The following is a 55,462-nucleotide window of genomic DNA, read 5'->3' as shown; positions in this document are numbered from 1 at the left end:
GTGACGAACTCGCCGGCGTGCACGGTCAGCGTCACGTCGCGCAGCACGGGTTTGGGGCGCTTGTTTTCGCCGATAAACGTCTTGTTCAGCCGGCGGGCGCTGATAATCACGTCTTGAGTCAGCATGTTGTTCCCCCCTTGATCAGTCATATTTGAATTTGGTTTCCGCGATGCGATACAGCGGTTGCCAGACGAAGATGATGCACAGCGCCACCAGCGCGCACATGGCGGCGCAGCCCAGTGCGGACTCCGGGTTCTTGCCGGCGTCGGTGACCACGGAAATAAACGCGCCCAGCCCGGTGGCGCTGAGGGTGGTGCTGCCCCACTGGATCACCTCGGCGGCGATGGCGCTGTTCCAGGCGCCGCCGGCGGCGGAGATGATGCCCGTCACGATGTAGGGGAAGATCGCCGGCAGCATGTAGTAGCGCCACCAGCGGAAGCGGCGCATGCCGAAGGTTTCGCTGACTTCGGTGATCTGCGTCGGAATGGCGGAAACGCCGGCGATCACGTTAAACAACACGTACCACTGGGTGCCCAGCATGATCATCGGGATGGCCCACCAGCCGAGATCCTGATGATAAATGGCGATGAAGGCGGCGATCAGCGGGTAGAAAATGTTGGGCGGAATGGCCGCCAGGATCTGGATGATCGGCTGGAAGATCTTCACCAGCCGCGGATTCATGCCGATCCACACCCCCAGCGGCGTGAAGATCGCCACGCTGAGCAGCATGGCCGCGGCCACGCGCGCGGTGGTGAGCAGCATCCATTCCGGCAGCATGGCGAAGTACTGTTTGGGGAAGTATTCCCACAGCCGGTAACCGAACCAGACGCAGGCCAGCACCACGCCGAGATACCACAGGCTGCGCCACAGCCAGTTCCCCTTGGCGGCGAGCCTGAACAGGCGGTGCAGGCCGAGGGCGTACCACAGCCGCGGCAGCTTGAACAGCCACAGGTCAGCCAGCGCGCGCAGCGTGTGGCCCAGTGCCGCACCGACGTGCGAAAAGGCCAGACTGTTGTAGAACCACGGATTGCCGAGCGGCCGGCTGGCGGTGACGTCTTCGTATTTGAAGCGCGCGGTGTAGCGCACCAGCGGGCGGAAAACCAGCTGATCGAGCAGCACGATGTTGGCGGCCAGCGCGACGATCGCATACAGGATCGCCGGCACGTTCTGCTGCGCCAGCGCTTCGGCGATATAGGAGCCGACGCCGGGCAGTTCGACCGAGCGATCGCCGACCGGAATGGCTTCGGAGGCCACCAGGGCGAACCAGGCGGCGGATTGCGACACCATGGCGTTCCACAGCAGGCCCGGCACCGAATAGATGAACTCCAGCCGCCAGAAGCGTTGCCACGGGTTGTAATTGAAGCTGCGGGCGGCTTCATCCAGCTCCTTGGGCACGATGCGCAGCGTCTGATACAGCGTCAGCATCATGTTCCAGGCCTGGCCGGTAAACACCGCGAAGATGGCGGTGCACTCCAGCCCCATCACGCTGTGCGGGTAGAGGTTGAGAAAATACACGGTCGTGAAGGTCAGGAACCCTACCAGCGGCACCGACTCCATAAAGTTGACGAAGGGCAGGATCACCCGGCGCAGTGGCGTATAGCGCGCGGCCAGCACGGCGAATACCACAGAAAACAGCAGCGACCAGGCCATGCCGAGGAGAAAGCGCATGCTGGTTCTGAGCGAATAATAAAGCAGGTTCCAGGCATCAAGACTAATGGCAGAGACGTTTTGTTCATTGAAGTCACCGTGCATGTCACCCCAGGCACGAATAAAAAAGGCAATGAAAAAAACACCGATGGCGATAACGATAAAGTCATTTAAATAAGACTTTCTGAAAACAGATGTACCCCGGTTATTTTGCATAACGCAATACCTTATTTTTCCCATAAGAAATCCGTCGGCGCTCGGGGAATATGCCCGGCGGCACCAGATAAATACCGCTGTAGCGGTGAGACAGACGTTGTTTTCGCAGCGGGGCGATGGGTGGACCGGCAGAGTGGGAAAGGCCGTCAGAAGGGGAACGGTTGCCGCATTCCGTGTCTTTCAGAATGCAACGCGGATGGCATTACTGAAAGACGCCCAATAGCATTAGCGTAAAACTAAAACTTTCATCGCCCATGGGGCCCTCCTCGGTTTAAATATGGCAGGGAGAGGGTAATGTTTTTCGCCAATAAAAAGCAATTGGCGCCGCGCGGTTTTTACGGTTGATGTGTAACAGGATAAATATTCATTTTTTAATCGCTATATCCGGAAAATAAAATAACGCATGGTGATGGCAATAAAGACGGTAAAAATAAATCGCGGCGAAATAAAACGGCGCGCCTGAAGGGTGCGCGCCGCCGTAAATCAATAAACCTGCCTGCCGTTGATGCCAGCGGGGAAAATGCCGGTGGCGAAAATATGCCCGTTGGCCTGGATCTGGTCGTCGGGCAGCATCTCCAGCGGGAACTCGGCGGCCAGGCAGCTGAGAAAGGCATTGCGATCGTCGGTGGTGGTAAAGCCAATCAGATCGTAGAACAGCAGCGAGGCGATCAGCTGGCGATGTTCCGGGATGCGCCGCAGCAGCGCCGCCGACGGGAACGGCAGGTGGAAGAAAAACGCGCAGGCGTTAAGCAGCCCTTGCTCCTTCAGCGCCTGGGCGCAGGGCAGCAGCTGGTAGTCGTCGATGCAGACGGTATCGCCGGGGCACAGGTGCTCGCAGGCGATATCGGCAAACCGGCGGTTCAGCTGCCGATAGGCGCGGTAGTTTTCCGGCGTGAAGTGCGCCTTCTCCGGCTGGTTGTGGAACACCGGCCACAGGCCGTCGTGGTAATAGCCCTGATAGTGGCGGCGAAACTCCTCGATCGACAGCGGAAAGGTCACCTGATCGTAACCGGCGCGCTGCCGGCAGCTGATCGGGCGCTGCGCGAAATTCTGCACGTCGCCGTTCCAGCCGAGCCACAGCCCCGGTTCGGCATCGGTCGCCAGCGTCTGGCCGGCGCAGGCCAGATCCTTACCGTCGCACTGCTTGTTGGAAATCAGCACCAAACGAGACATGGGGGTCTCCTCATCAGTGAAGGGCGCGCAGGGCGTGTGCCGAACCATCGGCGCGCCAGGGTGCTTGCAGGGCGGGCAGCGTGACGCGCAGGCCGCGCAAGGTCGGATGCGCCAGGCAGCAGCGCGTCAGCCAGCTTCCCAACCCGACGCCGCGGTATTCGGCGCTGACGAACAGTTCGCTCACCGAGGCGAAGGTGGCGTAATCGGTCACCATGCGGGCGAAGCCGAGCAGGTGGCGCTTGCGGTACAGGCCAAAGCACAGGCCGTGGTGCACCAGGCGCTCGGCCGCCGCCCGATCCGGCAAGCTGAGAAAACGTTGGATCGCCTCGATATCCAACAACTGCCGATCGGTGCTGATATGAAAAACGCCTTTGCGCCAGCAGAGCAGCGGCTGCACGGGCGCCCGTTGCGGTTGCATATTCATGATTATCCTTAGGTTAATGAACCGGGGGTTACAGCATCCAGCCGAGTTCGGCGGCGGTGACCTGTTCCTCGAAGCGGCGCAGTTCGGCGCTTTTGCAGGTGTGCCACAGGGTGCAGAACGCCGGGCCGAGCAGCTCACGCAGCGGATCGCTGTGGCGGAACAGCGCCAGCGCCTCCTGTTGGCCGAGCGGCAAGGGCGCGGCGTTGTCGCTCTCGCAGCCGTTGGCGGCGGGCGGCAGCGGCAGCGGGTGTTCCAGCCCGTGCAGCAGGCCGCCGAGCATCACCGCCAGCGCCAGATAAGGGTTGGCGTCGGCGCCGGCCAGGCGGTATTCGATGCGCTGGTTGGCGCTGTCGGCGCAGGGCAGGCGCAGCGCCACCGTGCGGTTGTTGTGGCCCCAGGAGGCGCGCAGCGGCACGTGCATGCCGGGGCGGAAACGGCGAAACGCGTTGATGTTGGGCGCCAGGATCGCCATCGACGCCGGCATCAGCGCCAGCATGCCCGCCATCGCCTGCTGCATGTTGTCGCTCAGTTCGCCCGGCGCGCCGGTCAGCAGGTTCTCGCCGTGCTCGTTCTGCAGGCTGATGTGGAAATGCAGCCCGCTGCCGGCGGCGTGGGCGCAGGGCTTGGCCATAAAGCAGGCGTGCTGGTGATGTTGCTCGGCAATCTGCCGCGTCAGGCGCTTTAGCGCCATGATCTGGTCGCAGGCTTCCAGCACGCGCCGGCTGTGATGCAGATTCAGCTCGTATTGGCCGGAGGCGGCTTCGGCCACCACGCCGGTCAACGGCAGGTTTTGCAGGCGGGCGTGCCGTTCGATGTCGCTCAGCAGCGCATGGTGGCGCTCGGGCGCATCCACCGCGAAGCTCTGCGTCGGGCAGGCTTCCGCCTCGGTGGGGTGCTGCGGATCCTGCAGGTAGAACTCCAGCTCGGCCGCCACCACCGGGAAGCAGTTGCGCTCGTGCAGGCGCTTCAGCACCCGTTGCAGCACCACGCGCGGCTCCAGCTCGCAGGCGCCGCCGTCGGCATTTTGCATCGTCAGCAGCAGCTGGGCGTGGCGTTCAGGATCGCGCGCGCAGGGGCGCAGCGTGCCGGGCACCGGCAGGCACAAGCGGTCCGGCTCGCCCGCCCGCTGCCCCAGCCCGCTTTCTTCAATCACCCGGCCGTGCAGATCCAGGGCGTAGATCGACAGCGGGAAGTAACAGCCTTTTTCCAGCCCAAAGGCTTCGGCGATCGGCAGCCGCTTGCCGCGCAGCTGGCCGTTCAGATCGTGCAGATAAATATCCAGCTGCTCGGTCTGCGGATAGCGCTGCAGGTAGTGTTCCAGCTCTTTGTGGAAGGCGCGCGTTGGCGAAGCGGGCAGCTCCGCCAGCAGCGGATTGAAGCCGATGATATTAGAATGCATGGCGTGCTCCAGAACGACGACCGGTCACGGCCAGAGGCAGGGATAAACGCATGGGACAACTCTCTTGTGAGGCCATAGCGGCGATGTGAAAAGGGTATCTGCGGCGGCAAAAACTGTCTGTAAAAACGCCGTAACGTTAACGGAGCGTGGAATAAAAATGCCGTAAAGAGCGCGGCGGCGTTGGCGGGTTGGCCGCGCCGGCACGGTCTATACTGGCGAGACGGGCCGTTGAAGGAGATATAACGATGAAGAGAATAGGGCTGCTTATCGCCGCGCTGGCCGCGTTCAACGCCACCGCGTCTTCCCCACAGGCGTGGGCCGAGAGCGAAAGGGCGATGCGCGCCGCCTGCCTGAAAGCCAGCGGGCTAAAAAACGCCAGGGTGGAAGGGGCGATCGTTCACTACGGCGACGACGTCGGCTATTCGGCGCTGTTTATCGGCGGGCGCTATCCGCAGCCGTTTATGAAAAATAAGCCGGGCAGGGAGCTGTGCTTATATCAGCGCGCCACGCAGAAGGCGGCGGTGCAGGCGGTGGAGGGGAAATAAATAATTCCAGTCTCCTTACTGTAGCTGTATTTCCCCCTTGGGATTAATTCTTAAGTTGAATTCTTTCATGTGCTTACGCCTTTCCGTATCGTTATTCATCGAGACGCCGAGCAAGACTGAGTATTCTCCCGCAGCCCAGTTTACTTGCGGATAAGTGACGCATTGCCCTGGTTTCAGGTCAGGCAACGGAGTGACTTCTGGTGAGGTCCAGACGATATGCCATTGCTGTTGTTCCTGTCGTGAGACGATCACTCCCCAGTTTTGCAGGCTGTCGCCGCTGCGAACACTGTTGATAGGCACGGCAAAGCAAGGTTGGTTGTCTTTTAGCGAGACATCCAACGGACGGTACCAGGGGTGAGTGGATTGACAGCCATTCAGTAGCAGTGCGCATAGCAAAGAGAGATAAAATCGATGTTCATCGGCCGTAAGTTTTCTGGCGTTTCCGTGAGTTGTGGCCATGGTTTTAATCCGTTAAAACATGAAAAAAACACCATAGCGAAAGTTCAGACATCATTAACCCACTTTGCCACAATCTTTTGCGTTCGCTCACAAGACGGAAAGGTAAAGGAGTTTTGGATTCAATTCATTGATTGAGATAGAGAATGATTTTGTTATTTTTATATTCATTCATTAATAAAAAGCCGGGTTGCGTGCTTTATTACCTCGCCAAATCCGCATGTTTTCTTCTCTGTCCGATGCTGATGTCGCTGTTCCCGTATCTCGTTGCATCCCATGTTCAAGTCGCAAGACGATAACCACCTTCTTTTTCGAGCTGCCGAACTGCAAGCACGTCGGGTTTACGGTCTAAGCGCGGGCTGCGCGCCACTCCCCGCCATTTCCCGTTCGATCACCGTCGCCAGCGCCTGCGCGGCGGAAGAGAGTTGGTGCTGCGCCAGGCGGATCAGGCCCACGCGCCGTTCGATGATCGGGCCGATCAGCGGCACGCAGACCGCCCCCAGCTCATCCATCTGTTGCTCGCACAGCGCCGGCACCGCGCTGGCGCCGAGGCCGTTGGCCACCATGCGCCCGACCGTCACCAGCTGGTGGCTTTCAAACGCCACCTCCAGCGTTCGCCCGCTGCGGGCCAGTTCCTGCTCCAGCAGCAGCCGCACCGCCGATGGCCGCTGCAGGGTGATGAAATCCAGCGTCAGCAGCTCCTTCCAGCTTACCTGCGCCTTGCGCGCCAGCGCCGAATCCTTCGGCACCACCGCCAGAAAGCGATCGCGGCACAGCGGGGTGAAGTGCAGGGTGTCGCTCGGCTCCGGCTCGAAGGCGATGCCCATCTCCACCCGCCCTTCGCGGATCATTTCAAACACCTGCTCGTTGATGACGTCGTGCACCGCCACGTTGATGCCGGCGTAACGATCGCGAAATGCCTTGAGGATCGGCGGCAGCGGGTTGCCGGCGAACGACGGCATGGCGGCGATCGCCACCTTGCCCATCTGCAGGGTGAAGCGCTGGCGCATCGCCTCTTCCGCGTTGTCCCAGTCCGCCAGCAGCTGGCGCGCCATCGGAAAGAAGGTTTCCCCCTCCGGCGTCAGCGTCACCCGGCGGGTGGTGCGCAGCAGCAGCGGCCCGCCCAGCGCGTCTTCCAGCCCACGGATCGCCAGGCTGAGCGCCGGCTGAGAAATATTCAGCCGCTCGCTGGCCTGGGCGAAGTTCAGAGTGTGAGCTACCGCTAAAAACGCGCGTAACTGTTTGATGCTCATTTTCATTTTGGTTTGCGTTAACTCTTTGTTAATTGTCGGTTAACGTGTGATTAATAAAAATTCTAAATGAATGCGGCATAAAAACAAAATTAACAAATCATTTTTGTGACCTGAAGATGCCCTCACGCAAGCCAGGGCATTTCGCCCTGCGCCGCAACATGCAGGGGCAACGATATGGCAGGGCTCGACAAACGCGTCGGCAGCTACCAGGAAGCGCTGGCAGGCCTGACGGACAACATGACGGTGCTGGCGGGCGGCTTTGGCCTGTGCGGCATCCCGGAAAATCTGATCGAAGAGATCCGCCGGCGCGGTGTGCGCGGGTTGACGGTGGTCTCCAACAACTGCGGCGTCGACGGGTTCGGCCTCGGGCGGCTGCTGGAAACCCATCAGATCCGCAAGGTGGTGGGATCTTACGTCGGCGAAAACGCGCTGTTCGAGCAGCAGGCGCTCAGCGGCGAGCTGGAGGTGGATCTCACGCCGCAGGGCACGCTGGCGGAGAAGATCCGCGCCGGCGGCGCCGGTATCCCGGCGTTCTTCACCGCCACCGGTTACGGCACGCCGATCGCCGAAGGCAAAGAGGTGCGCGAGTTCAACGGCCGCCCTTACATCATGGAAACCGCCATCACCGGCGATTTCGCCATCGTTAAGGGCTGGAAGGCCGATCACTTCGGCAATGTCATCTACCGCCACACCGCACAGAACTTCAATCCGCTGATGGCGACCGCCGGGCGTATCACGGTGGTGGAAGTGGAAGAGATCGTGGCGCCGGGCGAGCTGGATCCGGCGGCGATCCACACCCCCGGCATCTACGTCGATCGGCTGATCCAGGGCACCTTCGAGAAGCGTATCGAACAACGCACCCTGCGGGCATAAGGAGAATTCGCATGCTTACCCGTGAACAAATGGCGCAGCGCGTGGCGCAAGAGCTGAGGGACGGTTACTACGTCAACCTGGGCATCGGCATCCCGACGCTGGTGGCCAACTACGTGCCGGCGGGCATGGACGTGATGCTGCAGTCGGAAAACGGCCTGCTGGGGATGGGCGAGTTCCCGACCGAGCAGCAGCTGGACGCCGACATGATCAACGCCGGCAAGCAGACGGTCACCGCGCGCCTCGGCGCGTCGATCTTCGATTCGGCGCAGTCGTTCGCCATGATCCGTGGCGGCCACGTCGATCTGACCGTGCTGGGGGCGTTTGAAGTGGACGTCGAGGGCAACATCGCCTCGTGGATGATCCCCGGCAAGATGGTCAAGGGTATGGGCGGCGCGATGGATCTGGTGGCGGGGGCGGAGAACATCATCGTGGTGATGACCCACGCCTCGAAGAGCGGCGAGTCCAAGCTGCTGCCGCGCTGCACGCTGCCGCTGACCGGCGCCAACTGCATCCGCAAGGTATTGACCGATCTGGCCTATCTGGAAATAGAAGACGGCGCCTTCGTGCTGCGCGAACGCGCGCCCGGCGTCAGCGTGGCGGAGATTGTCGCCAAAACCGCCGGCCGGCTGATCGTGCCGGAGCAAGTGCCGGAAATGCGTTTCTGAGACGGAGGTGAATGTGCAACAACGTGAAGTGGTGATCGTGGCGGCGACGCGCACGCCGGTCGGCAGTTTTCACGGCGCGCTGGCGCCGTTGACGGCGGTGGAATTGGGCACGGCGGCGGTGCAAGGGCTGCTGGCGCAAAGCGGGGTGGCGCCGCAGCAAATTGATGAAGTGATCCTCGGCCAGGTGCTGACCGCCGGCTGCGGGCAGAATCCGGCGCGACAGACCGCGCTGAATGCCGGGCTGCCCGTTACGACGCCGGCGCTGACCATCAACAAGGTGTGCGGCTCTGGTTTGAAGGCGGTGCATCTGGCGGTGCAGGCGATCCGCAGCGGCGACGCCGACGCGGTGATCGCCGGCGGCCAGGAGAGCATGAGCCAGTCGCCTTACCTGATGGCCGGCGCGCGCGCCGGTCTGCGGCTCGGCCACGCGCAGATGGTAGATAGCGTGATCCACGATGGCCTGTGGGACGTGTTCAACGACTACCACATGGGCATCACCGCCGAGAACCTGGCGGAGAAATACGCCATCAGCCGCGCCGAGCAGGACAGCTTTGCGTTGCGCTCGCAGCAGAAGGCGCAGGCGGCGCAGCAGGCCGGGCGTTTCGCGCAGGAGATCACGCCGGTGACGGTGCCGAAGCCGAAGGGCGAGGCGCTGCTTGTTAAGCACGACGAACAGCCGCGCGACACCAGCCTGGAGGCGCTGGCGCGGCTGCGCCCGGCGTTTCGCAAGGAGGGCACGGTGACCGCCGGCAACGCCTCTTCGCTCAACGACGGCGCCGCCGTGGTGTTGCTGATGAGCGCGGAAAAAGCCGCTGAATTGCGTTTGCCGGTGCTGGCGCGCATTGCCGGTTACGCCTCGTCGGGCGTCGATCCGGCGATCATGGGCATCGGCCCGGTGCCGGCCGCGCGCCGCTGCCTGGAGAAAGCCGGCTGGCGGCTGGAGGAGGTCGATCTGATCGAAGCCAACGAAGCCTTTGCCGCGCAGGCGCTGGCGGTGGGCAAAGAACTGGGCTGGGAAGCGGAGCGGGTCAACGTCAACGGCGGAGCGATCGCGCTGGGGCATCCGATCGGCGCGTCCGGCTGCCGCATTTTGGTGTCGCTGCTGTACGAAATGCAGCGCCGCGGGGTGAACAAGGGGCTGGCGATGCTGTGCATCGGCGGTGGGCAGGGCGTGGCGCTGGCGGTAGAGCGCCCGTAAACAACCGAGGAGGGCACGATGCAGTCATCTGACTATGCGGTACTGGGCGCCGGATTGATGGGGGTGGGCATCGCCACCCACTTTATTCGCCACGGCCATGAGGTGCTGCTGTATGACCCGGATCCGCAGCGCCTGGCGGAAGCGCCGGCGGTGGCGAGCGGCATTCTGGCCGAGCTGAGCGACGTCGGGCAGTTTGATAACGATGAGCGCGACGCGGCGCTGGCGCGGCTGCGCGTGACCGGCGATCTGAATGACGTGGCGCGCGCCCGGCTGCTTATCGAGGCGATCCCGGAACGGCTCGAGCTGAAGCACGCGCTGTATGAACAGTTGGAAGGGCTGATCGCCGACGACGCGGTGATTGCCAGCAACACCAGCGGCCTGCCGCCGGACGAGCTGGCGGCGCGCATGACCCACCCGCAGCGCCTGCTGATCGCCCACTTCTGGCACCCGCCGCACCTGATCCCGCTGGTGGAGATCGTACCCGGCCGCGCCACCGATCCGCGCCATCTGGCGGCGGTGCAGGTGCTGCTCGTCGGGATGGCGCTGGAGGCGGTGCTGCTGGAGCGCGCCGCGCCGGGGTTTGTCGGCAACCGGCTGCAGTTTGCGGTGCTGCGCGAGGCGCTGCACATCGTCCACAGCGGCATCGCCAGCGCCGAGGTGGTGGATCAGGTGATGCGCGCCTCGCTGGGGCGGCGCTACGCGATGGTCGGCCCGCTGGAGGCCGCCGACATGACCGGGCTGCCGACGGTGGCGGACATCGCCCGCCACCTGTTCCCGGAACTGGCGACCGGCGACGAGATGATGGCGCTGGTGGAACAGCGGCTGCAGCGCGGCGATACCGGCCAGCGCAGCGGCCGGGGATTTTATCTTTGGGATGACGCACGCAGGGAACGCATTCAACGGCGACGGGCGCATCAGCTGCGCTTTGCGCTGAAACCGTAATTTCGCACTCCGTACCTGACAATAACAACAACCACCCCAATGGATTTCTGGTTGCAGCTAGGCGGCAAGCGATTGAATTCCCAGGAGATTACTTAAGTAAGTGACTGGGGAGAACGCACGCAGGCAACAACGCTGCGGCACGAAAGACGCAGGGGAAAGAGGTGACCGATGAGCGTTTTGATTGCCCTGGCAGCACTGGGATTACTGATGCTGGCCGCCTACCGCGGCTACAGCGTGATTTTGTTCGCCCCGATCGCCGCGCTGGGCGCGGTGCTGTTGACCGATCCCGGCGCGGTGGCGCCGACCTTCACCGGGCTGTTTATGGAGAAGATGGTCGGTTTCGTGAAGCTCTACTTCCCGGTGTTCCTGCTGGGGGCGGTATTCGGCAAGCTGATCGAGCTGTCCGGCTTTTCCCGTTCGATCGTCGCGGCGGCGATCCGCATTCTCGGCCGGCGTCACGCCATTCCGGTGATCGTGCTGGTGTGCGCGCTGCTGACCTACGGCGGGGTGTCGCTGTTCGTGGTGGCGTTCGCGGTCTATCCGTTCGCCGCCGAGCTGTTCCGCCAGAGCGGTATCCCCAAGCGGCTGATCCCGGCCACCGTGGCGCTCGGTGCTTTCTCCTTCACCATGGACGCCCTGCCGGGCACGCCGCAGATCCAAAACATCATCCCGACCAGCTTCTTCGGCACCAATGCCTGGGCCGCGCCCTGGCTGGGGCTGATCGGCTCGCTGTTCATCATCGCGGTCGGTCTGCTGTATCTTGAACGCCAGCGGCGCAAGGCGCAGCTGAAGGGAGAAGGGTACGGCACCGATCTGTTGAACGAGCCGGAAACCCCGGACGACATCAACCTGCCGAACCCGCTGATCGCCATCCTGCCGTTGATTTTGGTCGGGGTATTCAACCTTGGCTTCACCCATTGGATCCCGCAGTGGTACGGCGCCAGCCACGAGCTGACGCTGCCGGGGCTGGCCAAGCCGATCGCCACCGACGTGGCGAAGATCACCGCCATCTGGGCGGTGGAAGCGGCGCTGGTGTCGGGTATTCTGCTGGTGGTGGCGTTCGGTTTTCGCAATATTCGCGGCCGGCTGGCGGAAGGCAGCAAGACGGCGGTCGGCGGGGCGATTCTGGCGGCGATGAACACCGCCTCCGAATACGGATTCGGCGCGGTGATCGCCGCGCTGCCGGGCTTTTTGGTGCTGTCGCAGGCGCTGTCGGCGATCCCCAATCCGCTGCTGAACGAAGCGATCAGCGTCACCCTGTTGGCCGGCATCACCGGGTCGGCCTCCGGCGGCATGAGCATCGCGCTGGCGGCGATGGCCGATAATTTTGTGGCCGCCGCCCACGCCGCGCATATCCCGCTGGAAGTGCTGCACCGGGTGGCCTCGATGGCCAGCGGCGGCATGGACACCTTGCCGCACAACGGCGCGGTGATCACCCTGCTGGCGATCACCGGCCTCAGCCACCGGCAGGCCTATGGCGGCATCTTCGCCATCACCCTGATCAAGAGCGCTGCGGTGCTGTTCGTGATCGGCGTGTTCTACCTGACCGGCATTGTTTAAAGGAGCGATACCATGAGTGTACAAGGCAAAACCGCGCTGGTGACCGGCTCGACCAGCGGCATCGGCCTCGGGATAGCGTCCGTGCTGGCCGCCGCCGGCGCGCGCGTGATCCTCAACGGCTTCGGCGACGTGGAGCAGGCACAAGCGCAGGTTGCGCAGCTGGGCGCCGCGCCGGGGTATCACGGCGCCGATCTCGGCGATGCGGCCCAGATAGCGGACATGATGCAGTATGCCGAACGCGAGTTCGGCGGCGTGGACATTCTGGTGAACAACGCCGGCATTCAACACGTGGCGCCGCTGGATCAGTTCCCGGTGGAGAAATGGAACGCCATCCTCGCCATCAACCTGTCGGCGGTGTTCCACACCTGCCGATTGGCGCTGCCGGGGATGCGCGAGCGCAACTGGGGGCGCATCATCAACGTGGCGTCGGTGCACGGGCTGGTGGCGTCGAAAGACAAGTCGGCCTATGTGGCGGCCAAGCACGGCGTGGTGGGGCTGACCAAGACGCTGGCGCTGGAGACCGCGCGCACGCCCGTCACCTGCAACGCCATCTGCCCCGGCTGGGTGCTGACGCCGCTGGTGCAGCAGCAGATCGACAAACGCATTGCCGCCGGGACAGACCCACAGCGGGCGCGCGATGAGCTGTTGGCGGAGAAGCAGCCGTCGCAAGAGTTCGTCACGCCAGAGCAGCTCGGCGAGCTGGCGCTGTTCCTGTGCAGCGATGCGGCGGCGCAGGTGCGCGGCGCCGCCTGGAACATGGACGGCGGCTGGCTGGCGCAGTAGTGAATTCTCTTTCCCGGAGCGTGCAACGCGCTCCGTCGTTATTTCCCGCCTTCAGTTAATTCCCCTGCGTGACGGTTTACCTGCGGCAATAATATTTATTTGTTATTTGCTATCTTTATTCCCAGATAATCACGCCGGTTTATTTTGGGTGAAACGTGCGGATTGGTTTATTTCGTGCTGCGATTATTACATTATTTTTCTCTGCGTTACAGATGAACACGTTTTTGCTGAAATTAAATCCAACCTGAAATAATGGCAGGTTATGGCGTGAATTTTTATATCTTGCGTGCGCTGTTCACATCGGGTAATTATTTCCGCGTGGCTTAAGACCACCGTGTTTATAACAATAATTTTTTTCGGGCAGGGGTAATAATGAGAAAAAATACAACGCCAATATTCATTGGCGGCGTCTTGCTGTCGGCGTTATCCGCCGGCGCACAGGCCGAGATCACCATTCTGGATAAAAACCCGCAGAGCAATGTGTTGCTGGCGCCGCTCAGTTTAAAGGTGGGCGGCAGCATTCGCCCCGAGTGGATCTTCAATAACGGCCCGGAGCCGGGCTATGACAAAAACGGCCACGACGGCGGCACGCGTTTTCGCTTCAGCGGCGACTATGCGCTGACGCAGAACACCTCGATCATCGGCTATTACGAGTGGGGCGTCGATCTGGCGCACGCGCTCAGCTGGGACGGGCACTATAACGAAGACGGCAAGCGTGACTATCAGCGCCAGCTGTACGCCGGTTTCAAAGACGATCGTTACGGCACCCTGACCTACGGCCATCAATACGGCATCTATTATTCGGTGGTCGGCATCAAAAGCGACGTCTGGGATAACGATGGCCACGCGGGCGGCACCGGCATCGGTATTTCCGGCGACTACGACGGCGGCAATAAACCGAAAAACAGCATCAAGTACACTAATGATTTCGGGCCGGTAACGCTGTACGCCAACTATTTATTGCCGGAAGACGATCTGCACACCGCGGATAACCTGATTTATCGCCGCAAGGGCGGGGGCGGGCTGGGCTTCGATTACAAGGTGACGAAGGATTTCACCTTCAGCGCGGCTTACAGTTATACCGACGCGAAGATCAAAGACAATCTGTACAACGAAAAGGATTATCACCAGCAGCTGTCCGGCACCGCGTTGACCTGGCAGCCGAACAACTGGTACATCGTCGGCACCGCCAGCTACTACAAAGACTATGTGCCGAGCACCCGCCAGCGCACGCTGTCGCACTTCTTCGCCGGTGACGGCTACGGGTTGGAAGGCTTCGTCGGTTACACCTTCAATATCGACAAGCCGTTCCTCAAATCGATCCAGCCTTACGTGGCGGCGGACTCGCTGCGGCTGAAGGGGGACGAGGCGTATCACGCCAACCACGTTTACCTCGGCGCGGGCACCACCATCGGTTACGGTCTGTCGGTGTATGTGGAGCGCACGCTGGCCAACAGCAGCGACAACGAGCCGGACTCCACCTGGATTACGGTGTTCTACGACTTCTGATTTTCACCTGCTCCAAGCCGGCGCCTGCGCCGGCTTTTTCACATGGTAATTGCGCCGCCCAGGGTCTCTCCAGAGGCGTTGCGCTCCGCCAGGTAGCGCGCCGGCGGTTTGCCTACCGCCTTTCTGAACATGGTGACGAAGCCGCTGGCGCTCTCGTAGCCCAGATCCAGCGCCACCGTCTGCACACTCTCGCCCTGCGTCAAGCGCTGCAGCGCCAGCATCACGTGCAGCTGGCGCCGCCAGTGGCCGAAGCTCATGCCCATCTGCTGTTGCAAGGTGCGGCTGAGGGAGCGCTCGCTCATGCCGATGCGCTGCGCCCACTGCCCGAGGGTGGATTTGTCCGCCGGGCAGCTCAGCATGCCTTCGGTCAACTGCCGGATGCGCGCGTCGTCGGATACCGGCAGGTGCAGATTTTCGATCGGCGCGGCTACCAGCTGATCCAGCAACACCGCCGTCAGGCGCCCTTCGGCGCCCTGTTCGTCGTAGAGCGGTTCGAAGGTGGTGGCCTGCAGCAGCAGTTCGCGCAGCAGCGGCGAGACCGACAGCGTGCAGCAGTTTTGCGGCAGACCGGCGGCGGCATGTTGATCGACGAACAGGCAGTAGGCCTCGGTGGAGCCGGCGCCTTGGGCGTTGTGCAACACGTTGCCCGGCATCCACAGTGCGCACTGCGGCGGCACCAGCCACAGCCCGTTTTCCACTTCGCAGCGGATCATGCCGCGCACGGTGTAAATCAGCTGCGCCTTCTGGTGGCGGTGCGGCTCGACTTCCCAGTCCTGCTCGAGGGTCGAACCTTGCAGGGCAAACAGCGGGCGCGGCACCTGATCGATATCCAGACAGCGGCGGGGGATTTGTACTTTCATGAGAATAATTCTCAATTTGGCGGAATTGAAAAGTATTATGTCCTGATTGCGCAATGTGGTCTAGCGCCGGTGCCGATAAAGTAAGCGCCAGTCCTAAACCCTTTCCTGAGGAAACTGATTATGTCATTGGATACCGCCGATTTTCCGCTGGTATGGATGCGCCAAAACGGGCGCGATACCCAGGCCGAGCTGGCCGAATTCAGCGCGCTGCTGGCGCGCGCCGAGCCTTTTGTCCTGATGACCGACCGCAGCGTCGGCGATGAAGAAGAAGAACACGATCGCGATGCCCGCACCCAGGTCGCGCTGTGGAAGCGCGATAACCGCGAGGCGCTGAAGCTGTGGGTGAAAGGCATGATCATGCTGGAGCCGGACGACGCCAAACGCGCGGCGGCGGAAGAGTTCGCCGAATACGGCGCCAAGTTCTGGGGCTATCCGGTGCTGGTGGCCGCCGATGAAGCCGCAGGCCGGGTATTGGCGCAGACGTTATTGTTAAAATAAGGGGAATACCATGCACCAGCAACAGGTGATTGAACAGCTGCTGGCCTGGATCGAGCAGAGCCTGGATCAGCCGCTGACGCTGGACGACATTGCCGCCAAGTCCGGCTACTCCAAGTGGCATTTGCAGCGGATGTTCAAGCAGCATACCGGCCATATTCTCGGCACGTACGCGCGCCGCAGAAGGCTGACCGCCGCCGCGCGCGAACTGCGCCTGACCGGCACCAGCGTGGCCTGCATCGCCGACACTTACCAGTTCGATTCGCAGCAGACCTTCACCCGTTGCTTCCGCAAGCAGTTCGGTCTGCCGCCGGCCAGCTATCGCCGCAGCCAGGATTGGTCGAGCTATGGCCTGCAGCCGCCGCTGCGGCTGACCGAAACGCCGTTGCCGCAGGCCGATATCGTGACGCTGCCCGCCATGCAGCTGGTTGGCCATACCCAGCGCCGCAGCTTTACGCTGGGGCAGTTGGCGGCCTCCAAGTGCGAGCTGCGCCGCCACGCCTGGCGGCAGCTGCTGCCGCCGCAGGCGCTGCCGGAGGTGGTATACGGCCTCACCAGCCTGGAGGTCGACCGGCAACGCCGGGGTAACCCGCGCATGGCCTACACCGCCGCTTTGCCGGACGAAGGGGCGATGGGGGAGCGGGTGACTATCGAACAGGGCGAGTATGCCCGCTTCACCTATCAAGGGCAGGAGGAAGGGTTACAAAACTTTATCGTCCGATTGTATGACACCGCGATGCCGCAGATGAACGCCATCCGTCGGCCGGGGCAGGATATCGAGCTTTTCTACCCGGCGCAGGAGGGCCGCTGCCCGCTCGGCGGCGCGGCGATCCGCTGCGAATATCTGATCCCGATCCGGCGGGTAGAAGCGTTGGCCGCCGCCAGTTAGGCGGCGGTTCTCGCAAAAAATCGCCTTCGTGGCGCTTCAGGTTACAAAAAATTGCGATATTACATCGGTAATGGTTCACACTTTGATTGATGTGCACATATAATGCGCATCCGGTCAAATCCCCCCTGTATTTCAGGCCGCAGCGCTTGGCTGCCGGCTGAAACCCATCGGGGTAAAAGTGGCCGTAGAAACCGATCCCCCTAATCGCCAGTGGCCTTGACCAACACGAAGATGAAAATGAGCATTCGCGCGTTATTAACCCTGTTTACGGCACTGGTTGCATTCAGCCAGGCTGCCTTCGCCGTCGTTTACCCGCTGCCGCCAAAAGACAGCCGTTTGGTGGGCGAAAATATCCAAATCACCGTACCGGAAGACAGCAAACTGCCGCTGGAAAGCTTCGCCGCCCAGTATCAGATGGGGCTGAGCAACATGCTGGAAGCCAACCCGGGCGTGGATCCGTTCCTGCCGAAGGCCGGCAGCACCCTGACCATCCCGCAGCAGCTGATCCTGCCGGACGCGCCGCGTGAAGGCATCATCATCAACAGCGCCGAGATGCGTCTGTACTACTACCCGAAAGGCTCCAACACCGTGGTGGTGCTGCCGATCGGTATCGGCCAGCTGGGCAAAGACACCCCGCTGAACTGGACTACCACCGTGCAGCGCAAGAAAGACGGCCCGACCTGGACGCCGACCGCCAAGATGCGCGCCGAATACGCGGCCGACGGCGAGATCCTGCCTGCGGTGTTCCCGGCCGGCCCGGACAACCCGATGGGGCTGTATGCGCTGTATGTTGGCCGCCTGTACGCCATCCACGGCACCAACGCCAACTTCGGCATCGGCCTGCGCGTGAGCCACGGCTGCGTGCGTCTGCGCGCCGACGACATCAAGTACCTGTTCGAGAACGTGCCGGTCGGCACCCGCGTGCAGTTCATCAACGAACCGATGAAAGCCACCGTCGAACCGGACGGCTCGCGCTACGTGGAAGTGCACAACCCGCTGTCGGCCAACGAAGAGCAGCTGCAATCCAAAGATCCGGTGCCGCTGACCATCTCCGCGCCGGTCGGCAAAGTACTGATGGACGCCGGCGTCAACCAGAGCGAAGTGGACGCGGCGATCAAGGCCCGTTCCGGTATGCCGGTGAAAGTGAACTGATTGCCTTCCGGCCTCAGTGAAAATGCCAAGAAGACGCCTGCGGGCGTCTTTTTTTATGCCCGTAAAACATGCTGTTGCGTGTGCGTGCGCAATGATGCCCCCAACGTTGCACTGAAAGAAGTCATTATGTGCGTCATCATGCAAATCGGGTTTCTCATGGTGGTCGTCATCAATGTTTAAAGCGATGCTGGCGGGGAGGAATGCACTGGAAAAGTGTCTCACTAAGTGCTACGTTTTTACGGGAAGCCCATCGCAATGCGTACATTTAAAACTTGTTGGTTTAGCAGGAAAGCTCGGGCTCACGGCATCACCGATAAGGCGTTGTGTCGGGCAGTAAAAGATGTGCAACGGGGTTTGGCTGCAGATTTAGGCGGTGGCGTATTTAAAAAACGTCTTAATCATAATCGCGACCGCGCGTTGGTATTAGCGAAAAATGGTCGGCACTGGGTGTTTGTTTTTTTGTTTGCCAAGCAGGCCCAGACCAATATTACAGGGGCAGAATTACACGCTTTTCGCAAGTTAGCGATGCAGTTTGGCGCGTTGAGCGACGACCAGGTCGAATCCCTGGTTGTGAAAAAAGAATGGGTGGAGATTTGCCATGAAGCAGGAAAAAACGTTTCGGAGTCAGGCCTTTGAGGCGATTCACAGCGCCGCTGAAGGATTGCATCGTGCTGGCGCCATTTCTCTGGAAACCCTACGCAGTTTTGATGAGTCTTGCCTTGCTCCGGTCGAGATGTTGCAGCCCCAGGAGATCAAAGCGTTGCGCGAGCAGTTACGTTTAAGCCAACCGGTTTTTGCCCGTTATCTGAATACCAGCGTGTCGACCATACAGAAATGGGAGACGGGGGTGAAACGGCCGGGCGGCGTGTCGCTTAAGCTGCTTTCGATCGTACGCAAGCACGGGCTTGAGGTCTTGTTGTAGTGACCGTTTGGGCTGTCACTATTATCACATTATCCCCTCTGGCTTTGGTTCTCTGAAATGCCCGCCTCGCAATTATTCCAATAAAAACTATCGCTAATTAATAAGTTATATCTCTTCCGTTATCGCCTGCCATTGAAAAAATTCTCGCAAAAAATCCACACTGTGAAAATAAGATCACACAAGCGTAACAAAAGGTAAACAAACCCCTCCTATATTGGCTGCTTCGCTTTTGGGAGGGAGTGTCATGCGTAACTGGAACGAACCGAAAAAGAACAAAGCGCACATCGAACTGATCCCGATGATCGACGTGATGATGTTTTTATTGGTGTTTTTCGTCTTGATTAGCCTGAACGTCATTCCTGCGCTCGGGCTGAAAACGCAGCTGCCGTCCGCCGGCAGCGCGCAGCAGCTGAAGCCGCAGAAGAAAGCGATCATCACGCTGGGGGCCGACGAACAGCTGCAGCTGGATGGCCAGCCGATCGCGCTCGACGCGCTGGTCAACACGTTGAAGCAACAGCAGCAGGCCAACCAGACCACCACCATCATCGTCAACAGCGACAAGGGCGTGGCGGTCGAGCGGCTGGTGGCGGTGATGGACAACCTGCGCCAGGGCGGTTTCTTCTCCGTCTCCATCGCGACACGGAAGCTGTGACATGTATCTGCTCTATCGCTCACGTCATCTTTTCAGCTGGTTGCCGGCGCTGATTGTCGCCGGTTGCCTGCTGTTCGCCAGCCAGCAGGCGGCGCTGAAGATCCAGCCGCGCTACGACGAAACCGCCATCGAACTGGCGCTGGTGGAGCCTGAACCGGCGCCTGAACCTCAACCGGAAACGCCGCCGGAGCCCCAGCCAGAACCGCCGCCGCCCGAGCCGGAGCCGATCCCCGAACCGGTAGTGCCGGCGCCGGAACCGATCGTGGAAGCCAAGCCGGTGCCAAAACCGCAGCCGAAGCCCAAACCCAAACCGGTGAAAGAGAAAGCCAAACCGGTAGATAAGCCTAAACCGACGCCGGCGCCCGCCGCCCCGCGCGCGCTGGTCAGCAAACCGGCGGCGCAGCCCGCACCGGCCGCCCCGGCGGCGCCGAAGGTGAATGCGCAGGCGATCGAAAACGGCTATCTGCTGGCCTTGCGCCGCGAGCTGGAACAGCGCAAGCGCTACCCAAGCGGGCGCCAGGCCTCGCTCGAGCGCCCGCAGGGCAACGTCGAAGTGTGGCTGGAGGTCGATCGCAGCGGGCGGGTGCTCTCTTCCGGCATCGCCAACAAAGCCGCCAGCATGCTGCTGAACCGCGCGGCGATGAGCAGCCTGCAAAGCATCAGTTCAGTAAAGCCGTTCCCGAGCGAGGCGTTCGCCGGGCAAACAACCAAAAGATTTACCGCGACGTTCAATTATCAGGCGCCTTAGCGCAAGGGTTAATCGTTTGATTTTTATGGGATGCACACAATGAAATCGTTTAATCGTTCTGGGATCTATCTGGCGGTGATGTCGGCGATGCTGCCGGGCGCCGCGCTGGCGGCCGACGCCACCGATGTCGGCACCATCAGCGTCAAGGGGCAGTCGCTCGGCGGCGGCATGATGGTGCAGGATGACAGCGCCAAGGCTCGCTCCACCGTCACCAAAGAAGCGATGGATAAAATGCCGTCGGCGGCCAACGCCATCGATAAGCTGAAATACACGCCGGGCCTGAACGTCAACAGCAACGACGCCAGCGGCCTGAGCGGCGTGGACTACACCATGCGCGGCATGAACTCGGATCAGATCGGCCTGTCGATGGACGGCATCCCGATCAACGACTCCGGCAACTACGCGGTATACCCGAACCTGCTGGGCGATGCGGAGAACCTGGAAGAGGTGTTCGTCACCCAGGGCTCCTCCGAAGCGGACGGCCCGCACATCGGCTCCAGCGGCGGCAACATTGGCCTGGTGACGCGCCGCCCGGCGAAAGACTTCGGCGGTTTCCTCAAACAGACGCTGGGCAGCAATAACCTGAGCAAAACCTTCGCCCGTCTGGAGACCGGCGAATACAACGGTTTCAGCAACTGGATATCTTATTCGCACACCGAGGCGAAGAAGTGGCGCGGCGAAGGGCGCCTGTACTCCGACAAGTTCGAGATGAACTCGCTGTATGAAGACGGCAACGGCAACAGCAGCAATCTGGTGATGAAGTACAACCGCCAGAACAACACCAACTACAACACCCTGAGCAAGGCGCAGTTCCAAAACGATGGGCGTGGTACCGATTACGCCACCACGCCGGAGTACAACAGCAAAGGGCAGTTGAACAAGTATTACAAGATCGAACGCAACCCGTTCGAGAACTTCACGCTATCGTTCACCCAGAAACTGCAGCTGCGCGACGACCTGTCGCTGACCCTGCAGCCGTATTACTACTGGGGCAACGGCGGCAGTTTCAACGGCCAGACGGCATCGGTACTGTCCAGCACGTCGGACAGGGCCGGGCAGTATGACCTCAGCAACCTGCAGTCCAACACCTATTACCGCCCGTCGTGGACCCAAACCTGGCGGCCGGGCATCACCACCAAGCTGAAGTGGGACATCAACGAGCAGCACAGCCTGGATATCGGCTACTGGTATGAGCGTGCGCGCCAGCTGCAAACCCAGCCGTTCATCAGCATCAAGGACGACGGCAACCCGGCGCAGATTTGGGGAAAACCTGGCGGCTCCGATCAGGTGAAGGACGCCAACGGCAATACGGTGCAGGGGCGCAACCAGTACACCATCACCCCGGCGCAGAAGGTGTGGCTGCAGGATACCTGGTTCGCCACGCCGGACTGGACCTTCGTCGGCGGCCTGGCCTATCAGTATGTGGAGCGCAAAGGGGACAACCGCGGCAGCCTGTACAATGTGCCGGAGAAGCGCAAAGCCACCTATCATGAATTCCTGCCGAACTTCAGCGCCAGCTATAAGGTGAACCAGGAAAACCAGGTGTTCTACAACCTGACGCGCAACATGCGCACGCCGCCCAACTACGTGCTGTACAACGTCGGCGACTCGCTCAGCACCAAGCCTGAGCTAAGCTGGAACCACGAACTGGGCTGGCGTTTCCAGCAAGAGGACATGCTGCTGAGCGCCACGCTGTTTTACATGCGCTACAGCGATCGCCAGATCTCCACCACCAACGCGGCCGGCGACTACGAGATGATGAACATCGGCAACGTGGAGAACAAAGGGCTGGAGCTGGAGTGGAGCGGCCAGTTGCCGCATAACTTCAACTACTACACCTCGTATACCTACACCGAATCGAAGCAGAAGAACGATATCGTCAGCAACGGCGGGCTGCCGCTGCCGACCTCCGGCAAAGAGGTGCCGAACGTGCCGAAAAACCTGCTGAACATGACGCTGGGTTATGACGACGGGCTGTATTACGGCAGCGTCAGCGGCAAGTACGTCAGTGCGTTCTACGGCGATCTGACCAACGACGAGAAGATCGGTGGCCGCACGGTGTTCGATCTGGCGGCGGGCGTGCATCTGCCGGTGGACAAGAAAATTGTCAAAAGCGCCGCGCTGCGCTTTGGCATCAGCAACCTGTTTGACAAGGAATACCTGACCTCGGTGCGCACCACCACCTTCAACGCGGCGCCTTACGGCGGCGTGAGGGCCAGCACGCCGTATTACAACGTCGGCGAAGAACGCACCTTCAGCGTCTCGCTGGAAGCCACCTTTTAACTGAATGCCCCGCCGCCTGCCGGGCGGCGGGGAAGAGGAGCCCTGTATGGACGCCAATCTGTTGCACGACATTATTTTCTACGTGATGTACGCCGCGCTGGCGATTGCGCTGGTGATCATCATCGAACGCACGCTGTACTTCGCCTACACCCAGCGTCAGGCGCGCCGGCTGGAGCAGGCGCTGACGCCGGACGTGCGCCGCGCCGCCGATCTGCCGGACGAGCTGACCCAGCGCAACAGCCTGCCGATGACGGTGATCGCGCCGGTACTGGCGCAGAAACACCACGCCGGCGACCGCGAGGCGATCGGCGATCTGATCGACGCCCAGTACCTGCTGAGCAAGCCGCCGATGGCGCGCGGCCTGTGGCTGCTGGAAACCGTGGTCACCGCCGCGCCGCTGCTGGGGTTGCTGGGCACGGTGATGGGGATCATCGAAACCTTCAAGGCGCTGGCCGCCTCGGGGGTGTCCGAGCCGAGCCTGGTGTCGGCCGGGATGGGCACCGCGCTGTACGCCACTGGCCTCGGCATCGCCATCGCGCTGCTGTGCCTGGTGGCCAACAACTTCCTGCAGAGCCGCATGGAGCGCATCAACGAACTGCTGAAGGTGCTGCTGATCCGCGCCGGCCAACCGGCCAGCCGCCCGGAGAGCGGCAGCGGCGAACAATGGGTTGACAGCGGGGCGCCGCGCTATGCCTAATGGCCATCCAGTACGGCGGCCGCTCGGCCGCCTTTATACGGCATTGTGGGGCGGTTGTTTGTTGATGTTGAGCCAGAGCGCCGCGGCGCGTTTTGCTATTCCCGGCTATGAGCTGGTGTACACCGCACCGGTGGAAACCGCGCTGCAGGCCGACGATCTGCGTAACACCGCCGAGGTGTGGCGCGAGATGTTCGACGCGGCGAAAACCCGCATCGATCTGGGGCAGTTCTACGTGGCGAATCAGGACGGTTCGCTGCTGGACGGCGTGCTGCAGCACCTGAAGGCGGCAGGCGAACGCGGGGTGAAAATCCGCTTTTTGCTGGAAGAGAAGGGCCTTCGCATATCTACCGCCGAGACGCTGGAACAGCTGAAGGCGATCCCAAATCTGGAGCTGCGCATCATTCCTTACCAGAAGCTGAGCGGCGGCATTCTGCACGCCAAATATCTGCTGGTGGACGGCGAGCAGGCGTTCGTCGGCAGCCAGAACTTCGACTGGCGTGCGCTGGAACACATTCACGAAACCGGGCTGCGCATCAGCGACGCCAAGGTGGTGGGGCAGATTCAGGCGATCTTCGAACAGGACTGGCAGGCGCAGGCGCTGTTGGCGCAGGATAAGCCGGTGCCGGCGCTGCCCGATTCGCCGCCGACGGCGCAGCCGCAGGGCAACTATCTGGCGGCCAGCCCGCGCGCCTACAACCCGGCGGGGGTGATTGACTCACAGGCCGAGCTGCCGCGCCTGCTGGCCGGCGCCAAGCGGCGGGTGCGGGTGCAGGTGATGGACTACGCGCCGCTGTCGTTCGGCCCGGAACGCAGCCGCCCCTTCTATGCGGTGATCGACAATGCGCTGCGCAGCGCGGCGGCGCGCGGGGTGCAGATCGAGCTGATGGTGGCCAACTGGAACACCAAAAAGCCGGATATTGCCTGGCTGAAGAGCCTGGCGCTGGTGCCGAATGTGCAGATCAAGGTGGTGACCATTCCGCCGGCCAGCAGCGGCTTCATTCCGTTCGCCCGCGTCATCCACAGCAAGCTGATGACCATCGACGATGAGATTGCCTGGGTGGGCACCAGCAACTGGACCGGCGGCTATCTGGACAACTCGCGCAATCTGGAGCTGGTGATGCACAGCGCGGCGATGAGCGGGCGGTTGGACCAGCTGTACCAACAGCTGTGGAACAGCGTCTACGCCGAACCGTTGCGGCTGGATTACGACTACCCGCCGCCCAAGCCGGGCGGCGAATCCTGATGAGCAGGGCGCGGTTAATCCCCGCGCCCTGTGTTTTTTAGCGCCGCCAGCCGGCCTTCTCCAGCGCCGTCACCAGCTGCTCGGCGCTCAACCCTTCCACCCGGTGGCCGTTGCCGCTGACGGTATTGGCCGCCAGCAGCGCATTGACGATCGCTTCTTCCACTGCTTCCGCCGCCGCGGCGAACAGCGCCGAAATATAGTCGTTGTTCACCATGCGCAGCGGCGTGGTGAAGGCGCCTTTGTTGGCGTAGTCGGCGGGCGGCAGGCCGTCGTTGCCGGTAGCGAAGGCGATGAAAATGTCGCCGCTCGAATCCTCGGTGCCGCCGCCGGTGCGGGCGATGCCGATGCTGGCGCGCTGCGCCAGCCGCGCACACTGGTGCGGCAGCAGCGGCGCGTCGGTTGCCAGCGCCACCACGATGGAGCCCATGCCGGGATGCGGCAACTGCGGCGTGAACGGCGAGGGGAGATGCCCCAGATGCCGGCCTACCGGGTAACCGCCGACCAGCAGCGACTCGCGCTTGCCGTGGTTGGCCTGCACGATGGCGCCCACCGTCCAGCCGCCCTGATCGGCGGGCAAGCGGCGCGACGCGGTGCCGCTGCCGCCTTTGAATTCATGGCAGATCATGCCGCTGCCGCCGCCGACCGCGCCTTCCTGCGGCAAGCCGCCCCGGGCCGCCTGCTGCGCCTGGCGCACGTGCTCGGCCTTGACGTGAAAGCCGTTGATGTCGTTGAGCAGGCCGTCGAAGGTTTCCATCACCACCGGCATATTCCAATACACCGCGTTGTCGCCCGCGGGCAGCGTTTCACGCTCCAGCGCGATCAGCGCATCGCGCACCACGCCTACGCTGTGGGTGTTGGTGAAGGCGATCGGGCTGGTCAGCAGGCCCGCTTCGCGCACCCATTCCAGGCCGGTGGCGTCGCCGTTGCCGTTCAGCACGTGCACCCCGGCAAAGCAGGGCGCGTGGCGGGCGGAGCCGGGGCGCGGTTCGATCACCGTCACGCCGGTGCGCACGCTGCGCCCGTCCGCCAAATCGGCATGAATGCTGGCATGGCCGACGCGCACGCCGGGCACGTCGGTGATGGCGTTCAGCGGGCCGGGCGTGCCCTGTCCGATGATAATGCCCAGATCCTGAGCGCGCTGCGTCATGGTTATTCTCCTTCTATTGAGGGGGCGGCGAGGGGCGCCGGTTGGCGGCCGCGCAGATGGTTCAGCGCCAGCCCGAAGCCGATGATGCCGGCAATGATAATAAAGTCTTTCAGGCTGCTGGCGATCAAAATCGTCCACAGCACGTACAGGCAGCACAGCAGCACCACCACCACCGGCAGCGGCCACAGCGGCATCAGGTACGGGTGGTGGAAGTGGCGGCGACGGCGGCTGATCAGCGCCGCTACCGCCATGATGATGTACACCAGCAGCAGCAGGATCACGGTGAACGAGGTCAGCGATTCGAGATCGGAGCAAAACGCCAGCAGTGCCGACGGCACGCCGAACAGCAGGGTGGCGATCCAGGGGGTGCCGAAGCGCGGGTGGATGATTTTCAGCGCCCGGTTAAACGTCGGCAACCAGAAGCCGTCGCGTCCGCTGGCGAACATCATGCGGCTGAACTGCGCCACGATGGCGATGATGGCGTTGAACACCGACAGATAAATCGCGCCGCTTACCACCCGCGCCAGCGTCGGGCCGCCGAGCTGGGTGACCACATAGCCGACCGGATCGGCCTGTTTGGCCATCTCGGTCAGCGACGGCGAGCCGAGCAGCAGGGCGGTGAACGGCACCAGTTCCACCAGCACCACGATGACCAGCGTCAGCATGATCGCGACCGCCATCGGCCTGCCTTGTTCGCGCATGTCTTCCGCCATGTACACCGCCGCGCCGTAGCCGTTGTAGGAGAACAGCGCGACCCCGACCATGGCGACGATCAGCGGCAGCGACACCGGCGCCAGGCTACCTTGCGCGTCCAGCATCACCGGCGCGGTGAGGATCTCCGTGCTCTGATGCGGATGGCTGAAGCCGAGCCAGGCGATCAGCGCCAGCACCGCCACTTCCACCACCAGAAAGGCGCCGGTCAGCAGGGCGTTGGCCTTGATGTTGAAGATGGCGCAGATGCCGCCGACCAGCACGGTGAGCATGCCGGCGGTCGAGGCGTCGAACCGGGTGCCCAGCGCGGTATTCAGATAGGGCACTGCGCCGGTGGCCAGCACCGCCGGCACGAACAGCGAGGCGCTGAGGATAAACAGGTAGGTCTGCAATCCGCACAGGGTGCCGAACAGGCGCTTGATGATGCTGTACTCACCGCCGGCGCTGGGGTGTGCGGCGCCGAGCTCGGCATAGCACAGCGCGATGGCGGCGGCGACGCAGGCGGCGATCAGAAACGACAGAAAGGCGCCGCTGCCGGCGTTGGCGATCGCCAGCGGGGCGATGACGAAGATCGAACTGGCCGGCGTCACGCCGGACGCGGTGATCATCACCACGTCGAGGACGCTGAGATTGCCTTTGAAGGTGTGTTCAGGGGCGGACTCTTTCATGGGGAACTACTCCATTAACGCTTGGGTGAATTGTTGTTGCCGCCAGAAGGGCGGCTCTGTTGTCCTGCGTAAAGATGAAATGGAGCGCGTGGAAATACCGGGGAAGCGAACTTCCCCGGAAGGGACTTTTCGTTATGCTGGGATTACCCCTGTCCCGACGGGAAGCTGAAGCTGGCGCGCCGGGCATCGCCGGAGGCCGGCCAGCGCTGGGTCACGGTCTTGCGTTTGGTGTAGAACCTGACGGCGTCCGGGCCGTAGGCGTGCAGATCGCCGAACAGCGAGCGCTTCCAGCCGCCGAACGAGTGGTAGGCCACCGGCACCGGCAGCGCCACGTTGATCCCCACCATGCCGACCTGAATGCGGCTGGAGAAGTAGCGCGCCGCCTCGCCGTCGCGGGTGAACAGACAGGTGCCGTTGCCGTATTCGTGGGCGTCGATCAAGGCCATCGCCTCCGGCAGCGACGCCGCGCGCACCACGCCGAGCACCGGGCCGAAGATCTCCTCCTGATAGATGCGCATGCCGGGCGTCACGCGATCGAACAGCGTCGGGCCGAGGAAATAGCCCTGGCTGGGGCGGCCGTCGGCGCCGGTCACGCTCAGTTCGCGGCCGTCCACCAGCAGCTCGGCGCCTTCGGCTACGCCCTGATCGATATAGCCTTTCACCTTCTGATAATGCTGTTGGGTCACCAGCGGCCCCATGTCGTTGCGGTTGTCGCTGCCGGGGCCGACGCGCATGGCGGCCATCTGTTGCCGCAGCCCGGCGATCAGCGCTTCGGCGGTGCCGTCGCCCACCGCCACCACCAGCGGGATGGCCATGCAGCGCTGGCCGCAGGAGCCGAAGGCCGCGCCCATCAGCGCGCCGACCGCACCAGGGATATCGGCGTCCGGCAGCACCACCGCGTGGTTCTTGGCGCCGCCCAGCGCCTGCACCCGTTTGTTCTGCGCGCAGCCGGTGTGATAGATGTGCTCCGCCACCGGCGTCGAACCGACGAAACTGATCGCCTTCACGCGCCCGTCATACAGCAGCGTCTCCACCGCTTCGCGATCGCCGTTAACCACGTTGAGCACCCCCGGCGGCAGCCCGGCCTCCGTCGCCAGCCTCGCGATATACAGCGCGGCGGAAGGCACGCGCTCGGAAGGCTTCAGCACGAAGGTGTTGCCGCAGGCGACCGCCATCGGCCACATCCACAGCGGCACCATCGCCGGGAAGTTGAACGGCGTGATGCCCGCCACCACCCCCAGCGGCTGAAACTCGCTCCAGCTGTCGATGCCCGGGCCGGCCTCTTTGCTGTGTTCGCCCTTCAGCAGTTCCGGCACATAGCCGGCGTATTCGATATTCTCGATGCCGCGCTGCAGTTCGCCCAGGGCGTCGCTGAGCACCTTGCCGTGCTCGGCGGTGATCAGTTGGCAGATGGCGTCGGCGTGCTGCTCCAGCAGATCCTTGAGCTTCATCATGATGCGCGCGCGCTTCAGCGGCGGGGTGTCGCGCCAGGCGGGATAGGCCTGTTCGGCGGCGGCGATGGCGCGCTCCACCGTGGCGCGGTCGGCCAGCTGCACCTCCTGCGCCGATTGGCCGGTGGCCGGGTCGTAAACCGGCTGGCTGCGTTCGCCGCCGGCGGCGGGCTCGCCGTTGATCCAATGGGTAATGGTCATGGCTCTCTCCTTATTCGGTGGCGTTGAGGGCGTCGCCGACGGCGTTAATCAGCGCATCGATCTGCGCTTCGCTGCTGATGAACGGCGGCGCCAGCTGCAGGGTGTCGCCGCCGTAGCGCACGTAAAATCCGCTTTCCCAGCAGCGCATCGCCGCCTCGAAGGGGCGCCGCGCCGGTTCGCCCGGCCGCGCCGCCAGCGTAATGCCGGCCGCCAGGCCGATGTTGCGAATGTCGGCGACGTGTTTGGCTCCCTGCAGGCTGTGCACCGCGCGCTCGAAGTAGGGCGCCAGCGCCTGTACGCGCTCCACCATCTGTTCGCGCTGCAGGATGTCCAGCGTCGCCAGCGCGACCGCACAGCTGACCGGGTGGGCGGAGTAGGTGTAGCCGTGCGGGAATTCGAGCTGGTAGTCCGGCTCACCGCCGTTCATGAAGGTGTGGTAGATCTCCGGCCGCACCACCACTGCGCCCATCGGCTGCGCGCCGTTGGTCACCTGTTTGGCGATGTTCATGATGTCCGGCGTGACGCCGAACGCCTCGGCGCCGGTCATCGCGCCGCAGCGGCCGAAGGCGGTGATCACTTCGTCGAAGATCAGCAGGATGTCATGCTGGGTACAGATTTCGCGCAGGCGCTGCAGGTAGCCGACCGGCGGCACGATCACCCCGGCGGAGCCGGAGAAGGGTTCGACGATCACCGCGGCGATCGTTGAGGCGTCGCGCAGCGCGATGATGCGGTTGAGCTCTTCCGCCAGCTCCGCCCCCTGTTGCGGCATGCCGCGCGAAAAGGCGTTGCTGGCCAGCAGGGTATGCGGCAGGTGGTCCGCCTCGGCGCCGGCGCCGAACGTTTTGCGGTTGCCGGCGATGCCGCCGACCGAGATGCCGCCGAAGTTAACGCCGTGATAGCCCTTTTCCCGGCCGATAAAGCAGGTTTTGCCCGCCTGGCCTTTGGCGCGCCAGTACGCGCGCGCCATTTTCAGCGAGGTGTCCGCCGCTTCCGAGCCGGAGCCGGTGAAGAACACGTAATCCAGCCCTGCCGGCGTCAGTGCCTTGATCTTGTTGGCCAGTTCGAACGACAGCGGGTGGCCGAACTGAAACGCCGGCGAGTAATCCAGCGTCGCCAGCTGGCGCTGGGCGGCATCGGTGATTTCCTGCCGGCCGTGCCCCAATCCGCAGCACCATAATCCGGACAGGCCGTCGAAAATCTTTCTGCCGTCATGGCTGGTGTAATACGCCCCCGCGGCCTGAGTAATGATGCGCGGCTGCGCTTTAAAATTACGGTTGCCGGTAAAAGGCATCCAATGGGCCTCTAACCCTTCGGCATCGAGACTATTTAGCGGGTGATTTTCAGCGGCCATGTTTTCCTCCGAACAGGAAAATAAGAGCGATTAATGAAATAAACCGAGTTGTTAACGAATTGTTGTGCGAAATTGACTATGTACCGCTTGTTCTCTACTGTGAATAATCATATGTCGAAACTTACTTAAGGTTTTATGCAAGTAAAAAAGCGCGCGCTGTTAGGGCAATTGTCGGATATGGATCTGCGTTTGTTGCGGGTATTCAAGGCCGTGGTCGACTGCGGCGGCATGAGCGCCGCCGAACTGGAGCTGAACATCAGCCTGTCGACCATCAGCAAACACATCAAGGATCTGGAACAGCGGCTGGGTCTGACGCTGTGCCAGCGCGGGCGCGAGGGCTTTGCGGTCACCGACGAGGGGCTGTTGATCTACCAGGAAACGGTCAACCTGCTGGCGGCCACCGAGGCGTTCCGGCGCGGGGTGGACGAGGTGCACCAGCGCCTGGGCGGGCAGCTGCACGTGGCGATATTCGACCATACGGTCAGCAATCCGCAGGCGCAGATCGGCCGAGCCATCGCGTTATTCAGCGAGCGCGCGCCGGAGGTTTCTTTGCAAATGTACGTGGAGCCGATTAATACCATTGAGCGCGGCGTCATTGACGGGCAATTTCAGATTGGCGTTATTCCGATGCACCGCAGCGCGGAAAGTTTATCTTATCATTCGTTATTCAGTGAGAGGATGTTCTTATATTGCGGCGCGCAGCATGAATTATTTTCCGCCCCCCATGAAACATTAAATTGGGATCTGCTGCACAATTATGCCTTCGCCGGATTAGGCTACCATTCGCCGAATATGGAACTGAGCCTGCAGCAACATTTGCATCGCAAGGCGACGGGGTTCGCGCAGGAGTCGATCGCCACGCTGATCCTCTCCGGCAAATACGTCGGCTTTTTGCCGGATCACTACGCGGCGTTTTTCGTGGCGCAGAACCTGATGCGGGCGATCAAACCGGCGCTGTTCCGCTATCACTGCGAATACTCCAGCGTGCTGCGCCGCTCGCCGGTGCCGCAGCGGGTGGTGAAGCTGTTCCATGAGTGCCTGCTGGCGGCCCACGGAACAGCGTGACGCTTACTGCTCTTTCTTCTTGCCGAAGATCCTGATCAGCGCGCCGACCAGGATGCCGACCGCGATGCCGGCGAAGATCCAGCCGATGATGCCCATTTCCTTAACTCCTGCTAGTGCGTTGATCTGATTATACCCGTCATACTTGAAACTGCATCTGTGTTGGCTGCGAGTGCGTACGCCAGTCACTGACTTGAGTAAGCTCTTGGCGAGCCACCTCTTGCCGCCGGGATGCCGCTCCAACTATTTAGGGTAGAAATAGTCATTCGACGCGAAATGCCTCTTCGATCATCCGTTGCCGCTGCGCCGGCGCATAGTCGATCCAGGAATTCTTGCTGTTGGATTTGTCCAGCGCAACCGCCAGTTCCTGGCCGGAAATCGGCAAATCGTCCTGCCAGAACGGCGCGATGGCGTGGCGGGTGATGAAATCGGTCAGGTAGCTCTCCGGGCTGCCCTGCCAGTGCGGATACAGGCGCGCGGCCAGCTCGGCCATCAGCGCGCGTTGCTGCGGCTGTTCGCTGCTTTCCAACAGGGCGAGGAACGGCAGCAGCAGGCGGCCGCAGACCTGGCCGTGGTGGTAGTCGCGCAGCGCGCCGATCTCGCCGGCGATGCCGTGGATCACCCCCAGCCCGGCGGCGCTCAGCGTCAGTCCCCCGAGGTAGGAAGCCTGCATAATCGCTTCGCGCGCCGCATCGCTGCGGTTGAGCGCCGGCCAGGCCGCAAGGAAGTGGCGGATGCCGCTCAGCGACATGTCGCGCGTCATGGCGCCGGCGGTTTTCGACAGATAGGCCTCGAACAGGTGGGTGAAGGCGTCGATGGCGCAGTAGGCCAGCACCTTGTCCGGCGCGCCCGCCAGCAGCTGCGGATCGAGAATGGCGGTGTGCGGCACGAAGTTATTGTGGCGCAGCGAGGCCTTCACTTTGCTGACCTGAGTGTCGGTGATCACCGCGTTCTGCGTCACCTCGCTGCCGGTGCCGGCGGTGGTGGGAATGGCGATCAGCGGCAGGGTGGCGCCGCTGATTTTGCTGTCGCCCACCTTTTCCATATAGCGCAGCGTCGGCAGCGGATGCTCCACCAGCGCGGAGAACGCCTTGGCGGCGTCCAGCACGCTGCCGCCGCCGATGGCCACCACGCGCCGCGCCTGGCCGCGCCAGCGCGCCACCCAGGCGTCAATTTCCTGCGGTGACGCCTCGTGGCTGACGATCTCGGTGCCGATGAACAGTGGCGCCAGCGATTCGCGCAGGCCGGCGTACACCGGGCCGTTGAGAAAAGATCGGCAGCTGAACAGCAGCGTTGGCTGCGGATCGGCAAGCAGCAGCGGCGGCAGTTGCCGGATGCTGCCGTGGCCGAACCAGGTCTGGCGGTTGGCGATGATGTGGCTGACGGACATGAGGTCTCCTTGACGGCGTTGCAGGGCGCGATGCCACAGCATAAGCCAGCGGGCGCAGAGCGGCCACCGCTTTCCCCGCTGCGGCAACTTGTGAGTTGTTTAACATGTAAACGATCGCGTTCTTGCATTTCGGCGCGCCTGATGCTTTTTTTAACAGTACCGGCCGTCATGCGGCCAACCCCATCCGAAATTGGTAGATTGTTAATGTATTAATAATGGCGAGGCGGGTATGGATATTCAGGTTGAACGCTTGTCTGCGGTGATCGATGCGGTGGCCAGCCCGCGCTTTTATCCCAGCCTGTTGAACTGGCTGGAAGGTTTTTTCGCCTTCGACAACGCCATCGTTTATGCCTTCGAACGCGGCCGGCCGCCGCGCTGCCTGATCAAAACCGAGCGGGAAAACAGCGATGCGGTCAACCAGCTCTACCAACAGGGCGCCTATCTGCAGGATCCGTTTTACCGTGCGCTGAACGACGGCGGCGCAGGCGAGGTGCTCACGCTGCGCCAGCTGGCGCCCTGCGGGTTTTATCACAGCGACTATTACCGTAATTTTTATCGCAAGACCGGCTGGCACGACGAGGCCGGCGTGCTGCTGCAGCTGACGCCGGAGCGCGGGCTGGGGGTGTTCTTCGGCTCGGCGCGCCGCACGGTGGCGGTGCGCTACCCGCAGCGGGCGGATCTGCGCAGCGCGCTGACGCTGGTGAAAAGCGTGGCGCGGCTGCACGGCGAAGTGGTGGCGGCGCCGGCCGAGGCCGACACGGGGAACGACGATGGCGCGCAGGCGCGCTATCTGCTGACGCCGCGCGAGCGCGAGATTGTCGATCTGATCCTCGCCGGCTGCGGTTCGCAGCAGATTGCCGACCGGCTGTTCATCAGCCTCGGCACGGTAAAAAATCACCGAAAGAACATCTACGGCAAGCTGAACATTGGCTCGCAGGCCGAACTGTTCAGCCTGTTGCTGACCGCCCCGCAGCGCCGCAGCGCGTGAATGTATCGATCTATCCCCTATAGCTTTCAAGCTACAGCTAGGCGGCCAGGACGAGCGTCCCCAGGAGCTTACTTAGGTAAGTGACTGGGGTGAACGTCAGCAGCCAACAACGCTGTAGTTTGAAAGATGAAGGGGACGAATGTCCCTAAGGGGACATAGCGGCACGGCTGCCGGCTCCCGATAATCCGATGTCATGGCATAGGCAATCGGGAGTGCGGCAGTGAACAACGAAATCGAGTCCTTAACCTACTACGCGGCGACCAAAAAATACGATCTGCGCTTCCCGACGCTGGAAGAGGATCTGGACGTCGACGTGGTGATCATCGGCGGCGGCTTCTCCGGCATCAACACTGCGCTGGAGCTGGCGGAGAAGGGCATCACCAACATCGCCATTCTCGAAGGCCGCTATCTGGGTTACGGCGGCACCGGGCGCAACGGCGGCCAGGTGATGGCCGGCATCGGCCACGATCTGGAGAAGATCAAGCGCCACGTTGGCCCGGCCGGGCTGGAAACCATCTTCAAAATCAGCAACCTCGGCGCCGGCATCATCCGCGAGCGCATCAAGAAATATGACATCGACGCCGACTTCTGCTTCGGCTACGGCTATCTCGGCAGCAACGCGCGCCAGGAGAAGACCCTGCGCGGCTGGCTGAAGGAGTTCAAGGCGGTAGCGCCGCAGGAGGAGATTGAGCTCTATACCGGGGCGGAGGTGAAGCAGGTGGTGGGCTCCGACGCCTACACCTGCGCGCTGAAACACATGGGCGGCGGCCACGTGCATTCGCTCAACCTGCTGCTGGGCGAGGCCAAGGCGCTGAGCGGCTACGGGGTGAAAATCTTCGAGAACAGCAGCGTGCTCAACGTGGAGTATGGGTCGCGCATCACGGTGCGCACCGCCATGGGCTCGGTGCGCGCCAACAAGATGCTGTGGGCCTGCAACGGCTTCCTCAACGGCATGGAGCCGCAGATTTATCGCAAGACCATCAATACCTACGCCTTCCAGCTGGCCACCGAGCCGCTGTCTGACGATCTGATCCGCCAGATCAGCCCGATCCGCGGCGCCTACAGCGACATCCGCCCGGTGATCGACTATTACCGGGTGACCAACGAAAACCGGCTGCTGTTCGGCAGCGCCACCCGCCTGATCGAATACTTCCCGTCGGATCTCAAGGCCTGGAACCGCAACCTGATGCTGAAGGTGTTCCCGTACCTGAAAGACGTGAAGATCGATCTGGCCTGGGGCGGCCCGCTGTGCTGCAGCGCCAACCTGTTCCCGCAGATCGGCACGCTGCCGGATCGCGACAACGTGTTTTACGTGCAGGGCTACTCCGGCTTCGGCGTGACGCCGAGCCACATCGTGTGCAAGGTGCTGGCGGAAGGCATGAGCGAAGGATCCGATCGCTACGATCTGATGAGCTCGATCCCGCACGTCAACATCTTCGGCAAGGACAAGCTGCGGCGGGTGATGACCACCGCCGGTAAGGTTTGGCACCAGACATCCGGCTACTGGAAAGGCCGCCGTTAACCCTCAGAGGAGAATGACATGAAACCGTTACTGCTTAAACAACCGCTGCCGGAACTGCTGGAGATCGGCAGCGTCAGCAACCTGGGCGCCACGGTGATCGCCGGCACGCCGAGCGTCGGCGTGGCCAGCATCTTCGGCGAACCGACCGACAACCTGAACTGCGGCGTGTTCAGCTGCACCCGCGGCAGCTTCGTGATGGAATATCCGTTTGCCGAGCACGCCACGGTGTGGGAAGGCAGCGCGACCCTGACCAACGAACGCACCGGCGAATCGGTGCAGTATCAGGCCGGCGATTCCTGGTTCGTCGAGAAGGGCACCCCGGTGCGCTGGGACATCACCTCGGATCGCTTCGTCAAACACTACCTCGCCATCGTCGAGGGCTGACGCCGTCATGCCCCCCTCGGCCCGCTGAGGGGGAGCGCCTTAGCCTAACGCCCGCGCAATAAAATCGGTCACCCGCTTGAGGATCCGATCCTTATTGGTTTCGTTAAAGCTCTCGTGCCGCCCGCCCGCATTGATCATCCGTTCGAAATCGTCGCCGCGCAGACGATCGAGCGCAGTTTGCGTTTCGCTCATCAGCACCAGCCGATCGTCGTCGCCGTGGATCCACAGCGTGGGCAGCGCGCCGAAGCCCGGCCCGGCGTTGATGGCGGCGAGGATCCGCTGCATGGCGCGCAGGGTGGGGCGCTTGAACGGCCCGTGCCACACCAGCGGATCTTCCTGATACGCCGCGCCAACCGCCGGATCGCGCGCCAGGGTCGCGGTATCCAGCGGCGCGTCGGGGATCGTCGGCAGTTCGGCCAGATCGGAGATCGCCGTTCTGTCGCCAAGCAGCGGGCCGGACAGCACCAGCGCGCGCACCTCCTCGCCATAGCGCTGCACGTAGCGGGTGGCGATCATACCGCCCATCGAGTGGCCGATCACCACCAGCGGCAAGGTGGGGTATTGCTGCCGGAAATGGCTGACCACGCGCTGCACGTCGTCGACCACGGCGTCATAATCCTCGATCAGCACGCGTTCGCCCTGCGACAGGCCGTGGCCGAGATGGTCGGGGCCAAACACCCGCGCGCCCTGCGCCTGTAGCGTGCGCGCCACGTATTGGTAACGGCCGAGATGCTCGCCGTAGCCGTGTATCAGCAGCGCCAGATAGCGCGGCTGGTCATTTCCCCAATCATGCACGGCGATGTCGCCGTGACGGCCTTTGATAAAGCTGACGGTTTGTTCGGGCATCTTATTGTTCTCATGGTGGTAGGGTTGCCCTTCAGCGTAGCGGCTGGCGACGAAGTTGTCAGGGGCGCCGGGTGCGGCGCCCGCAGAGAGGGGGATTACAGGCCGAACTGGCGCGCCAGTTCGTCGAGCGCTTCGCGCTGGAAGCGATTAAAGGCGTCGCGCGGCTGCTGTTGCTGGATGAACGCCAGCAGCGGATCCTGCACTTCAGTGCGCACGCCGCTCAGCTGTTCCATTACCGCCAGCCCGCAGAACGGTACGTAGGATTCGGCGTAGCCGCCTTCGTGCACCATCACCAGTTTACCGCCGCACAGCCGGTCGGCGGCGTCCTGCACCAGCGCGGTCATGGCGCGGAAGCTGTCGCTGTGCAGCTGCATGCGCGCCAGCGGATCGAGGGCGTTGGCGTCGTAACCGCAGGCGACGATGATCAGCTCCGGCTCGAATTTTTCCAGTGCCGGGATGATGATGCGCCGCATGGCGTGCAGGTAGCCGTCGTCGCCGGCGCCAGCCAGCATCGGCACGTTAACGTTGCAGCCCGCCCCGGCGCCTTCGCCGCGATCCCGTTCGCCGGAATAGCCCGCCGGGAAGCAGCCGTCCTGATGCAGCGACAGCGTCAGCACGTCGCCGCGCTGCCAATAGATGTGCTGGGTGCCGTTGCCGTGGTGCACGTCCCAGTCTAGCACCGCTACCTTGCCGAGGCCGTAGCGGGCCTTGGCGCGCTCGATGGCGATCGGAATATTGGCCAGGAAGCAGAAACCCATCGATTGATCCGGCAGGCAGTGGTGGCCCGGCGGGCGCGACAGCGCATAGGCGTTATCCAGCTCGCCCTGCAGCACCGCCTCCACCGCCGCGCAGGCCAGCCCGGCGGAGAGTTTGGCAATTTCATAGCTGCCCGGCCCCAGCGGCGCTTCCTCTCCCAGCAGGCCGCCGCCGCTGTCGCTCACCTGTTTGAAACGCTGCAGGTAGTGGGCGGGGTGAATGCGCAGCAGGTCTTCTTCCGTCGCCGGTTCGGCGCTCAGCAGGGTGAGCTGGCGCGACAGGCCGGACACGTCCATCAGGTTCTTCATGCGCCGTTTGGTTTCCGGCGACTCGGCGTGGCCGGCGCCCGAGGGCGGTTGTACCCAGCCGCCGACCGGCAGGGTGGTGGCGTGCAGGCCGGTGCTGTGCCAGAAACAGCGTTCATCAAACAAGAAACCGGTTGTTCTTTTCACCTTTCTCCTCCAGTTATACGGCGCGGTGCGCGCGGTGAAGCCAGCGAAATCAACAGCAGCGACAGCAGCGCGCAGCCCAGCGCGCCGAACAGCAAGGCGTTGAAACCGCCGGAAGATTCGATCAGAGAGCCGGCCAGCGTCGGGCCGATGGCCATGCCGCCGCCGATCACCAGGTTGATGCCGTTCATCAGCTTGCCGTCGTTATCCAACCCGGCGACGCGCGCCAGAATGAACGGCAGCACGAAGGTCCAGGTGAACTTGAACAGCAGGGCCGCCAGGGCGAAGCGCAGCAGCAGGGGCTGGCCCGTCAGCAGCGCCACGCTGGCCAGCAGCAGGGCGTACCCCAGTACGATCGGGCGCCCGCCGCCGAAGCGCGCGCCGATCAGCGCCGCGGCCCCCGCGCCGACGATGCCGAGCAAGGTGGCGACGGCCAGCACCTGGCCGCTGTGGGCCGGCGACAGCCCGGCGCCGGCGGCGATGCCGCCGATAAAGGTCCAGACCGCGCTCAGGCTGATGTAAAAGGTCAGCACCGCCAGCACGGCGCACAGCTTGCGCGCCAGCGAGGCGGCGGGGCCGCTGCGGGCGGCGCGGGCAGCGGTGAAACCGTTGGGGAACGCCGGGATGAGCGGCAGGCAGCACAGCATGATGGCCGCCAGAATCAGGTAGACCGCCATCAGGCCGAAGTGCGCGAACAGCGGCGGCAGCACCAGCAGCCCGACCGCGCCCAGCACCAGCTGGCCGAGCACCCAGAAGGCATAGACCCGGCTGGGATTGGCGGTGCCGGCGGCGCAGGTGATGCACAGGATCATCAGGGTGCCGCCCGCCAGCGAGGCGATAAAGCGCAGCGGCAGCAGCAGGGTAAAATCCTGCGCCAGCGCCGAAGCCAGGTTGCCGGCGATAAACACCAGCGCCGACAGCGTAGCGACCCGCCGCCAGTTGATGCGCCCGATCCACCACCACGCCGGCAGCGTGGCCAGGCTCATGGCGCCGAGTTCGGTGGAGAACAGGTGGCCGATCTGCGCCGGGCCGAGCTGCCACTGCGCGGCGAGCTGGGCGGCCACGGCGGGGGCGGTCATCAGAATGCCCGGCGCGATGGCGGCGAAGACGATAATGGCGGTCAGCAGCCGCGGCGGGCAGGGGAGCGCCGCGCCGACGGCGGGCGCGGAAACCGAATCACTGGACATAAACCTTTTCCCCAAGCGTTGAGTGACGATGAAATATCCCGCCCGGCCCGATTGCGGGCAGGGGGAGGCCGCGCCATAAATGGCGAATACGTTTTGGCGTTATTTTCCGGCCGTCGGCAGCGGCGGCCGTTATCGGGCGTTAACCGTGGGCGAGAAAGCCGCCGGCGACCAGTTCGGTGCGGTTCACCACGTCGGTTTTGGCGAAAATATTGCGCATATGGGTTTTCACCGTGGACAGCGAAATACCCAGCTTCAGGGCGATGCGCTTATTGCTGGCACCTTCGCGCACCAGGTTGACGATCTCTTGCTCTTTGGCGGTCAGCATCTGCGCCTCGCCGTCGGGCAGCAGATCGCGCGTCGCCAGCTCGATCAGCGGCAGCACCGCGCGCAGGCGGCCGCGCTCCACTTCGGTAAACGGCGTATCGCGGATCAGCGATACCCCGGCGACGATGCGCTTGCGCTGGCGGATGAAGATCTCCGTCATGTCGCGCATGTCGTTCGGCAGCATAAAGTCGTGGTAATAGCGGCGGTTGCCGGCGATCGCCGCCGGGCTCATGCCGACCATGGTGATGTCCTGGCGATGGAAATTGGCCGGTTGCAGCGGGTCTATCTGTTGGAAGTGGTTCAGATACTGCTGATGCGTTTTATCGGGCATGCCATACAGGATGTAGTGATCCGGCCGCAGGTCGCGATCGACCAGATAAAACACCCCGGCGGACACCGGGATCAGGTGCGTAATGGTCGCCAAACAACTGTTGATAAAGGCATCGGATGCTGTGCTGTGCATGATTCGTGTTCCTCCCTTTATCGTTCAATCTGGAGAAGGTTGGCGGTCAATATATGAACGATACAAGCATAGTTGTAGCAATTTGGCAACACAATAAAAACATATTAACAACGTGAGGCCGATTGCAATAAAACACATAAATAACAAGATGACACTGCGTTAATCAGGGCTTTTCGGTTCGGATTTATCGTGATTTTCATTAATAGGTTAATGAAATAATTAACCGCTTTTCCCGCTGAATTTACAGCGCTTTTCAATGTTTGCCCGGACGAAGCCCTTGCCGCCCTGCGCGTGCTACAGCCGATACCGTCGCCGTCGTCCCTCGTTCTTAAGAACGATAGCCAGGCTTTTCCGCCGCTTCCTACACTGCGAATTGAAGATAGCGCCAGGCGGCGCCAAACGTATAAGACGAAAAAATGATGACCTTTCTCGGGCTGAGGCGTCGGGTTGTTCAGTCCGCATGACCATACGGGGAACGAACGATGCAGAAAAAAACGTTGGCGGTGGCGTTGAGCGGCGCCTTATCGGGCCTGGCGCAGGGGGCGGACGCCGATCGCCCCAATGTGCTGATCATTCTGGTGGACGACATGGGCTACTCCGACATCAGCCCGTTCGGTGGCGAGATACCGACGCCCAACCTGCAGGCGTTGGCCGAACGGGGCGTGCGCATGAGCCAGTACTACACCTCGCCGATGTCGGCGCCGGCGCGCTCGATGCTGATGACCGGCAACACCAATCAGCAGGCCGGCATGGGCGGCATGTGGTGGTATGAGAGCACCGCCGCGCAGCCGGGCTATGAAATGCGCCTGACCGACCGCGTGACCACGCTGCCGGAGCGTTTTCGCGACGCGGGTTACGCCACCATGATGGCGGGCAAATGGCACCTGGGCTATGTCGACGGCGCCAAACCGACCGATCGCGGCTTCGAGCGCGCCTTCGCCTTTATGGGGGGCGGCACCAGCCATTTCGACGATGCGAAACCGCTGGGCACCGTGGAGGCGTTCCATACCTTCTACACCCTGAACGGCAAACGCGTGTCGTTGCCCAAAGATTTCTATTCCAGCAAGGCCTATGCCGATCAGCTGGAACAGTGGATCCGCGAGACGCCGCAGAATAAGCCCGTCTTCGCCTATCTGGCGTTCACCGCGCCGCACGATCCGCTGCAGGCGCCGGATGACTGGATCGCCAAATTCGACGGCAAATACGACGCCGGTTACCAGCAGGCCTATCAGCGGCGCATTCAGCGCCTGAAGGCGCTGGGGCTGATTTCCGATCGCACGCCGATGCCGACGCTGGCGCTGGATAAGGCCTGGAATGCGCTGACGCCCGAGCAGCAAAAATATGAAGCCAAGACCATGCAGGTGTACGCGGCGATGATTGCTTACATGGACGATCAGGTCGGCGCGGTGCTGAACACCCTCAAGCAGACCGGCCGCGACCAAAATACGGTGATCGTGTTCGCCACCGACAACGGCGCCAACCCCGCCAGCGGCTTTTACTACGGCTCGAAGCCGGAGTATTGGCGGCAGTTCGACAACAGCTACGCCAACCTCGGCCGCAAGGGCTCGTTCATCTCCTACGGGCCGCACTGGGCCAACGTCAGCAACGCGCCGTACGCCAATTACCACAAAACCACCAGCGCGCAGGGCGGCATCAATACCGATTTCATCATCTCCGCGCCGCGGCTGAAGGGGCGCGGCGGCATCGACCGCACGCCGATGGCGGTGTATGACATCGCCCCGACGCTGTATGACTATGCCGGCATCGACGCCAACAAACCACTGAAGGCCAAACCGACGCTGCCGATGGTCGGCGTCAGCTTCAAACGCTATTTCAGCGGCGAGGCTGACCGCGTGCCGCGCGCGACCTACGGCGTGGAGCTGCATAACCAGGCCGCCTATGTGGACGGCGTCTGGAAGCTGCGGCGGTTGGTGAAGGCCGGGCCGACGGCGCAGATGGCGCCGTGGGGGCTGTTCAACCTGCATGACGATCCGCTGGAAACGCGCGATCTGGCCGCCACCAACCCGGAGCGAGTCAAACGGCTGAGCGAGGCGTATCGCCGCTTTGCGCAGCAGGGCATGGTCATTGAAGCCAAAGGCGCAGCGATCGACTACCTCGGCGTCGACGCCGGCACCGGCGACTACATCGGCCTGGATCCGTTGACCCACAAACCGTTGCCGCAGGCGGCGCCATGAACCTGGCCCAGCTGCGCGCGCAGCAGATCCCGGTAGAGAGCGAACCGCGCGCGGCGGCGCCTTTTCATCTGTTGGTGAAGCCGATCGGCGCCGGCTGCAACCTGGGCTGCCGCTACTGCTACTATCCGCAGCGCCAGCAGGAGCGGACGCGCAAGATGGACGACGACCTGCTGGCGGAATTTATCCGCGGCTACATCGCCGCCCAGCCGCGTTACAGCCGCGAGATCAACTTCGTCTGGCAGGGTGGTGAGCCGCTGCTGGCGGGGATCGGTTTTTACAAGCGGGCGCTGGCGTTGCAACGCCGCTACGCGCCGCCGGGCGTGCGGATCAGCAACAGCCTGCAGACCAACGGCACCCTGCTGAACGACGCCTGGTGCCGGCTGTTCCGGCAGCATCACTTTATCCTCGGCGTCAGCCTGGACGGCGATCGCGAGGTGCAGGACGCCCACCGGCCGGACAAGCGCGGCGGTGCCAGCTATGACGCCGCGCTGCGCGGCATTGCGCTGTTGCAGCGCCATCAGATCGATTTCAACCTGCTGATGGTGGTGCACGACGGCGTCGCGGATCGCGCCGAGGCGATCTACGATCATGCGGTGGCGATCGGGGCGCGTTATCTGCAGTTCCAGCCGCTGATGCTGGAAGGGGATGCGCCCACCGCCGGCTATGGGCTGAGCGCCGCCAACTGGGGGCGCTTCATGCTGGCGGTATACCGCCGCTGGCGCAGCCGCGGGCACGTCGGCCAGGTCTTCGTAATGAACATCGAGCAGGTCTACGCGCAGTATTTCACCCACGTCAGCCCCAGCTGCGTACACGCCGAACGCTGCGGCGGCAATCTGGTGATGGAGCCGGACGGGCGGCTTTACGCCTGCGATCATCTGATCAACGCGCAGCACCTGCTCGGCCATGCCGATCGCCACACGCCGCTCGCCACCCTGGCGGCAAGGGCGGCGGAGATGCCGTTCGGTAAAAACAAGAGCCTGCGCCGCGAGTGCCAACGCTGCAGCGTGAAAAGCGTCTGCCAGGGCGGCTGCCCGGCGCATGTGGGCGAAGATCGCTACAACCGGCTGTGCGCCGGCTATTACGCCTTCTTTTCCGCGCTGCTGGCGCCGCTGCGCGCCTACCCGCGCAGCCCGCAGGGGGCGATGCAGTGGCGCGCCGCCGTGAGCGCGGCCGCAGGTTGAAACCGTCTCGTCCTTAAGGACGATAGTCAGCATTTTCCTTTCCTCTCTATAGTGAGATTACCGCCGCTGGCGGTGAAAAACCTGCAAGCACCTGCATGCATCAGGCCAAAACTATAAGAGGAAATAACCATGAACCTGTCGTCGCGGTTGCACGCCCACCTGGCTCGAGGCAAGGTCGGCTTTCCCACCACCCTGGCCAGTTCGGTCGGGGTGATCATGGCCAGCCCGGTGATCCTGACGGTCACCAGCGGCTTCGGCATCGGCGGCGACACCTTCGCGCTGGCGATGCTGATCGCCTTCATCATGATGCAGGCGCAGCTCACCACCTTCTCCGAAGCGGCGGCGCTGCTGCCGACCTCCGGTTCGGTTTACGACTACATCTCCTGCGGCATGGGGCGCTTTTTCGCCATCACCGGCGCGCTGTCGGCCTACCTGATCGTGCACATCTTCGCCGGCACCGCCGAAACCATTCTTTCCGGCATCATGGCGCTGGTGAACTTCGAGCACCTCAACACCCTGATGGAAAGCCACAACGCCTCCTGGATGGTCGGCGTCGGGCTGGTCATCGTGTTCGGCCTGCTCAACGCGTTCGGCATCGAGGCCTTCGGCAAGGCGGAGATCGTGCTGACCTTCGCCATGTGGAGCACGCTGGTGATTTTTGGCATCGTCGGGCTGCTGTCGCCGCATGCGGTGCCGCTCGAGGGCTGGTTCGGCAGCACGCTGAGCCTGAACGATCCCTTCGCGGTGTTCAGCCTGATCGGCATGGCGATGTTCATGTTCGTCGGCTGTGAGCTGGTGACGCCGATGGCGCCGGAGATCAAACGTTGCGATCGGGTGATCCCGCGCGCGATGGCGCTGGGGCTGTGCGGCGTGGCGGTGTGCATGGCGCTGTATGGCGCGGCGCTCAGCCACCAGGTGGAAAACGTGGTGATCGACGCCGCCAGCGGCGTGCGCCTGCTGGAAACGCCGATGGCCATCCCGGCGTTCGCCGGCCAGGTAATGGGCCAGTTCGGCAAATACTGGCTGGGCGTCGGCCTGTTGCTGGCCGGCGCCGCGACCATCAACACGCTGATGGCGGCGGTGCCGCGCATTCTGTACGGCATGGCGCTGGACGGCGCGCTGCCGCGCATGTTCGCTTATCTGCACCCGCGCTTTAAAACGCCGGTGGTCGGCATTCTGGTGGCGGTGTTGATCCCCTGCGTACACGCCTTCGCCATTCAGGGCAACCTCGACAGGATCATTCCGCTGGTGCTGGCGGCGGTGTGCGCCTGGGGCGTGGCCTACCTGCTGGTGACCTGCTCGGTGGTGATCCTGCGCGTGCGCCGCCCCGATCTGCCGCGCGCCTATAAATCGCCGTGGTTCCCGCTACCGCAGATCGTTTCCAGCGTCGGCATCGTGCTGGCCATCGTTTACATCACGCCGCCGGGAATGAACCCGAGCGATATCTACATTCCCTTCGGCTGGATGATCGGCCTGACCGCCGCCTATGCGCTGTTCTGGACGCTGTGCGTGCAGAAAGTGAATCCGTTCAAGCCGGTGCCGGTCGAGCAGGTGCTGGAGAACGCGTTCGCCAAGGGTGAAAACGAGGAGGCGCAGTTTGATCGGCTTACTTCCCTCACTTAATCGCGCCTGGCGGCGAGCGCCGTCGGGCTATCGGCCGGGCGCCGCGCTGGATCGTTTGGCGCGCAACCTGGAACCCTACGCGTGCGAACGCCTGGCGCCGGGCCTGCTGCGGCTGACGCTGCCGCAGGGGCCGCAGATCGAGATCGGCGAACAGGTGCAGGGGCTGTTTATGGCGCATATCGTCAGCCACCGCTTTCGGTTGCAGGGCGCGTGCGCGATGCAACCTCCGCTGACGCTGGACGTGGTGACCGGCGGCTGGCTGCGGCGGCGCGGGGTGCGTTATCTGCTGCGCCAGCGCCATGCGGCCGCGCAGCGGTTGCTGGACGGCCTGCAGCGCTACCCGCAGATCGGCGAGACGCTGGCGCAGCTGGATTTTCGCCGCGTGCGGCTGACGGCGAACGATGGGCGCTGGCAGGTGGATATCGAGCATTTTGCCGCGTCGGAGGTGGTCAGCCGTTTACCGGCCGGCCGCCGCTACCTGCGGCTGGATGCCGAACAGCGGCGGCTGCTGTTGAGCAGCCTGCTGATGATCGGCCAACTGATGGAGAAGCTGAATCATGAATAGAGTGGTTGTGATTACCGGCGGCGGCACCGGCGTCGGCGCCGCCTGCGCCCGTCTGCTGGCGGCGCAGGGCGATCGGGTGTTCATCATCGGCCGCCGCCCGGAACCGCTGGCGGCGCTGGCGCAAGAGATCGGCGCGCAGGCGCTGGTGGGCGATGCCGCCAGCGGCGAGAGCTGGAACCACGCGCTGCTGCCGGCCATTCTGCGCGACGCCGGGCGCATCGACTGCCTGATCGGCAGCGCCGGCGGCATGGGCTTCAAGCGCATCACCGAGATGACCGACGCGCAGTGGCAAGGGGCGATGGACAGCAACCTCAACAGCGCTTTCGCCAGCGCGCGCGCCTGCCTGCCGGAGCTGATTAAAAGCGGCGGCAACCTGCTGTTCGTGGCCTCGATCGCCTCGCTGGCCGCCGGGCCGGAGGTCTGCGGCTACGTCACCGCCAAGCACGCGCTGATCGGGCTGATGCGCTCCATCGCCCGCGACTATGGCCCGCTGGGCGTGCGCGCCAACGCGGTGTGCCCGGGCTGGGTGACCACGCCGATGGCGGACGAAGAGATGCAACTGCTGATGGACGCCCATCAGATATCGCTGGAGCAGGCTTACCAGATGGTCTGCCGCGACGTGCCGCTGCGCCGCCCGGCCAGCGCCGAGGAGATCGCCCGCGTCTGCCGTTTCCTGTGTTCCAGCGAAGCTTCAATCATTACCGGCGCGGCGCTGGTGGCCGACGGCGGCTCCACCATCGTTGACGTGCCGACCCTGGCTTTCACTTCCCTGTAAGGAGCATTTCCATGAGTTCAGAAGCGGTATTCATTCAGGTTGGCGCGTTGGCGGAAGGCTTTGCGCCGCACAGCAATACGCTGGAACGGCAGCACGGGCTGGCGGGCAGCACGCTGACGCTGCGCTTTAGCGACGGCGCGACGCAGCGCTGCCGGTTTACCGACGAGCAGACGCTGGAGTGGGGCGAACGGCGCGGCGTCGCCTATCGCGCCACCAGCATTCGCCCCGGCGTGCTGTTTATCGATTTTCTCGATCCCGCCCGCGCCAACGCCAGCATTACGCTGGTATGCGACCGCAATCAGGGCAACTTCACTGCGGTATACGGCCAACTGCCGGACGAAGCGCAGGCGCGGCTCGATGCCTTCAGCCGGGTGGAACAGGGGCTGCCGCTGACCGCGGTCGAGGCCGAGTTCCGCTTCGGCACGCTGGATGACGCCGACGTGGCGCCGCCGGGCTTTACCGATGAGCTGATCGGCATGCGCAATATGTACACCTACAGCCCGACCGAGCGGTACGAGCACATCTACCTGAACGACAACTTCTACGCCTGGCAGTGTCTGGACGGCGTGGAGAAAGGGCTGGCGGACGTCGATCGCTGCCACTACGTGAAGGTGGCGGAGCAGCTTTATCTGTTCGTCTGGCGCGAGAAGATCATCCCGACGCTGGGCGTGGTGATGATCGATCTGCAGGGCATGCGCACCGACGGCAAGATCCTCGGTTATCAGGGCAGCGATTTCAGCGCGCTGAGCAACTTTGCGGTCGGCGCCCATGCGCAGGTGCTGAACACCACGCGCCACCCGCGAGGATAGGGCGATGAGCGCAACCTATGCGGCCGACGCCTTCGCGGGGCAGGCGGTGCTGGTGACCGGCGGCGCGCAGGGCATTGGGCTGGCGATCGTCAGCGCCTTTGCCCGCCTGGGCGCCGAGGTGACGATCGCGGACGTGCAGTTGCCGCAGGCGCAGGCGGCGGCGCAGGCGCTGCGGGACGAAGGGCTGAGCGTGCAGGCGCTGGCCTGCGATCTGGCCGAACCGGGGCAGATCGCCGAGCTGGTGGCGGCGGTGGGCGAGCGGCATCAACGGCTGGACGTGGTGATCCACAACGCCGCTTACTTTCCGCTGACGCCGTTCGCCGCTATCGACGCGGCCCTGCTGCAACGCACGCTGAGCGTCAATCTGATGGCGCCGTTCTTTCTGGCGCAGGCGGCGCTGCCGTGGATGCGCCGCCGGGGCGGCGGCTGCCTTCTGGTGACTTCGTCGGTGACCGGCCCGCGGGTGGCCTACCCGGGGCTGGCGCACTACGCTGCCTCCAAGGCCGGGGTGAACGGGTTTATTCGCGCGGCGGCGCTGGAGCTGGCGGCGGAGAAAATTCGCGTCAACGGCGTGGAGCCGGGGATGATCCGCACGCCGGCGATGGCCAACCTGGGCGACGCGCAGGTGAATCAGGCGATCGCCGCCTCGGTGCCGCTCGGGCGGCTGGGGGAACCGGAAGACATCGCCGCGGCGATGGTGTTTCTCGCCTCGCCGGCGGCGGCCTACATCACCGGCCAGACGCTGGTGGTGGACGGCGGCGCGCTGTTGCCGGAAACGAATTCTCTGCTTACTTGACGCTGCAGCGTTGTTGGCTGCAACGTCAATTAATTTGAGAATTCCGGTTGGTTAAATCACTGCTTGGCGGGATGCGCGGTGACGTTGGCAGGCAGGCTGTCGCCCAGCGTGATCAGCTCGTCCAGCAGCGCCATCAGCTGGTCCATTTTCTGCCGCGAGAAAGCGGCTTCAATCTCGGCGTAGCCCTGTTCCACCTGGTGGCGCGCCACTTCATACAGATCCTGGCCCTGCTGGGTCAGCGACACGTACAGCTTGCGCTGATCGTTGACCGGCTTGAGGCGGAAGATCAGCTTGTCACGCTCCATGCGCGAGAGAATGCCGGTCAGGCTGGGGCGCAGGATGCAGGTTTCCGCCGCCAGCTCGTGGAATTCGATCGAGCGGCTGTTGGCCAGCACGCGGATGATGCGCCACTGCTGTTCGGTCAAATTGTGGCTTTTCAGGATCGGGCGGAAGAACCCCATGGCGGTTTCACGCGCCTGCAGCAGGGCGATGGTTAACGATTCATGCATAAGTTTGGCCTTAGCTATCAAGGTGTTCGTTGTTACGGCGCTCGTTATGGGGGCGCCCGCCCCGCAAAGCCCGATTTTGTTAATAACTTAATAGTAGCCAAAGTTACCCGTAGGGATAAAGCAAAAATGCGTGCCGCAGCGAAAAATGGCGAGAAAAATGATTAATACGTTGAATAATCACGCTAATGTTCGTTATTTGTGAATATTTTGTTATCACGATCACAAATCACTCCAAGCGCGTTGCGTAAAAGCTGCACAGCGTATAAAAGTAATCATTAATATATTAATGAATGCCGGTTGTCATGTTTTGCCATTGGAGGAGTTCGCATGAAAGGCACCGTATTTTCCGTTGCGCTGAACCACCGCAGCCAACTGGACGCCTGGGATCAGGCGTTTCACCAGCCACCGTATCAGACCCCGCCCAAAACCCCGGTGTGGTTTATCAAACCGCGCAACACCCACCTCGCCAACGGCGGGGCGATCCCGTTTCCGGCCGGTGAAACCGTGCAGAGCGGCGGCACGCTGGCGGTGATCATCGGCGATACCGCGCGCAAGGTGCCGGTTGAGCAGGTGAGCCGTTATCTGGCCGGCTACGCGTTGGCCAACGACGTCAGCCTGCCGGAAAGCAGCTTCTATCGCCCGGCGATCAAGGCCAAATGCCGCGACGGGTTCTGCCCGCTGGGGGAGATCGGCCAACTGGAGGCCGCCGATCGGCTGGAGATCGTCACCGAGATCAACGGCGTGGAGCAGGATCGCTGGTCCACCGCCGATCTGGTGCGCTCGGTGCCGGAGCTGATCGCCGCCATCAGCGATTTCATCACCCTGCAGCCGGGCGATGCGGTGCTGATCGGCACCCCGCACCAGCGGGTGGAGATCAAACCGGGGGATGAGGTGACGGTGCGCGCCGCCGGCCTGCCCACGCTGACCAACCGCGTCACCCAAGCAGGAGCCGCATCATGAAACATGCCCGTATTCGCCATCATGGCCAGGCCGTCAACGTCCAGGTGGACGACCAGCTGCGCGTCACGCTGCCGAACGGCGAGGTGCTGCAGGAGCGCGAAGTGGAATGGCTGCCGCCGGCGCAGGGCACGGTGTTCGCCCTCGGGCTGAACTATGCCGACCACGCCAGCGAGCTGGAATTCAAGGCGCCGGAGGAACCGCTGGTGTTCCTCAAAGCGCCGAACACCCTGACCGGGCACCGCCAGGTGTCGGTACGCCCGGCCGGCGTGGAGTACATGCATTACGAAGCCGAGCTGGTGGCGGTGATCGGCAAGACCGCGCGCAACGTCAGCCGCGAGCACGCCATGGAGTACGTGGCGGGTTACACCCTGTGCAACGACTACGCCATCCGCGATTACCTGGAGAACTACTACCGGCCGAATCTGCGGGTGAAGAGCCGCGACACCCTGACGCCGATCGGGCCGTACATCGTCGATCGCGACGACGTCGCCGATCCGCACCGGCTGGCGCTCAGCACTTACGTCAACGGCGAGCTGCGCCAGCGCGGCAGCACCGCCGACATGATTTTCGACATTCCGTTCCTGGTCGCCTACCTGAGTGAATTCATGACGCTGCAGCCGGGCGACATGATCGCCACCGGCACGCCGAAAGGGCTGGCCGACGTGCAGCCGGGCGACGAAGTGGTGGTGGAGATCGAGGGCATCGGCCGTCTGGTTAACCACATTATCAGTGAAAAAGATTACGAGGAGAGCCTGCGATGAAAACCATCAACCATTGGATCAACGGCAAGAACGTCGCCAGCAAAGAGTATTTCACCACCACCAACCCGGCGAACGGCGAGGTGCTGGCGGAAGTGGCCTCCGGCGGCCAGCTGGAGATAGACCAGGCGGTGGCGGCGGCGAAAGAGGCGTTCCCCAAGTGGGCGAATACGCCGATGAAAGAGCGCGCGCGTCTGATGCGCCGCCTGGGCGAGCTGATCGACCAGAACGTGCCGCAGATCGCTGAACTGGAAACTGCCGACACCGGCCTGCCGATCCACCAGACCAAAAACGTGCTGATCCCGCGCGCTTCGCACAACTTCGAGTTCTTCGCCGAGGTGTGCCAGCAGATGAACGGCAAGACCTACCCGGTGGACGACAAGATGCTCAACTACACGCTGGTGCAGCCGGTGGGGGTATGCGCGCTGGTGTCGCCGTGGAACGTGCCGTTCATGACCGCCACCTGGAAAACCGCGCCTTGCCTGGCGCTGGGCAACACCGCGGTGCTGAAGATGTCCGAACTGTCGCCGCTGACCGCCGATCGCCTGGGCGAGCTGGCGCTGGAGGCCGGCATTCCGGCCGGGGTGCTGAACGTGGTGCAGGGCTACGGCGCCACCGCCGGCGACGCATTGGTGCGCCATAAAGACGTGCGCGCGGTCTCCTTCACCGGCGGCACCGCCACCGGCCGCCGCATCATCGAAAGCGCCGGGCTGAAGAAATTCTCCATGGAACTGGGCGGCAAGTCGCCGGTGCTGATCTTTGAAGACGCTGACATCGAGCGGGCGCTCGACGCCGCGCTGTTCACCATCTTCTCGATCAACGGCGAGCGCTGCACCGCCGGTTCGCGCATCTTCATTCAGGAGAGCATCTACCCGGAATTCGTCAAACGCTTCGCCGAGCGCGCCAACCGTCTGCGCGTGGGCGATCCGCAAGATCCCAACACCCAGGTGGGGGCGCTGATCAGCCCGCAGCACTGGGAAAAAGTCTCCGGCTATATCCGCCTCGGGGTGGAAGAAGGGGCGACCCTGTTGGCCGGCGGCCCGGACAAACCGGCCGGTTTGAACCACGGCAACTTCCTGCGCCCGACGGTGTTGGCGGATGTCGACAACCGGATGCGCGTGGCGCAGGAAGAGATCTTCGGGCCGGTGGCCTGCCTGCTGCCGTTCAAGTCGGAAGAAGACGGCCTGCGCATGGCCAACGACGTGGAATACGGCCTGGCGTCGTACATCTGGACGCAGGATGTGAGCAAGGTTCTGCGCCTGGCCCGCGGCATCGAAGCGGGCATGGTTTTCGTCAACACCCAAAACGTACGCGATCTGCGCCAACCGTTCGGCGGCGTGAAAGCCTCCGGCACCGGCCGCGAAGGCGGCGAATACAGCTTCGAAGTGTTCGCCGAAATGAAGAACGTGTGCATTTCCATGGGCGACCACCCGATCCCGAAATGGGGCGTCTAAGCCTCGGGCCACAATAATAACGAAAGAGATGAGAACAATGACGACAAAACTTACCACTAATGCTGTCCCTGCTCCCGACGTCGTGCGCTGTGCCTACATGGAAATTCAGGTCACGAACCTTAAAGCCGCACGCGAATTTTACGTCGATATCCTCGGCCTGGTCGTGACCGCCGAGGATGACAAAACCCTCTACCTGCGTTCGATGGAGGAGTTCATTCACCATAACCTGGTGCTGCGCGAAGGCCCGGTCGCCGCCGTTGCGGCGTTTGCTTTCCGCGTGCGCACGCCGGAAGACGTCGATCGCGCCGAAGCGTATTTCAAGGCGCTTGGCTGCCGCACCGAGCGGCGGGTGAACGGGTTCGCCAAAGGCATCGGCGATGCGGTGCGGGTCGAGGATCCGCTCGGCTTCCCGTATGAGTTTTTCTACGACGTGCAGCACGTCGAGCGTCTGGCCTGGCGCTACGATCTGTATACGCCGGGCGCGCTGGTGCGCCTCGATCACTTTAACCAAATCACCCCTGACGTGCCGCGCGCCGTGGAATACATCCAGGGGCTGGGCTTCCGCGTAACGGAAGACATCCGCGATGAAGACGGCGTGGTTTACGCCGCCTGGATGCGCCGCAAGGCGACGGTGCACGATACCGCGATGACCGGCGGCGCCGGGCCGCGCATGCATCACATCGCCTTCGCCACCCATGAAAAGCACAATATTTTGGCCATCTGCGACAAGCTCGGCGCGCTGCGCAAATCCGATTTGATCGAACGCGGCCCCGGCCGTCACGGCGTCTCCAACGCGTTCTACCTCTACCTGCGCGATCCCGATGGCCACCGCGTGGAGATCTACACGCAGGATTACTACACCGGCGATCCGGACAACCCGACCGTGACCTGGGACGTGCATGACAACCAGCGCCGCGACTGGTGGGGCAATCCGGTGGTGCCGAGCTGGTATACCGAAGGATCGCTGGTGCTGGATCTCGATGGGCAGCCGCAGCCGGTCATCGAACGCAGCGCGCCCAGCGAAATGGCCGTCACCATCGGCGCAGACGGTTTTTCCTACACCCGTGAGGGCGATACGGAAAAAGGTTTCAAACTTGGCAATACGCTGTAAATGCCGCTGCGCGGGCCGCGCCCGCGCCTATGCGCCGTCTGGAGAACGCTATGCCCCATTTTTACGCTGAATGTACCGACAACATCCGCCGCGAGGCGGATTTGCCCACCCTGTTCGCCAAGGTCAACGAGGCGCTGGCGGCGACCGGCATCTTTCCGCTGGCCGGCGTACGCAGCCGCGCCATCTGGCTCGACACCTGGCAGATGGCCGACGGCAAGCAGGACTACGCCTTCGTGCACATGACGCTGAAGATCGGCCACGGCCGCAGCCTGGAAAGCCGGCAGCAGGTGGGCGAGATGCTGTTTGCGCTGATCAAGGAACACTTCGCCGCGCTGATGGCGCAGCGATACCTGGCGCTCTCTTTCACTATGGAAGAGCTGGATCCGGTGCTGAATTACAAACAGAACAATGTCCACGCGCTGTTCAACAAGGCGTGAATAAGGGGTCGTAAATGCTGGATAAAGAGCAGGTTAACCGCGCCGTACAGCGCCTGCATCAGGCGGAAAAGAGTCGTGAACAGATCCGCGCGCTGTCGCTCGATCATCCCGAGATCACCATCGAGGACGCCTACGCCATTCAGCGGCAGTGGGTGGAGCTGAAGATCGCCGAGGGGCGCAAGCTCAAGGGCCACAAGATCGGCCTGACCTCGCGCGCCATGCAGGTGAGCTCGCAGATCACCGAGCCGGACTACGGCGCGCTGCTGGACGACATGTTCTTCAATGACGGCAGCGACATTCCGATCGATCGCTTTATCGTGCCGCGGGTGGAGGTGGAGCTGGCGTTCGTGCTGGCCAAGCCGCTGCGCGGGCCGAACTGCACGCTGTTCGACGTCTACAACGCCACCGACTACGTCATTCCGGCGCTGGAGATCATCGACGCGCGCAGCCACAACGTCGATCCCGAGACGCAGCGGCCGCGCAAGGTGTTCGACACCATCTCCGACAACGCCGCCAACGCCGGGGTGGTAATGGGCGGGCGGCCGATCAAGCCGGATGCGCTGGATCTGCGCTGGATCGCCGCGCTGCTGTACCGCAACGGCGTGATTGAAGAGTCCGGCGTGGCGGCGGCGGTGCTCAACCACCCGGCCAACGGCGTGGCCTGGCTGGCCAACAAGCTGGCGCCGTATGAGGTGGAGCTGGAAGCGGGGCAGGTGATCCTCGGCGGCTCCTTCACCCGGCCGGTGCCGGCGCGGCGCGGCGACACCTTCCACGTCGACTACGGCCCGATGGGCTGCATCAGCTGCCGCTTTGTCTAATAAGCAGGCTCGGCGAACCGGGCCGCAATAAACCGGGCGGGGGGCCACGCGCCGCGCCCGCTTGTCAGGGAGAATGCGATGTTAACCAACCACTTCAAGCGTGCGCTGCAGGAAAAACGCCCGCAGATCGGGCTGTGGCTCGGGCTGTGCAGCAGCTACAGCGCCGAGCTGCTGGCCGGCGCCGGTTTCGACTGGCTGCTGATCGACGGCGAACATGCGCCCAACAACGTGCAAACGGTGCTGGGGCAGCTGCAGGCGGTCGCGCCTTACCCGAGCCGGCCGGTGGTGCGGCCGCCGTGGAACGACGCGGTGATCATCAAGCAACTGCTGGACGTCGGCGCGCAAACCTTGCTTATCCCGATGATCCAAAACGCCGAACAGGCGCGCGATGCGGTGCGCGCCACGCGCTATCCGCCGCACGGCGTGCGCGGCGTCGGCAGCGCCCTGGCGCGCGCTTCGCGCTGGAACCGGGTGCCCGATTACCTGCAGCAGGCCGACGAGCAGATGTGCGTGCTGGTGCAGATTGAAACCCGCGAAGCGGTGAAAAACCTCGACGCCATTTTGCAGGTGGAAGGGGTGGACGGCGTGTTTATCGGCCCGGCGGATCTCAGCGCCGATATGGGCTTCGCCGGCAATCCGCAGCACCCGGAAGTGCAGCGCACCATCGACGACGCGATTGCGCGCATCCGCGCCGCCGGCAAGGCGCCCGGCATTTTGATGGCCAACAAGGCACTGGCGCAGCGCTATCTGGAAGCCGGCGCGCTGTTCGTCGCGGTGGGGGTGGACACCACCCTGCTGGCGCGGGCGGCGGAAGCCCTGGCTGACGAGTTCAAACAGGGCGGGGTGCAAGCGCCTTCTTCGGGAGTTTACTGAACCATGAACCACGTCGATTCGCTGCCGCCGGCCAACCCGGCGCAGCAACATAAAGCGTTAACCGCCGCCGAGCAATCGGTGATTAAAAAGTTGTTTCGGCGCCTGATCATTTTCCTGTTCGTGTTGTTTGTTTTCTCTTTCCTCGACCGTATCAACATCGGCTTCGCCGGGCTGACGATGGGCAAAGATCTCGGCCTCAGCTCGACCATGTTCGGGCTGGCGGCGACGTTGTTCTATGTCACCTACGTGATCTTCGGCATTCCGAGCAACATGATGCTGAGCCGGGTCGGCGCGCGGCGCTGGATCGCCACCATCATGGTGCTGTGGGGCATCGCCTCCACCTGCACCATGTTCGCCACCGGGCCGACCAGCCTGTACGTGCTGCGCATGATCGTCGGCATCACCGAGGCCGGTTTCCTGCCGGGCATTCTGGTGTACCTCACCTACTGGTTCCCGGCGTTCTACCGCGCCCGCGCCAACGCCTTGTTCATGATCGCCATGCCGGTGACCATGGCGATCGGTTCGCTGGTCTCCGGCTATATCCTGGCGCTGGACGGGGTGATGAATCTGAAGGGCTGGCAGTGGCTGTTCCTGCTGGAAGGCATTCCGTCGGTGCTGCTGGGCGTGGTGGTGTGGTTTTACCTCGACGATACGCCGGCCAAGGCCAAGTGGCTGACCGACGAGGAAAAATCCAGCCTGCAGGCGATGATGGAGGCCGACAAGCTGCAGCTGGTGCAGCCCAACGGGCCGAGCAGCCACCGCGCGCTGCAGCAACGCAGCCTGTGGCGCGAGATTTTCACGCCGATCGTGCTGATGTACACGCTGGCCTATTTCTGCCTGACCAACACCCTGAGCGCGATCAACATCTGGACGCCGCAGATCCTGCAAAGCTTCAACCAGGGCAGCAGCAACGTGACGATCGGCATTCTGGCGGCGATCCCGCAGATCTGTACCATCGCCGGCATGGTGTGGTGGAGCAAACGATCCGACAGGCTGCAGGAGCGCAAGCATCACACCGCGCTGCCGTACCTGTTCGCCGCCGCCGGCTGGCTGCTGGCGTCCGCCACCGATCACAGCCTGATCCAGCTGCTGGGGATCGTGATGGCCTCGGTCG

The 55,462-nt window shown here is 63.1% G+C and carries 55 protein-coding genes (2 of these 55 only partly in view); 37 read left to right on the top strand and 18 right to left on the bottom strand.

The features are described 5' to 3' along the window. The 5 genes from ACJ8IN_RS03925 to ACJ8IN_RS03905 form a co-directional block, all read right to left on the bottom strand. A protein-coding gene (locus ACJ8IN_RS03925) for an ABC transporter ATP-binding protein (RefSeq protein ID WP_053091945.1) crosses the window boundary here: on the bottom strand, positions 1–125 show its beginning. The gene continues 667 nt to the left of window position 1, outside the view; only the first 125 of its 792 coding nucleotides appear in the window; its start codon is at positions 123–125; its stop codon lies off the left edge, out of view. 16 nt (positions 126–141) lie between these two features. After that, positions 142–1,668 (bottom strand): ABC transporter permease subunit, encoded by a 1,527-nt coding sequence (locus tag ACJ8IN_RS03920; RefSeq protein WP_197802962.1) that lies wholly within the window; start codon positions 1,666–1,668, stop codon positions 142–144. Positions 1,669–2,346: 678 nt separating this feature from the next. Continuing rightward, positions 2,347–3,036 carry a trehalose-6-phosphate synthase gene (locus ACJ8IN_RS03915; RefSeq protein ID WP_033652815.1) on the bottom strand — a complete coding sequence of 230 codons (690 nt, stop codon included), beginning with the start codon at positions 3,034–3,036 and terminating at the stop codon, positions 2,347–2,349. Positions 3,037–3,049: 13 nt separating this feature from the next. Next, positions 3,050–3,460, bottom strand: coding sequence for a GNAT family N-acetyltransferase (locus tag ACJ8IN_RS03910; RefSeq protein ID WP_041037740.1), 411 nt, complete (start codon positions 3,458–3,460; stop codon positions 3,050–3,052). Between the two features lie 28 nt (positions 3,461–3,488). Then, entirely contained in the window at positions 3,489–4,859 is a 1,371-nt protein-coding gene (locus tag ACJ8IN_RS03905) for a glutamine synthetase family protein (protein ID WP_103772826.1), read from the bottom strand. A gap of 245 nt (positions 4,860–5,104) precedes the next feature. Between ACJ8IN_RS03905 and ACJ8IN_RS03900 the strand changes: the two genes are divergently transcribed. Beyond that, a complete protein-coding gene (locus tag ACJ8IN_RS03900; protein ID WP_033636927.1) occupies positions 5,105–5,404 on the top strand; it encodes a hypothetical protein in 300 nt (99 codons plus the stop codon). A 15-nt stretch (positions 5,405–5,419) separates the two neighbouring features. Here ACJ8IN_RS03900 and ACJ8IN_RS03895 read toward each other — a convergent pair whose 3' ends face one another. Both ACJ8IN_RS03895 and ACJ8IN_RS03890 read right to left on the bottom strand, forming a co-directional pair. Continuing rightward, a complete protein-coding gene (locus tag ACJ8IN_RS03895) occupies positions 5,420–5,863 on the bottom strand; it encodes a putative T6SS immunity periplasmic lipoprotein (RefSeq protein ID WP_125460809.1) in 444 nt (147 codons plus the stop codon). A gap of 338 nt (positions 5,864–6,201) precedes the next feature. Then, on the bottom strand, positions 6,202–7,119 hold the full coding sequence (locus ACJ8IN_RS03890) for a LysR family transcriptional regulator (protein WP_033648568.1): 918 nt from the start codon (positions 7,117–7,119) through the stop codon (positions 6,202–6,204). A 168-nt stretch (positions 7,120–7,287) separates the two neighbouring features. On the opposite strand from ACJ8IN_RS03890, the gene ACJ8IN_RS03885 reads away from it, so the two are divergent. From ACJ8IN_RS03885 to ACJ8IN_RS03855, 7 genes are all read left to right on the top strand, one after another. Beyond that, positions 7,288–7,986 (top strand): CoA transferase subunit A, encoded by a 699-nt coding sequence (locus tag ACJ8IN_RS03885; protein ID WP_004933280.1) that lies wholly within the window; start codon positions 7,288–7,290, stop codon positions 7,984–7,986. A gap of 11 nt (positions 7,987–7,997) precedes the next feature. After that, complete coding sequence (locus tag ACJ8IN_RS03880) at positions 7,998–8,651, top strand: CoA transferase subunit B (protein ID WP_060434099.1); 654 nt, start codon at positions 7,998–8,000, stop codon at positions 8,649–8,651. Positions 8,652–8,664: 13 nt separating this feature from the next. After that, positions 8,665–9,849, top strand: a complete 1,185-nt coding sequence (locus ACJ8IN_RS03875) for an acetyl-CoA C-acetyltransferase (protein WP_103772825.1) — start codon at positions 8,665–8,667, stop codon at positions 9,847–9,849. 18 nt (positions 9,850–9,867) lie between these two features. After that, positions 9,868–10,791, top strand: a complete 924-nt coding sequence (locus ACJ8IN_RS03870; protein WP_060436801.1) for a 3-hydroxyacyl-CoA dehydrogenase family protein — start codon at positions 9,868–9,870, stop codon at positions 10,789–10,791. Between the two features lie 168 nt (positions 10,792–10,959). After that, positions 10,960–12,351, top strand: a complete 1,392-nt coding sequence (locus ACJ8IN_RS03865; RefSeq protein ID WP_041037758.1) for a GntP family permease — start codon at positions 10,960–10,962, stop codon at positions 12,349–12,351. A gap of 12 nt (positions 12,352–12,363) precedes the next feature. Continuing rightward, positions 12,364–13,134, top strand: a complete 771-nt coding sequence (locus ACJ8IN_RS03860; protein ID WP_308325396.1) for a 3-hydroxybutyrate dehydrogenase — start codon at positions 12,364–12,366, stop codon at positions 13,132–13,134. Between the two features lie 372 nt (positions 13,135–13,506). Beyond that, positions 13,507–14,643 (top strand): porin, encoded by a 1,137-nt coding sequence (locus ACJ8IN_RS03855; protein ID WP_047569485.1) that lies wholly within the window; start codon positions 13,507–13,509, stop codon positions 14,641–14,643. Positions 14,644–14,681: 38 nt separating this feature from the next. Here ACJ8IN_RS03855 and ACJ8IN_RS03850 read toward each other — a convergent pair whose 3' ends face one another. Beyond that, the gene (locus ACJ8IN_RS03850) at positions 14,682–15,503 is read right to left on the bottom strand and encodes an AraC family transcriptional regulator (RefSeq protein WP_047569483.1); all 822 of its coding nucleotides are present in this window, start codon (positions 15,501–15,503) and stop codon (positions 14,682–14,684) included. Between the two features lie 120 nt (positions 15,504–15,623). Between ACJ8IN_RS03850 and ACJ8IN_RS03845 the strand changes: the two genes are divergently transcribed. From ACJ8IN_RS03845 to ACJ8IN_RS03800, 10 genes are all read left to right on the top strand, one after another. Then, positions 15,624–16,001, top strand: coding sequence for a hypothetical protein (locus tag ACJ8IN_RS03845; RefSeq protein WP_033636939.1), 378 nt, complete (start codon positions 15,624–15,626; stop codon positions 15,999–16,001). A gap of 10 nt (positions 16,002–16,011) precedes the next feature. After that, positions 16,012–16,887, top strand: coding sequence for a helix-turn-helix domain-containing protein (locus ACJ8IN_RS03840; protein ID WP_041037762.1), 876 nt, complete (start codon positions 16,012–16,014; stop codon positions 16,885–16,887). Positions 16,888–17,118: 231 nt separating this feature from the next. Next, complete coding sequence (locus ACJ8IN_RS03835; RefSeq protein WP_025305160.1) at positions 17,119–18,039, top strand: L,D-transpeptidase family protein; 921 nt, start codon at positions 17,119–17,121, stop codon at positions 18,037–18,039. Positions 18,040–18,294: 255 nt separating this feature from the next. Further along, positions 18,295–18,675, top strand: coding sequence for a type II toxin-antitoxin system RelE/ParE family toxin (locus tag ACJ8IN_RS03830; protein WP_072021590.1), 381 nt, complete (start codon positions 18,295–18,297; stop codon positions 18,673–18,675). Next, positions 18,638–18,961, top strand: coding sequence for a helix-turn-helix domain-containing protein (locus tag ACJ8IN_RS03825; RefSeq protein WP_047569482.1), 324 nt, complete (start codon positions 18,638–18,640; stop codon positions 18,959–18,961). Before ACJ8IN_RS03830 ends, ACJ8IN_RS03825 begins: the two co-directional genes overlap by 38 nt. A 244-nt stretch (positions 18,962–19,205) precedes the next feature. Beyond that, positions 19,206–19,613 (top strand): ExbD/TolR family protein, encoded by a 408-nt coding sequence (locus ACJ8IN_RS03820; protein ID WP_004933244.1) that lies wholly within the window; start codon positions 19,206–19,208, stop codon positions 19,611–19,613. A 1-nt stretch (position 19,614) separates the two neighbouring features. Beyond that, positions 19,615–20,361, top strand: coding sequence for an energy transducer TonB family protein (locus ACJ8IN_RS03815; protein WP_060427268.1), 747 nt, complete (start codon positions 19,615–19,617; stop codon positions 20,359–20,361). Between the two features lie 39 nt (positions 20,362–20,400). Continuing rightward, on the top strand, positions 20,401–22,644 hold the full coding sequence (locus ACJ8IN_RS03810) for a TonB-dependent receptor family protein (RefSeq protein ID WP_033636947.1): 2,244 nt from the start codon (positions 20,401–20,403) through the stop codon (positions 22,642–22,644). A gap of 46 nt (positions 22,645–22,690) precedes the next feature. Then, positions 22,691–23,341: a MotA/TolQ/ExbB proton channel family protein gene (locus ACJ8IN_RS03805; protein WP_033648555.1), complete on the top strand. Its 651-nt coding sequence runs from the start codon at positions 22,691–22,693 to the stop codon at positions 23,339–23,341. Then, entirely contained in the window at positions 23,334–24,584 is a 1,251-nt protein-coding gene (locus tag ACJ8IN_RS03800; protein WP_060427267.1) for a phospholipase D-like domain-containing protein, read from the top strand. The genes ACJ8IN_RS03805 and ACJ8IN_RS03800 overlap by 8 nt, the downstream gene beginning before the upstream one ends. Positions 24,585–24,621: 37 nt before the next feature. Here ACJ8IN_RS03800 and ACJ8IN_RS03795 read toward each other — a convergent pair whose 3' ends face one another. The 4 genes from ACJ8IN_RS03795 to ACJ8IN_RS03780 all read right to left on the bottom strand — a co-directional run bounded on the left by ACJ8IN_RS03795 (position 24,622) and on the right by ACJ8IN_RS03780 (position 30,113). Next, positions 24,622–25,731: a DmpA family aminopeptidase gene (locus tag ACJ8IN_RS03795; RefSeq protein WP_060427266.1), complete on the bottom strand. Its 1,110-nt coding sequence runs from the start codon at positions 25,729–25,731 to the stop codon at positions 24,622–24,624. A gap of 2 nt (positions 25,732–25,733) precedes the next feature. Then, positions 25,734–27,110, bottom strand: a complete 1,377-nt coding sequence (locus ACJ8IN_RS03790) for an APC family permease (protein ID WP_308325398.1) — start codon at positions 27,108–27,110, stop codon at positions 25,734–25,736. Between the two features lie 143 nt (positions 27,111–27,253). After that, a complete protein-coding gene (locus ACJ8IN_RS03785; protein ID WP_308325399.1) occupies positions 27,254–28,762 on the bottom strand; it encodes a CoA-acylating methylmalonate-semialdehyde dehydrogenase in 1,509 nt (502 codons plus the stop codon). A gap of 10 nt (positions 28,763–28,772) precedes the next feature. Beyond that, a complete protein-coding gene (locus ACJ8IN_RS03780; protein ID WP_033652839.1) occupies positions 28,773–30,113 on the bottom strand; it encodes an aspartate aminotransferase family protein in 1,341 nt (446 codons plus the stop codon). Between the two features lie 135 nt (positions 30,114–30,248). Between ACJ8IN_RS03780 and ACJ8IN_RS03775 the strand changes: the two genes are divergently transcribed. Next, positions 30,249–31,178: a LysR family transcriptional regulator gene (locus ACJ8IN_RS03775; RefSeq protein ID WP_308325400.1), complete on the top strand. Its 930-nt coding sequence runs from the start codon at positions 30,249–30,251 to the stop codon at positions 31,176–31,178. A 259-nt stretch (positions 31,179–31,437) separates the two neighbouring features. On the opposite strand, the gene ACJ8IN_RS03770 is transcribed toward ACJ8IN_RS03775, so the two are convergent. After that, positions 31,438–32,565: an iron-containing alcohol dehydrogenase gene (locus tag ACJ8IN_RS03770; RefSeq protein ID WP_060438132.1), complete on the bottom strand. Its 1,128-nt coding sequence runs from the start codon at positions 32,563–32,565 to the stop codon at positions 31,438–31,440. A 229-nt stretch (positions 32,566–32,794) separates the two neighbouring features. On the opposite strand from ACJ8IN_RS03770, the gene ACJ8IN_RS03765 reads away from it, so the two are divergent. The 3 genes from ACJ8IN_RS03765 (at position 32,795) to ACJ8IN_RS03755 (ending at position 35,459) form a co-directional block, all read left to right on the top strand. Continuing rightward, positions 32,795–33,553, top strand: coding sequence for a helix-turn-helix transcriptional regulator (locus ACJ8IN_RS03765; RefSeq protein WP_043148191.1), 759 nt, complete (start codon positions 32,795–32,797; stop codon positions 33,551–33,553). 220 nt (positions 33,554–33,773) lie between these two features. After that, positions 33,774–35,075: an NAD(P)/FAD-dependent oxidoreductase gene (locus tag ACJ8IN_RS03760; protein WP_151428307.1), complete on the top strand. Its 1,302-nt coding sequence runs from the start codon at positions 33,774–33,776 to the stop codon at positions 35,073–35,075. Positions 35,076–35,093: 18 nt separating this feature from the next. Then, the gene (locus ACJ8IN_RS03755) at positions 35,094–35,459 is read left to right on the top strand and encodes a cupin domain-containing protein (RefSeq protein ID WP_060423115.1); all 366 of its coding nucleotides are present in this window, start codon (positions 35,094–35,096) and stop codon (positions 35,457–35,459) included. Positions 35,460–35,498: 39 nt separating this feature from the next. Here the strand turns inward: ACJ8IN_RS03755 and ACJ8IN_RS03750 are convergent, their stop codons facing one another. From ACJ8IN_RS03750 to ACJ8IN_RS03735, 4 genes are all read right to left on the bottom strand, one after another. Next, positions 35,499–36,305, bottom strand: a complete 807-nt coding sequence (locus ACJ8IN_RS03750) for an alpha/beta hydrolase (protein WP_041037782.1) — start codon at positions 36,303–36,305, stop codon at positions 35,499–35,501. 95 nt (positions 36,306–36,400) lie between these two features. Further along, on the bottom strand, positions 36,401–37,513 hold the full coding sequence (locus tag ACJ8IN_RS03745; protein ID WP_033648541.1) for a class II histone deacetylase: 1,113 nt from the start codon (positions 37,511–37,513) through the stop codon (positions 36,401–36,403). Next, entirely contained in the window at positions 37,510–38,697 is a 1,188-nt protein-coding gene (locus ACJ8IN_RS03740) for an MFS transporter (protein ID WP_060422573.1), read from the bottom strand. Before ACJ8IN_RS03740 ends, ACJ8IN_RS03745 begins: the two co-directional genes overlap by 4 nt. Before the next feature lie 139 nt (positions 38,698–38,836). Beyond that, positions 38,837–39,484 (bottom strand): helix-turn-helix transcriptional regulator, encoded by a 648-nt coding sequence (locus ACJ8IN_RS03735; protein WP_033636963.1) that lies wholly within the window; start codon positions 39,482–39,484, stop codon positions 38,837–38,839. Positions 39,485–39,966: 482 nt separating this feature from the next. Between ACJ8IN_RS03735 and ACJ8IN_RS03730 the strand changes: the two genes are divergently transcribed. From ACJ8IN_RS03730 to ACJ8IN_RS03700, 7 genes are all read left to right on the top strand, one after another. After that, positions 39,967–41,679, top strand: coding sequence for an arylsulfatase (locus ACJ8IN_RS03730; protein WP_308325401.1), 1,713 nt, complete (start codon positions 39,967–39,969; stop codon positions 41,677–41,679). Beyond that, positions 41,676–42,860: an anaerobic sulfatase maturase gene (locus ACJ8IN_RS03725; RefSeq protein WP_049194547.1), complete on the top strand. Its 1,185-nt coding sequence runs from the start codon at positions 41,676–41,678 to the stop codon at positions 42,858–42,860. Before ACJ8IN_RS03730 ends, ACJ8IN_RS03725 begins: the two co-directional genes overlap by 4 nt. A gap of 129 nt (positions 42,861–42,989) precedes the next feature. Further along, the gene (locus ACJ8IN_RS03720) at positions 42,990–44,483 is read left to right on the top strand and encodes an APC family permease (protein WP_308325402.1); all 1,494 of its coding nucleotides are present in this window, start codon (positions 42,990–42,992) and stop codon (positions 44,481–44,483) included. Further along, positions 44,458–45,048, top strand: a complete 591-nt coding sequence (locus ACJ8IN_RS03715) for a DUF3156 family protein (protein ID WP_197767046.1) — start codon at positions 44,458–44,460, stop codon at positions 45,046–45,048. The genes ACJ8IN_RS03720 and ACJ8IN_RS03715 overlap by 26 nt, the downstream gene beginning before the upstream one ends. After that, positions 45,041–45,823, top strand: coding sequence for an SDR family NAD(P)-dependent oxidoreductase (locus tag ACJ8IN_RS03710; RefSeq protein ID WP_033636968.1), 783 nt, complete (start codon positions 45,041–45,043; stop codon positions 45,821–45,823). The genes ACJ8IN_RS03715 and ACJ8IN_RS03710 overlap by 8 nt, the downstream gene beginning before the upstream one ends. An 11-nt stretch (positions 45,824–45,834) precedes the next feature. Further along, complete coding sequence (locus ACJ8IN_RS03705; RefSeq protein ID WP_033636970.1) at positions 45,835–46,632, top strand: molybdenum cofactor biosynthesis F family protein; 798 nt, start codon at positions 45,835–45,837, stop codon at positions 46,630–46,632. A gap of 4 nt (positions 46,633–46,636) precedes the next feature. Beyond that, positions 46,637–47,428, top strand: coding sequence for an SDR family oxidoreductase (locus tag ACJ8IN_RS03700; protein ID WP_060423258.1), 792 nt, complete (start codon positions 46,637–46,639; stop codon positions 47,426–47,428). Between the two features lie 56 nt (positions 47,429–47,484). Here the strand turns inward: ACJ8IN_RS03700 and hpaR are convergent, their stop codons facing one another. Continuing rightward, positions 47,485–47,937 carry a homoprotocatechuate degradation operon regulator HpaR gene (gene hpaR / locus ACJ8IN_RS03695; RefSeq protein WP_308325403.1) on the bottom strand — a complete coding sequence of 151 codons (453 nt, stop codon included), beginning with the start codon at positions 47,935–47,937 and terminating at the stop codon, positions 47,485–47,487. Between the two features lie 327 nt (positions 47,938–48,264). On the opposite strand from hpaR, the gene ACJ8IN_RS03690 reads away from it, so the two are divergent. From ACJ8IN_RS03690 to hpaX, 8 genes are all read left to right on the top strand, one after another. Next, positions 48,265–48,897 carry a fumarylacetoacetate hydrolase family protein gene (locus ACJ8IN_RS03690; RefSeq protein WP_033636979.1) on the top strand — a complete coding sequence of 211 codons (633 nt, stop codon included), beginning with the start codon at positions 48,265–48,267 and terminating at the stop codon, positions 48,895–48,897. Then, entirely contained in the window at positions 48,894–49,658 is a 765-nt protein-coding gene (locus tag ACJ8IN_RS03685; protein ID WP_033648528.1) for a fumarylacetoacetate hydrolase family protein, read from the top strand. The genes ACJ8IN_RS03690 and ACJ8IN_RS03685 overlap by 4 nt, the downstream gene beginning before the upstream one ends. Next, positions 49,655–51,109: a 5-carboxymethyl-2-hydroxymuconate semialdehyde dehydrogenase gene (gene hpaE, locus ACJ8IN_RS03680; protein WP_041037801.1), complete on the top strand. Its 1,455-nt coding sequence runs from the start codon at positions 49,655–49,657 to the stop codon at positions 51,107–51,109. The genes ACJ8IN_RS03685 and hpaE overlap by 4 nt, the downstream gene beginning before the upstream one ends. 37 nt (positions 51,110–51,146) lie before the next feature. Further along, positions 51,147–52,220, top strand: a complete 1,074-nt coding sequence (gene hpaD / locus ACJ8IN_RS03675; RefSeq protein ID WP_004933173.1) for a 3,4-dihydroxyphenylacetate 2,3-dioxygenase — start codon at positions 51,147–51,149, stop codon at positions 52,218–52,220. A gap of 50 nt (positions 52,221–52,270) precedes the next feature. Beyond that, a complete protein-coding gene (locus tag ACJ8IN_RS03670) occupies positions 52,271–52,657 on the top strand; it encodes a 5-carboxymethyl-2-hydroxymuconate Delta-isomerase (RefSeq protein ID WP_004933172.1) in 387 nt (128 codons plus the stop codon). A 14-nt stretch (positions 52,658–52,671) separates the two neighbouring features. Next, positions 52,672–53,475, top strand: a complete 804-nt coding sequence (gene hpaH / locus ACJ8IN_RS03665; RefSeq protein WP_039567496.1) for a 2-oxo-hept-4-ene-1,7-dioate hydratase — start codon at positions 52,672–52,674, stop codon at positions 53,473–53,475. 78 nt (positions 53,476–53,553) lie between these two features. Next, a complete protein-coding gene (gene hpaI, locus ACJ8IN_RS03660) occupies positions 53,554–54,348 on the top strand; it encodes a 4-hydroxy-2-oxoheptanedioate aldolase (RefSeq protein WP_033636985.1) in 795 nt (264 codons plus the stop codon). Between the two features lie 3 nt (positions 54,349–54,351). Continuing rightward, a protein-coding gene (gene hpaX, locus ACJ8IN_RS03655) for a 4-hydroxyphenylacetate permease (protein WP_033636986.1) crosses the window boundary here: on the top strand, positions 54,352–55,462 show its 5' portion. 260 nt of this gene lie beyond the right edge of the window; only the first 1,111 of its 1,371 coding nucleotides appear in the window; the start codon lies at positions 54,352–54,354; its stop codon lies beyond the right edge, outside the window.

This window comes from Serratia sp. CY31944 (assembly GCF_052169175.1).
GTDB lineage: Bacteria > Pseudomonadota > Gammaproteobacteria > Enterobacterales > Enterobacteriaceae > Serratia > Serratia sarumanii.
This window is presented reverse-complemented; position numbering and strand designations above follow the sequence as displayed.

Excerpts from the sequence above, each read along its gene's own strand:
- ACJ8IN_RS03920 (WP_197802962.1), bottom strand. The coding sequence starts at position 1,668 with ATGCGCTTTCTCCTCGGCATGGCCTGGTCGCTGCTGTTTTCTGTGGTA.
- ACJ8IN_RS03915 (WP_033652815.1), bottom strand. The coding sequence starts at position 3,036 with ATGTCTCGTTTGGTGCTGATTTCCAACAAGCAGTGCGACGGTAAGGAT.
- ACJ8IN_RS03910 (WP_041037740.1), bottom strand. The coding sequence starts at position 3,460 with ATGAATATGCAACCGCAACGGGCGCCCGTGCAGCCGCTGCTCTGCTGG.
- ACJ8IN_RS03905 (WP_103772826.1), bottom strand. The coding sequence starts at position 4,859 with ATGCATTCTAATATCATCGGCTTCAATCCGCTGCTGGCGGAGCTGCCC.
- ACJ8IN_RS03900 (WP_033636927.1), top strand. The coding sequence starts at position 5,105 with ATGAAGAGAATAGGGCTGCTTATCGCCGCGCTGGCCGCGTTCAACGCC.
- ACJ8IN_RS03895 (WP_125460809.1), bottom strand. The coding sequence starts at position 5,863 with ATGGCCACAACTCACGGAAACGCCAGAAAACTTACGGCCGATGAACAT.
- ACJ8IN_RS03890 (WP_033648568.1), bottom strand. The coding sequence starts at position 7,119 with ATGAAAATGAGCATCAAACAGTTACGCGCGTTTTTAGCGGTAGCTCAC.
- ACJ8IN_RS03885 (WP_004933280.1), top strand. The coding sequence starts at position 7,288 with ATGGCAGGGCTCGACAAACGCGTCGGCAGCTACCAGGAAGCGCTGGCA.
- ACJ8IN_RS03880 (WP_060434099.1), top strand. The coding sequence starts at position 7,998 with ATGCTTACCCGTGAACAAATGGCGCAGCGCGTGGCGCAAGAGCTGAGG.
- ACJ8IN_RS03870 (WP_060436801.1), top strand. The coding sequence starts at position 9,868 with ATGCAGTCATCTGACTATGCGGTACTGGGCGCCGGATTGATGGGGGTG.
- ACJ8IN_RS03865 (WP_041037758.1), top strand. The coding sequence starts at position 10,960 with ATGAGCGTTTTGATTGCCCTGGCAGCACTGGGATTACTGATGCTGGCC.
- ACJ8IN_RS03860 (WP_308325396.1), top strand. The coding sequence starts at position 12,364 with ATGAGTGTACAAGGCAAAACCGCGCTGGTGACCGGCTCGACCAGCGGC.
- ACJ8IN_RS03855 (WP_047569485.1), top strand. The coding sequence starts at position 13,507 with ATGAGAAAAAATACAACGCCAATATTCATTGGCGGCGTCTTGCTGTCG.
- ACJ8IN_RS03850 (WP_047569483.1), bottom strand. The coding sequence starts at position 15,503 with ATGAAAGTACAAATCCCCCGCCGCTGTCTGGATATCGATCAGGTGCCG.
- ACJ8IN_RS03845 (WP_033636939.1), top strand. The coding sequence starts at position 15,624 with ATGTCATTGGATACCGCCGATTTTCCGCTGGTATGGATGCGCCAAAAC.
- ACJ8IN_RS03840 (WP_041037762.1), top strand. The coding sequence starts at position 16,012 with ATGCACCAGCAACAGGTGATTGAACAGCTGCTGGCCTGGATCGAGCAG.
- ACJ8IN_RS03835 (WP_025305160.1), top strand. The coding sequence starts at position 17,119 with ATGAAAATGAGCATTCGCGCGTTATTAACCCTGTTTACGGCACTGGTT.
- ACJ8IN_RS03830 (WP_072021590.1), top strand. The coding sequence starts at position 18,295 with ATGCGTACATTTAAAACTTGTTGGTTTAGCAGGAAAGCTCGGGCTCAC.
- ACJ8IN_RS03825 (WP_047569482.1), top strand. The coding sequence starts at position 18,638 with ATGAAGCAGGAAAAAACGTTTCGGAGTCAGGCCTTTGAGGCGATTCAC.
- ACJ8IN_RS03820 (WP_004933244.1), top strand. The coding sequence starts at position 19,206 with ATGCGTAACTGGAACGAACCGAAAAAGAACAAAGCGCACATCGAACTG.
- ACJ8IN_RS03815 (WP_060427268.1), top strand. The coding sequence starts at position 19,615 with ATGTATCTGCTCTATCGCTCACGTCATCTTTTCAGCTGGTTGCCGGCG.
- ACJ8IN_RS03810 (WP_033636947.1), top strand. The coding sequence starts at position 20,401 with ATGAAATCGTTTAATCGTTCTGGGATCTATCTGGCGGTGATGTCGGCG.
- ACJ8IN_RS03805 (WP_033648555.1), top strand. The coding sequence starts at position 22,691 with ATGGACGCCAATCTGTTGCACGACATTATTTTCTACGTGATGTACGCC.
- ACJ8IN_RS03800 (WP_060427267.1), top strand. The coding sequence starts at position 23,334 with ATGCCTAATGGCCATCCAGTACGGCGGCCGCTCGGCCGCCTTTATACG.
- ACJ8IN_RS03795 (WP_060427266.1), bottom strand. The coding sequence starts at position 25,731 with ATGACGCAGCGCGCTCAGGATCTGGGCATTATCATCGGACAGGGCACG.
- ACJ8IN_RS03790 (WP_308325398.1), bottom strand. The coding sequence starts at position 27,110 with ATGAAAGAGTCCGCCCCTGAACACACCTTCAAAGGCAATCTCAGCGTC.
- ACJ8IN_RS03785 (WP_308325399.1), bottom strand. The coding sequence starts at position 28,762 with ATGACCATTACCCATTGGATCAACGGCGAGCCCGCCGCCGGCGGCGAA.
- ACJ8IN_RS03780 (WP_033652839.1), bottom strand. The coding sequence starts at position 30,113 with ATGGCCGCTGAAAATCACCCGCTAAATAGTCTCGATGCCGAAGGGTTA.
- ACJ8IN_RS03775 (WP_308325400.1), top strand. The coding sequence starts at position 30,249 with ATGCAAGTAAAAAAGCGCGCGCTGTTAGGGCAATTGTCGGATATGGAT.
- ACJ8IN_RS03770 (WP_060438132.1), bottom strand. The coding sequence starts at position 32,565 with ATGTCCGTCAGCCACATCATCGCCAACCGCCAGACCTGGTTCGGCCAC.
- ACJ8IN_RS03765 (WP_043148191.1), top strand. The coding sequence starts at position 32,795 with ATGGATATTCAGGTTGAACGCTTGTCTGCGGTGATCGATGCGGTGGCC.
- ACJ8IN_RS03755 (WP_060423115.1), top strand. The coding sequence starts at position 35,094 with ATGAAACCGTTACTGCTTAAACAACCGCTGCCGGAACTGCTGGAGATC.
- ACJ8IN_RS03750 (WP_041037782.1), bottom strand. The coding sequence starts at position 36,305 with ATGCCCGAACAAACCGTCAGCTTTATCAAAGGCCGTCACGGCGACATC.
- ACJ8IN_RS03740 (WP_060422573.1), bottom strand. The coding sequence starts at position 38,697 with ATGTCCAGTGATTCGGTTTCCGCGCCCGCCGTCGGCGCGGCGCTCCCC.
- ACJ8IN_RS03735 (WP_033636963.1), bottom strand. The coding sequence starts at position 39,484 with ATGCACAGCACAGCATCCGATGCCTTTATCAACAGTTGTTTGGCGACC.
- ACJ8IN_RS03730 (WP_308325401.1), top strand. The coding sequence starts at position 39,967 with ATGCAGAAAAAAACGTTGGCGGTGGCGTTGAGCGGCGCCTTATCGGGC.
- ACJ8IN_RS03725 (WP_049194547.1), top strand. The coding sequence starts at position 41,676 with ATGAACCTGGCCCAGCTGCGCGCGCAGCAGATCCCGGTAGAGAGCGAA.
- ACJ8IN_RS03720 (WP_308325402.1), top strand. The coding sequence starts at position 42,990 with ATGAACCTGTCGTCGCGGTTGCACGCCCACCTGGCTCGAGGCAAGGTC.
- ACJ8IN_RS03710 (WP_033636968.1), top strand. The coding sequence starts at position 45,041 with ATGAATAGAGTGGTTGTGATTACCGGCGGCGGCACCGGCGTCGGCGCC.
- ACJ8IN_RS03705 (WP_033636970.1), top strand. The coding sequence starts at position 45,835 with ATGAGTTCAGAAGCGGTATTCATTCAGGTTGGCGCGTTGGCGGAAGGC.
- ACJ8IN_RS03700 (WP_060423258.1), top strand. The coding sequence starts at position 46,637 with ATGAGCGCAACCTATGCGGCCGACGCCTTCGCGGGGCAGGCGGTGCTG.
- hpaR (WP_308325403.1), bottom strand. The coding sequence starts at position 47,937 with ATGCATGAATCGTTAACCATCGCCCTGCTGCAGGCGCGTGAAACCGCC.
- ACJ8IN_RS03690 (WP_033636979.1), top strand. The coding sequence starts at position 48,265 with ATGAAAGGCACCGTATTTTCCGTTGCGCTGAACCACCGCAGCCAACTG.
- ACJ8IN_RS03685 (WP_033648528.1), top strand. The coding sequence starts at position 48,894 with ATGAAACATGCCCGTATTCGCCATCATGGCCAGGCCGTCAACGTCCAG.
- hpaE (WP_041037801.1), top strand. The coding sequence starts at position 49,655 with ATGAAAACCATCAACCATTGGATCAACGGCAAGAACGTCGCCAGCAAA.
- hpaD (WP_004933173.1), top strand. The coding sequence starts at position 51,147 with ATGACGACAAAACTTACCACTAATGCTGTCCCTGCTCCCGACGTCGTG.
- ACJ8IN_RS03670 (WP_004933172.1), top strand. The coding sequence starts at position 52,271 with ATGCCCCATTTTTACGCTGAATGTACCGACAACATCCGCCGCGAGGCG.
- hpaH (WP_039567496.1), top strand. The coding sequence starts at position 52,672 with ATGCTGGATAAAGAGCAGGTTAACCGCGCCGTACAGCGCCTGCATCAG.
- hpaI (WP_033636985.1), top strand. The coding sequence starts at position 53,554 with ATGTTAACCAACCACTTCAAGCGTGCGCTGCAGGAAAAACGCCCGCAG.